At 46.9% G+C, this 57,671-nt stretch carries 42 protein-coding genes and 1 pseudogene (2 of these 43 cut by a window edge); 23 read left to right on the forward strand and 20 right to left on the reverse strand.

Features of this window, described 5'->3' with window-relative positions; all coding sequences use genetic code 11:
* From DXN05_RS14100 to DXN05_RS14120, 5 genes are all read left to right on the forward strand, one after another.
* Positions 1-236, forward strand: the end of a protein-coding gene (locus DXN05_RS14100; RefSeq protein ID WP_116847901.1) for a FecR family protein. The gene continues 805 nt to the left of window position 1, outside the view; the window shows 236 of its 1,041 coding nt (coding positions 806-1,041); its start codon lies beyond the left edge, outside the window; its stop codon occupies positions 234-236.
* Positions 237-344: 108 nt separating this feature from the next.
* Entirely contained in the window at positions 345-3,359 is a 3,015-nt protein-coding gene (locus tag DXN05_RS14105) for a SusC/RagA family TonB-linked outer membrane protein (protein WP_116847902.1), read from the forward strand.
* Between the two features lie 6 nt (positions 3,360-3,365).
* Positions 3,366-4,979 carry a RagB/SusD family nutrient uptake outer membrane protein gene (locus tag DXN05_RS14110; protein WP_116847903.1) on the forward strand — a complete coding sequence of 538 codons (1,614 nt, stop codon included), beginning with the start codon at positions 3,366-3,368 and terminating at the stop codon, positions 4,977-4,979.
* 51 nt (positions 4,980-5,030) lie between these two features.
* Positions 5,031-7,088 carry a beta-L-arabinofuranosidase domain-containing protein gene (locus tag DXN05_RS14115; protein ID WP_245975211.1) on the forward strand — a complete coding sequence of 686 codons (2,058 nt, stop codon included), beginning with the start codon at positions 5,031-5,033 and terminating at the stop codon, positions 7,086-7,088.
* A 650-nt stretch (positions 7,089-7,738) separates the two neighbouring features.
* Complete coding sequence (locus DXN05_RS14120) at positions 7,739-8,485, forward strand: helix-turn-helix domain-containing protein (protein WP_158559251.1); 747 nt, start codon at positions 7,739-7,741, stop codon at positions 8,483-8,485.
* A 44-nt stretch (positions 8,486-8,529) separates the two neighbouring features.
* Here DXN05_RS14120 and DXN05_RS14125 read toward each other — a convergent pair whose 3' ends face one another.
* A complete protein-coding gene (locus DXN05_RS14125) occupies positions 8,530-9,807 on the reverse strand; it encodes a DUF6624 domain-containing protein (RefSeq protein WP_116847905.1) in 1,278 nt (425 codons plus the stop codon).
* A gap of 76 nt (positions 9,808-9,883) precedes the next feature.
* Positions 9,884-10,321 (reverse strand): META domain-containing protein, encoded by a 438-nt coding sequence (locus tag DXN05_RS14130; RefSeq protein ID WP_116847906.1) that lies wholly within the window; start codon positions 10,319-10,321, stop codon positions 9,884-9,886.
* 342 nt (positions 10,322-10,663) lie between these two features.
* Between DXN05_RS14130 and DXN05_RS14135 the strand changes: the two genes are divergently transcribed.
* From DXN05_RS14135 to DXN05_RS14170, 8 genes are all read left to right on the forward strand, one after another.
* On the forward strand, positions 10,664-11,707 hold the full coding sequence (locus tag DXN05_RS14135; protein WP_116847907.1) for a sterol desaturase family protein: 1,044 nt from the start codon (positions 10,664-10,666) through the stop codon (positions 11,705-11,707).
* On the forward strand, positions 11,682-12,743 hold the full coding sequence (locus tag DXN05_RS14140; protein ID WP_116847908.1) for an NHL repeat-containing protein: 1,062 nt from the start codon (positions 11,682-11,684) through the stop codon (positions 12,741-12,743). The genes DXN05_RS14135 and DXN05_RS14140 overlap by 26 nt, the downstream gene beginning before the upstream one ends.
* A gap of 492 nt (positions 12,744-13,235) precedes the next feature.
* Entirely contained in the window at positions 13,236-13,880 is a 645-nt protein-coding gene (locus DXN05_RS14145; protein WP_116847909.1) for an RNA polymerase sigma factor, read from the forward strand.
* 141 nt (positions 13,881-14,021) lie between these two features.
* On the forward strand, positions 14,022-15,272 hold the full coding sequence (locus DXN05_RS14150; RefSeq protein ID WP_116847910.1) for a FecR family protein: 1,251 nt from the start codon (positions 14,022-14,024) through the stop codon (positions 15,270-15,272).
* Positions 15,273-15,314: 42 nt separating this feature from the next.
* Positions 15,315-15,779, forward strand: a complete 465-nt coding sequence (locus tag DXN05_RS14155; protein WP_116847911.1) for a protein-disulfide reductase DsbD domain-containing protein — start codon at positions 15,315-15,317, stop codon at positions 15,777-15,779.
* Between the two features lie 242 nt (positions 15,780-16,021).
* Positions 16,022-19,375: a SusC/RagA family TonB-linked outer membrane protein gene (locus DXN05_RS14160; protein ID WP_116847912.1), complete on the forward strand. Its 3,354-nt coding sequence runs from the start codon at positions 16,022-16,024 to the stop codon at positions 19,373-19,375.
* Between the two features lie 20 nt (positions 19,376-19,395).
* Complete coding sequence (locus tag DXN05_RS14165) at positions 19,396-20,820, forward strand: RagB/SusD family nutrient uptake outer membrane protein (RefSeq protein ID WP_116847913.1); 1,425 nt, start codon at positions 19,396-19,398, stop codon at positions 20,818-20,820.
* A 35-nt stretch (positions 20,821-20,855) separates the two neighbouring features.
* Complete coding sequence (locus DXN05_RS14170) at positions 20,856-22,166, forward strand: TlpA family protein disulfide reductase (RefSeq protein ID WP_158559252.1); 1,311 nt, start codon at positions 20,856-20,858, stop codon at positions 22,164-22,166.
* Between the two features lie 371 nt (positions 22,167-22,537).
* Here DXN05_RS14170 and DXN05_RS14175 read toward each other — a convergent pair whose 3' ends face one another.
* From DXN05_RS14175 to DXN05_RS14225, 12 genes and pseudogenes are all read right to left on the reverse strand, one after another.
* Positions 22,538-22,801 (reverse strand): DUF6520 family protein, encoded by a 264-nt coding sequence (locus DXN05_RS14175; RefSeq protein WP_116847915.1) that lies wholly within the window; start codon positions 22,799-22,801, stop codon positions 22,538-22,540.
* Positions 22,802-22,937: 136 nt separating this feature from the next.
* Positions 22,938-24,956, reverse strand: coding sequence for a lanthionine synthetase LanC family protein (locus DXN05_RS14180; RefSeq protein WP_158559253.1), 2,019 nt, complete (start codon positions 24,954-24,956; stop codon positions 22,938-22,940).
* Positions 24,957-25,085: 129 nt separating this feature from the next.
* A pseudogene (locus DXN05_RS25295) lies at positions 25,086-25,556 on the reverse strand (class III lanthionine synthetase LanKC N-terminal domain-containing protein); the annotation flags it as partial.
* Positions 25,557-25,578: 22 nt separating this feature from the next.
* Positions 25,579-26,028: a MauE/DoxX family redox-associated membrane protein gene (locus tag DXN05_RS24490; RefSeq protein ID WP_147313924.1), complete on the reverse strand. Its 450-nt coding sequence runs from the start codon at positions 26,026-26,028 to the stop codon at positions 25,579-25,581.
* Between the two features lie 42 nt (positions 26,029-26,070).
* Complete coding sequence (locus tag DXN05_RS14190; RefSeq protein WP_116847918.1) at positions 26,071-29,217, reverse strand: NAD(P)/FAD-dependent oxidoreductase; 3,147 nt, start codon at positions 29,215-29,217, stop codon at positions 26,071-26,073.
* 581 nt (positions 29,218-29,798) lie between these two features.
* On the reverse strand, positions 29,799-30,035 hold the full coding sequence (locus DXN05_RS14195; RefSeq protein ID WP_116847919.1) for a hypothetical protein: 237 nt from the start codon (positions 30,033-30,035) through the stop codon (positions 29,799-29,801).
* Between the two features lie 148 nt (positions 30,036-30,183).
* Complete coding sequence (locus DXN05_RS14200) at positions 30,184-33,543, reverse strand: DEAD/DEAH box helicase (protein ID WP_116847920.1); 3,360 nt, start codon at positions 33,541-33,543, stop codon at positions 30,184-30,186.
* A 187-nt stretch (positions 33,544-33,730) separates the two neighbouring features.
* Positions 33,731-34,537: an AraC family transcriptional regulator gene (locus tag DXN05_RS14205; RefSeq protein ID WP_116847921.1), complete on the reverse strand. Its 807-nt coding sequence runs from the start codon at positions 34,535-34,537 to the stop codon at positions 33,731-33,733.
* Positions 34,538-34,620: 83 nt separating this feature from the next.
* Positions 34,621-35,352, reverse strand: coding sequence for an MIP/aquaporin family protein (locus DXN05_RS14210; protein ID WP_116847922.1), 732 nt, complete (start codon positions 35,350-35,352; stop codon positions 34,621-34,623).
* 17 nt (positions 35,353-35,369) lie between these two features.
* The gene (gene glpK, locus DXN05_RS14215; RefSeq protein ID WP_116847923.1) at positions 35,370-36,875 is read right to left on the reverse strand and encodes a glycerol kinase GlpK; all 1,506 of its coding nucleotides are present in this window, start codon (positions 36,873-36,875) and stop codon (positions 35,370-35,372) included.
* A gap of 60 nt (positions 36,876-36,935) precedes the next feature.
* Positions 36,936-38,501 carry a glycerol-3-phosphate dehydrogenase/oxidase gene (locus tag DXN05_RS14220; RefSeq protein ID WP_116847924.1) on the reverse strand — a complete coding sequence of 522 codons (1,566 nt, stop codon included), beginning with the start codon at positions 38,499-38,501 and terminating at the stop codon, positions 36,936-36,938.
* A gap of 111 nt (positions 38,502-38,612) precedes the next feature.
* Positions 38,613-39,377, reverse strand: coding sequence for an oxygenase MpaB family protein (locus DXN05_RS14225; protein WP_116847925.1), 765 nt, complete (start codon positions 39,375-39,377; stop codon positions 38,613-38,615).
* A 173-nt stretch (positions 39,378-39,550) separates the two neighbouring features.
* Here DXN05_RS14225 and DXN05_RS14230 point away from each other — a divergent pair, with 173 nt between their 5' ends.
* The 4 genes from DXN05_RS14230 to DXN05_RS14245 all read left to right on the forward strand — a co-directional run bounded on the left by DXN05_RS14230 (position 39,551) and on the right by DXN05_RS14245 (position 44,090).
* On the forward strand, positions 39,551-40,048 hold the full coding sequence (locus tag DXN05_RS14230; protein WP_116847926.1) for a DinB family protein: 498 nt from the start codon (positions 39,551-39,553) through the stop codon (positions 40,046-40,048).
* A 145-nt stretch (positions 40,049-40,193) separates the two neighbouring features.
* Entirely contained in the window at positions 40,194-42,134 is a 1,941-nt protein-coding gene (locus tag DXN05_RS14235; protein WP_158559254.1) for a heparinase II/III domain-containing protein, read from the forward strand.
* A 145-nt stretch (positions 42,135-42,279) separates the two neighbouring features.
* Positions 42,280-42,828 carry a hypothetical protein gene (locus tag DXN05_RS14240; RefSeq protein WP_116847928.1) on the forward strand — a complete coding sequence of 183 codons (549 nt, stop codon included), beginning with the start codon at positions 42,280-42,282 and terminating at the stop codon, positions 42,826-42,828.
* Between the two features lie 110 nt (positions 42,829-42,938).
* Entirely contained in the window at positions 42,939-44,090 is a 1,152-nt protein-coding gene (locus tag DXN05_RS14245) for an acyltransferase family protein (protein ID WP_116847929.1), read from the forward strand.
* 9 nt (positions 44,091-44,099) lie between these two features.
* On the opposite strand, the gene DXN05_RS14250 is transcribed toward DXN05_RS14245, so the two are convergent.
* Positions 44,100-44,405, reverse strand: coding sequence for a GNAT family N-acetyltransferase (locus tag DXN05_RS14250; RefSeq protein ID WP_116847930.1), 306 nt, complete (start codon positions 44,403-44,405; stop codon positions 44,100-44,102).
* Between the two features lie 170 nt (positions 44,406-44,575).
* On the opposite strand from DXN05_RS14250, the gene poxB reads away from it, so the two are divergent.
* Complete coding sequence (gene poxB, locus DXN05_RS14255) at positions 44,576-46,300, forward strand: ubiquinone-dependent pyruvate dehydrogenase (protein WP_116847931.1); 1,725 nt, start codon at positions 44,576-44,578, stop codon at positions 46,298-46,300.
* A 90-nt stretch (positions 46,301-46,390) separates the two neighbouring features.
* Here the strand turns inward: poxB and DXN05_RS14260 are convergent, their stop codons facing one another.
* On the reverse strand, positions 46,391-47,446 hold the full coding sequence (locus DXN05_RS14260) for a polysaccharide pyruvyl transferase family protein (protein WP_158559255.1): 1,056 nt from the start codon (positions 47,444-47,446) through the stop codon (positions 46,391-46,393).
* A 32-nt stretch (positions 47,447-47,478) separates the two neighbouring features.
* Positions 47,479-48,912, reverse strand: coding sequence for a lipopolysaccharide biosynthesis protein (locus tag DXN05_RS14265; RefSeq protein ID WP_116847933.1), 1,434 nt, complete (start codon positions 48,910-48,912; stop codon positions 47,479-47,481).
* Between the two features lie 568 nt (positions 48,913-49,480).
* On the opposite strand from DXN05_RS14265, the gene DXN05_RS14270 reads away from it, so the two are divergent.
* The 3 genes from DXN05_RS14270 (at position 49,481) to DXN05_RS14280 (ending at position 53,971) form a co-directional block, all read left to right on the forward strand.
* Positions 49,481-51,466, forward strand: coding sequence for a hypothetical protein (locus tag DXN05_RS14270; RefSeq protein WP_116847934.1), 1,986 nt, complete (start codon positions 49,481-49,483; stop codon positions 51,464-51,466).
* A 133-nt stretch (positions 51,467-51,599) separates the two neighbouring features.
* Positions 51,600-52,037 (forward strand): nuclear transport factor 2 family protein, encoded by a 438-nt coding sequence (locus DXN05_RS14275; protein WP_116847935.1) that lies wholly within the window; start codon positions 51,600-51,602, stop codon positions 52,035-52,037.
* Between the two features lie 41 nt (positions 52,038-52,078).
* Complete coding sequence (locus DXN05_RS14280; RefSeq protein WP_116847980.1) at positions 52,079-53,971, forward strand: ABC-F family ATP-binding cassette domain-containing protein; 1,893 nt, start codon at positions 52,079-52,081, stop codon at positions 53,969-53,971.
* On the opposite strand, the gene DXN05_RS14285 is transcribed toward DXN05_RS14280, so the two are convergent.
* The 3 genes from DXN05_RS14285 to DXN05_RS14295 all read right to left on the reverse strand — a co-directional run bounded on the left by DXN05_RS14285 (position 53,968) and on the right by DXN05_RS14295 (position 55,544).
* Positions 53,968-54,285, reverse strand: coding sequence for a DUF7709 family protein (locus DXN05_RS14285; protein WP_116847936.1), 318 nt, complete (start codon positions 54,283-54,285; stop codon positions 53,968-53,970). The two genes, DXN05_RS14280 and DXN05_RS14285, sit on opposite strands and share 4 nt — an antisense overlap.
* 321 nt (positions 54,286-54,606) lie before the next feature.
* The gene (locus DXN05_RS14290; protein WP_116847937.1) at positions 54,607-54,795 is read right to left on the reverse strand and encodes a CsbD family protein; all 189 of its coding nucleotides are present in this window, start codon (positions 54,793-54,795) and stop codon (positions 54,607-54,609) included.
* 314 nt (positions 54,796-55,109) lie between these two features.
* Positions 55,110-55,544, reverse strand: coding sequence for an FKBP-type peptidyl-prolyl cis-trans isomerase (locus DXN05_RS14295; protein WP_116847938.1), 435 nt, complete (start codon positions 55,542-55,544; stop codon positions 55,110-55,112).
* A gap of 98 nt (positions 55,545-55,642) precedes the next feature.
* Here DXN05_RS14295 and DXN05_RS14300 point away from each other — a divergent pair, with 98 nt between their 5' ends.
* Both DXN05_RS14300 and DXN05_RS14305 read left to right on the forward strand, forming a co-directional pair.
* Positions 55,643-56,869, forward strand: a complete 1,227-nt coding sequence (locus DXN05_RS14300) for an MDR family MFS transporter (RefSeq protein WP_116847939.1) — start codon at positions 55,643-55,645, stop codon at positions 56,867-56,869.
* On the forward strand, positions 56,866-57,671 hold the 5' portion of the coding sequence (locus DXN05_RS14305; protein WP_116847940.1) for an ion channel. It continues 163 nt past the right edge of the window; 806 of the gene's 969 nt are visible here — the first part of the coding sequence; its start codon is at positions 56,866-56,868; the stop codon falls past the right edge of the window. Before DXN05_RS14300 ends, DXN05_RS14305 begins: the two co-directional genes overlap by 4 nt.

The raw sequence follows: 57,671 nt of genomic DNA on the forward strand, positions 1-57,671 counted from the left end.
CACAACCCGACTGGTACGCATTTCACGGCCAGCCGCTGCCGCAGGTGCTCAACCAGCTGAGTGCATATTATGGCGTAGTCATCAGCTACGATCCGGCAGAGCTGGCGAACACCAATTTCTTCGGCAGTTTCAGGAAGTCGGACGACATCGATAAAATTATCCATGATATAGCGTTGCTCAATGGTTTAACCGTAAGCAGGCAGGATGGCCGCTACCTGGTGCGTAAGCATCCCTGAGCCCGGTGTTTATTCCTGTATCCGCGTGTGTTCCCTTTCGCGTGGCTGCAGGAAATAAATGCGTCTCAACCTCACGCCTGCACTGCTTATTACCTAATCTAAAACGCTATGAGCGCACTACAACGTATGAAAAATGCTTTAACGAAATGGCTTGTCCTGTTTTTATTGTTTCCCTTTTCACTCACTGCACAAAATGCACATACCGATGTAAAAGGCATGGTGCGTGATGAACAGGGACGCGCCTTGCCTGGTGTTAGTGTTACGGCGAAAAAAGCAGACACTGCCTTTTCTGCAACCGCTGAAAGCAAACCCGACGGGGTATTCAGTTTCAGCCAGCTGCCTTCGGGCAATTATGTGTTTACCCTTTCACTGGTGGGGTACGAAACACAAACCCTTAGCGGGTATGAATTAAAACCAGGTGCCACTGCATCACTCGTGGTAAAACTGCAACAGAAAGAAAGAGCCCTGAGCGAGGTAGTGGTAGTGGGTTACGGCACGCAGCGGAAAGAAGAACTCACCAGTGCCGTATCGTCCGTAAAAGCAAAGGATTTTGTAAAAGGATCGGTGAATGATGCATCGCAGCTGATACGCGGCAAGGTGGCGGGTTTAAATATTATTACGCCAGATGCCAACCCTACCGGTACTTCACAGATTTTGCTGCGCGGGCTGAATTCTATCAGTAATGCAGGCGCCAACCCGCTGATACTGGTTGATGGCATTCCCGGCAGTTTAACTACTGTGGCCCCGGAAGATATTGACCGCATTGATGTGCTGAAAGATGGTTCTGCTGCGGCTATTTACGGCACGCGCGGTACCAACGGGGTTATACTTATCACCACCAAAAAAGTAAATGGTGAGCTGCCGCCCACTGTAGAACTGAACAGTTATGCCACCATACAAAGCATTGCCCGCAAGCTGGATGTGTTTAGCGCAAACGCTTACCGGCAGCTGGTAGCACAGCAAAAGCCCGGTGCCATGGATTATGGCGCCAATACCAACTGGCTGGATGAGATTACACAAACACCGGTATCGCAGGTGTACAGCATTAACCTGAAGGCAGGCAATAAGAACACGAATTACATTGCCAGTTTTGAATACCGCAGCCTGAATGGGATCATTAAAAAAACAGACAACAAATTCTTTTACCCGCGTTTTGAAATAAACCACAATATGTTTAACGGTAAGCTGAAATTCAATGGCAATGTAAGCGGTTACCAGCAAAGCTATTTTGCCGGTGCCGATGGCGGCAGCTACCGTGGCGATATTTATCGCAATGCCGTAACATACAACCCTACCGATCCCGTGAAAGCGCCCGATGGAACCTGGACGCAACATACAGACAAAACGGACTATGTAAACCCGGTGTCCCTGCTCGAAGAAACAAAGGGTGAAAACAAATACACCGATTTCAGAACCTTTGGTTCACTGAGCTTTTTGCCGGTTAACGGGCTTACGTTTAAACTGCTGGGCTCACACGATGAACAGCACAGTACACGCGGCTACTACGAAACCAAGCAACATATTTCTACTGTGCGCGATGGTAAAAATGGCTATGCATCCCGCGGCACCACGCGCAGCACCGACGACCTGGTAGAAGCCACCGCACAATACAGCGGCAGCTGGGGTGCACATAACTTAACAGGTCTTGCCGGCTATAGCTGGCGCAAACAGTACTCTGAAAATTATTACATGCAGAACTGGGATTTTCCTTCTGATTTTTTTACCTACAACAATATGGGTGCAGGCAAGGCTTTGTCAAGGGGAGAAGCAGTAGAATACAGTTATGCAGAGAAGTCAACCCTGCTCAGTTATTTCCTGCGGCTGAATTACAATTTCAAAGAGCGTTACCTGTTGTCTGCAAGCATACGCCGGGAAGGTTCTTCGCGTTTTGGCGCCAACCACAAGTATGGCAATTTTCCCGCAGTATCTGTGGGCTGGAACATCCAGAAAGAAAATTTTATGCGCAATGTCAATTTCCTGAGTTCGCTGAAAATACGTGCAGGATATGGCATCACCGGCACCGAACCATCCGGTCCGTACAAGTCGCTTAACACGATTGATTTTAACTCATTCGCTTATATCAACGGCGAATGGATACAGGTCATCAGTCCCTCGAAAAATCCCAATCCTGATCTGCGCTGGGAGAAAAAGAAAGAAGGCAACCTGGGACTTGATTTCGGTTTATGGAAAGACCGGCTGACCGGTTCGGTAGATGTGTACAAACGCACTGTTGATGACCTGATACTCGATTACAACGTGCCCACCCCGCCGTACCTGTTCCCGACCATTACGGCCAATGCGGCCACCATGCAGAACAAGGGTATTGAAGTAACATTGAACGGTGTGCCGGTGCAGGGCAAACATTTCAGCTGGTTTACATCAGTGAACTATTCAACCAACAGCAACAAGGTAGTGTCTTTATCCAATGACAAGTTTTCGGTGAAGGCCGGTTATTTTGACCAGGGTGCAACCGGTGAACCCATTCAAACCATTACCCACAGGGTGCAGATAGGGCAGCCGGTAGGCAATTTCTGGGGATATAAATCGGTAGACATCGATGACAATGGCCACTGGATAATACAGGGGCAGGATGGCAAACCCAAGCCCATTGCACAACAGCAACCCAATGATAAAACCATTCTCGGCAATGGCCTGCCCAAACAATACCTGAACTGGAACAATACCATTACCTGCAAAAACTTTGACCTGAATGTGACCATGCGCGGCGCCTTCGGTTTCAGCATCCTTAACATGGCGCAGATGTTTTATGGTGTGCCGGTAATGCTTACACGCGGCAACCTGCTTACCAGTGCGTATAACAATGTATACGGCAAACGCCCGCTGGCCGATGACCAGGAGCTGCAGTACGTGAGCTATTTTGTTCAAAAGGGTGATTACTGGAAAATCGACAACATTACACTGGGCTATCATTTCGATCTGCACAGTGAACACATCAGGGGATTGCGGTTGTATGTATCGGGCTCCAACCTGTTTACCATTACAGGGTACAAAGGCATTGATCCCGAGGTAAGCATCAGCGGACTTGCACCCGGTGTAGACGACCGCAACCGTTATCCATCTACCAGGACATTCACCTTAGGCGCTAACATCAGCTTTCAATAACACCATATGAAAAAGTTAACCACCATATATATTCTTTTAGCCGTTGCAACCTTTACAGCCTGTAAAAAAACGCTGGACGAGCAATCGTATTCAGCGGTAACACAGGAAAACTACCAGTATACCGATAAGGATTATTATCCGCTGATCGGTAAAGTGTATGCCAACCTGCGCAGCATGTGGGGCGAGCAGGATTATTACATGGCGCAGGAAGCCACCACAGATGAAATTGTAATGCCCGCCAATGCATCCGGCTGGGATGATGGCGGCATTTACAAACGCATGCACCTGCATATCTGGAATGCTGATCAAAGCCAGATCACCAATACCTGGAGCAAACCATTTGCAGGCATCCTGAATGCTAACCTGATTATTGAGTTGTTAAGTACCGGTAAAGTGCCTGTGCCTGCTGATGTTAACAAGAACGCAGCGCTCGCTGAAATGCGTGTGGCACGGGCATTTTATTACTGGCTTATCTGCGACAATTTTGGTGACGCCCCGCTGGATACCACTACCAGCAAGGAGTTGCCTTCCAAGGTAACCCGCAAAGAAGTATACAATTTTATTGTTGCTGAAATCAACAATGCACTGCCCTTGCTGAGCGAAGAAAAAGGCACTTTGTATTACGGCCGTTTTAATAAATGGGCTGCGAAGGCGCTGCTGGCAAATGTGTACCTCAATGCGAAAGTGTATACAGGTGAAGAACACTGGAATGATTGTTTAACACAGTGCAACGATATTATTAATGGCGGCGGGTATAGCCTGGCCCCCAATTTCAGGGACAATTTTGTAACCGACAACAGTGGCTCTCCTGAAATCATTTTCGCCATTCCCTTTGATGAAATACTGGGTACCAATTTTTATGTGTACATGTACTCCTGGCATGCGGCATTGCGTGCAAAATACGATTTGCAAACTACGCCGTATGGCGCAGGTTCATCCAAAGGCATCCCGCAGTTTATCAATACCTACGATACCGCAGATGGCAGGCTTGCAGATACCTGGCTGATGGGGCCGCAGTTTGCAGCAGATGGTGTTACGCCTTTATTGGGTTCGTATGATTTATCGGGCAAGCCGCTTGTGTTTGCCAACAGCATGCCCGATGGTTTGTACACCGGCGAAGCAGATGGATACCGGATGAACAAGTTTGAAGTAAAGATGGGCGCCAAACGCGACCTCAGCAACGACTTCCCGTTTTTTCGCTATGCGCAGGTGCTGCTGATGAAGGCGGAGTGCCTGCTGCGTACCGGTAACAGCGGCGAAGCTGCTGCGCTGGTAACACAGGTGCGTACCCGCAATTTTAAAACAGAATTGTCCAGGGCTGCGGTAACCCCGGCCGACCTGCTGCGCGATTCCCGCTACAGCTGGGGATATGTAGAGCACTACCAGGTAACCGATAAAGGCAATGTAACACCCGTTGAATTTGGCGGTTTGTATGATGAGCTGGGCTGGGAGTTTGCATGGGAAGGTTACCGCAGGCGCGATATGATACGGTTTGGCACTTTCACCGGTAAAAGCTGGTTATCGCATAAACCGAATGGTGACTACCGTTCAGTGTTCCCGATACCGCAGCCGGTGATTGATGCAAACCCTAAAATGGTGCAGAACCCCAATTACCAATAACCGCAGGCAGGCTGTATGGCTGCAATCTGCCCGCATAAACACCCTTTGCGTATGATGAGAAAAACCGCATGGGCCTTAATGGCCGTCTGGCTGCTCGCCTCCTTTAAACCCGCACATGATCCCGGGGATGCACGTTCGAGCAGAAGCAGTTTTGTATCGCCTGTATTCAGGGAATTACCCCTGGGCGATATTCAGCCACAGGGCTGGTTATTACACCAGCTGCAGATTATGCGGGACGGCACTACCAGCCACCTCGATGAAGTATACAACCGCATGTCGGAAGACAATGGCTGGCTGGGTGGTGCCGGTGACGGAGGAGAAGAAACGCCTTACTGGCTGGATGGCGCTGTACCGCTTGCCTATATGTTGCGCGATGCTTCGCTGATAAAAAAGGTGAAGCAATACATTGACTGGACACTCGATCACCAGCGGCCTTCCGGCTATTTTGGTCCGTACACCAACTGGGAAATGCGCACCGGTAAAAAAGTAGATGTGGCCAACAGTGTATATGGCGACGACTGGTGGCCGCGCATGGTAATGCTGAAAGTATTGCAGCAGTATTACCTGGCCACACACGATAAACGGGTGGTGCCATTTATGACGCGTTATTTTCATTACCAGCTGAACGCATTGGGTAAAACACCGCTGAGCTTCTGTTCTGAATGGGCCAGTTCACGCGGGTCAGACAATGTGATGATGGTGCAATGGCTGTATGGCATTACCAGCGATACCAGCCTGCTTTCACTGGCAGCTGTTATCGAAAAACAGGCATACCCCTGGGGCCGCTGGTTTGGTGATGACCGCTGGATTATACATACCACCAATTACCGCAACACCGATACACTCATGAACCGCCATGCCGTGAATGTGGCCATGGGGTTAAAAGCGCCTGCCATCAGTTACCAGCGTACCGGTGATAAACAGGAATTGTTTAATCTTAAAAAAGGGTATTACAACCTCATGATGGTGCATGGCCTGCCCATGGGCAGTTTTTCGGGTGATGAAGATTTAAACGGCAACGATCCCAGCCAGGGATCGGAGTTGTGTTCAATTGTTGAAAGCATGTTTTCCCTGGAAAAGATCATCGAGCTTACCGGTGACGCCAGTTATGCCGATCCGCTGGAAAGACTAGCCTTTAATGCATTGCCGCCGCAGACTTCGGATGACTATAACCACAAGCAATATTTCCAGGTGGCTAACCAGGTACAGATAAGCAAAGGCGTGTTTGATTTTTCACTGCCGTTTGAGCGGCAGATGTGCAATGTACTGGGCATGCGCAGCGGTTACACCTGCTGCCTCGCCAATATGCACCAGGGGTGGACGAAGTTTGCTTCACATCTCTGGTATAGTACAGCTACCGGCGGACTGGCGGCGTTAACCTACAGCCCGTCTACCTTAACTGCCAGGCTGGGGCGCGATTCAGTACCTGTAACCATACAGGAAGTAACCGATTATCCATTCAGCAGCGATATCAGTTTCCGTTTAAAGATGGACAGCGCAGTGGTATTCCCGCTGCAACTGCGGGTACCTGCATGGTGTAATGAAGCAACTGTATTGCTGAACGGGAAACCATTGCAAACAGGCAAAGCTGGCTCGCTGCTTACGTTGTACCGCGCCTGGCAGCCGGGTGATGAATTGCTGCTGCAGCTGCCTATGGAAATTCAGACTTCTATCTGGGGCCGTAATTCAAGAACAGTAGAACGTGGCCCATTGGTATATGCGTTAAAGCTGAATGAAAAATGGAAGAAAGGACATGATAAAAGGGAAGGAGATTATTACAGTGTATACCCGGCGAACGACTGGAACTATGGCCTGCTGGAAGATGCAGTGGAAAAACCCGGCGAAGAAATGCGTGTAGAATCCGGCGCGCCCGTAAATGCAGCGTTTGTATGGAACCTGGATCATGCACCACTGCAGATCAAAGTTCCCGCGCGCACAATTCCTGGTTGGAAAGCAGTGAACGGTGTGTCTGAGCAACCCGTAAACGACCGCACCGGCGTGTACCGCGGAAAGGTTTCCAACAAAACGGAAGACGTAACGCTGGTGCCGTATGGCTGCACGAAGGTGCGTGTAGTGGCATTCCCCGTTGTAGCTGCTGCGAAAAGATAGCGATAATCATACATTGTTGATAGTTGGTTGATGCAATAACAAACAGGGAGGCAAAAGCCTTCCTGTTTATTTATACGGGGTTAGTCAAACGTTTGCGTGGTAAACAAAAGCAGCTGATCATCCATAACAAAATATAAAATCTGTTTTAGCGTGTCATTTGTACACAATGTAACATTATGTTTGCGGCCCCTTGACGGTTGTTATGCCTTCATCAATTAACAGGAACGTTACGGATACCGGGCCGTAAGCATGTGTAGTGTATGAAGTATATTATTTTTATCGGCATATTTCAATCGTTGATCGCATTGGTAATTGTGGTTTCAGGCAAGCGAAAACCCTTGGCAGATAAGTATTTGACGTTATTGCTGGTATGCTTGTGCGTGCATCTTATAATAAAATTCGTGATGTATGCGGTGATCGGTAACTCTGTGCTCAATGCAACTTTCAATACATTTATTGGTCTGGCCTATGGCCCGCTCTGCTGGTTTTATGCGAAAAAAACGGCTGACAGCCGGTTTCGTGCCAAAAGTTACTGTTACCTGCTTTTGCCATTTATTATTGCGGCTGTTTGTTATTGCTCCATCAGTATATACATCTTGCTGTTTAATGTCATTCCGTTGCAGGCGATGCATTTATATAATCTTATTACGTTGCCCTTAACCGTTGTTACGCAGGTAGTGCTTTGTATTGGCAGCTGGCGGGTTGCGGGCCGTTTAAACAATTTCTGGCAGGCAGAACAGCAATTGATCAGGTTAATCAATGGCTTACTGCTAACGATAAATGCGATGGTGCTTGTTCAATGGTTGGTGCGGCTTGCATTGTTCCTGAATCACACTGCCTATTCTGCTGCCACAGATACTTACCTGCGCTTTGCGGCATACACTGTTATTTTTATCTTGGGTGTTGTTATCTGCTGGCATAAAATGAAACAACGCGGCTGGCTGGATCTGATGCCTCATATGGCCGAAGCCTGTGCGGCTATTGCCATGGAAGCTAAAGAAGCAACTGCACCTGTGCGCCCAAACCTGCTGAGCGATGTACAGCAAAAGGTGCTGGTGGATACTATTGAAGCGGTGCTGTACAATAAAAAACTATTCCGCGATGCAGACCTGTCTATGGAGCAGGTTGCCATATTAACCGGCGCCCCGCGTATGCACATAGCCGAGGCATTAAACCGTTACCGGGGAGAAACCTTTCACACATGCATCAACCGTTTTCGCATAAACGATGTGCTGGAGCAGCTGGAGCGTGCAAAAGACAAGCAGGCAGCGGCAGATGTATCGGTCATTGCTTTTGAAGCAGGCTTCAAATCAAAGCAGGCCTTCAATTTCAGCTTCACCAAAGTAATGGGCATGACGCCGGCAGAATACCTTCAACTGAACAATATCAGGTTGTGAGCGGTTTGATTGCTCTGTTGCTTAATGGTGAAACAAATAAACACTCATTCCAATCGCCCGTAAATCGCAGCCCATCTCGGTTGTTGCTGCAATATGCTGAATGCGGGCTGCTGCAGGGATTTTTTACTGATGGCATGGCGTAGTTGCAGCAGGTTCAGGAAATCGAGCGCAATGTCTTTGTACTGCTGTTCGCCTGTTTGTGTGGCAATACGGCAGAAAATTACGGCAGCCTGTAATTGCTCCTCGTTGCTCATACCGCCTGCAATCATCGAGGCATTGTTATAACAGTCATACACTTTTGGAAAAGCCTGTTGCTGGTAGGCTTGTGCTGCACTGTCCAGTAATGATTGAGACAAATGTTGCAGGCTGTCTTCCCGGTGCCTGGCTGTTGCAGCATTAACAGGCTGGTAAGTGAAGCCATAACTGAGCGCATAAACAGCCAGCACCGGTAGTCCGATCGCTTTTCTGCGGCGGTCTGTCACTTCTTCCTGTGCAATGGTGCGAAAGCCGTTGGCTTGTCCTTGTTGTGTCCAGTTTACCTGTGTTCCGTAAAACTGCGGGTAGTTTAAATTGCATTGCACACGATCGTACAGGAAAGCATAATGTGCAGGATCTGTTTCAGTGCTTTGCCTGATCTTTTTCATCGAATCAAGTGCAGCCTGCTGAAAAGGAATGTCTGCATCGGCATGTTGTACCAGCAGCCAGAAATTGTTCTGGCCATCTTTTCCCACGCTGCTGATAGTGGGCCAGCCATATTGTTGCAGTATGGCTTTTGCCTGTTCACGGTTTTCGTTGCCGGTCGTGTAGATGTTGTGGTGTATACGCTGCAAAGCAGTGTCATTGGTAGTTTGCGCTGCCTGGTAACGCAGTTGCTGTTCTGCCAGGGCCATCTGGTTAATGCGCTTGCGCAGTGCAGGCTGTTTCAGTGTTTGCGCAAAACTGTTTTCGTTTGCCACGGCATTTTGTACCAGTTGCTGCCATTGCGCGGGCGCTGCATATTGCAGGTAGCTGAAATAGGCATCCTGTTGCAGCCATGCCGCATCGTGCCAGCCCTTTTGCAAAGCCAGTTCCAGGTAATAAAAAGCCTTGCCGGCATTGCTGTCTAACGCATAAGCGCCGGCCGCCTTGTAGGCATTGAGTGCATCGGGTGGCTGAATGGCAAATGCCTGCTCAAAACAACGGATGGCATTGTGATGGTCTTTTTGCAAATGGTACAAACCGGCGCGGGCAATGGCCGCATCGTAAGCCGTGTCGTACTGGGCGCCGGCATGCAGCGCAGGTAACAATAAAAACAAAAGTAAACGCAGGAAAGAAAGGTTCATAGATGCAGCTGTGATTGCTTTGGAAGATACCTATTTTAACCGGAGTGCGCAAACACAGCTGCAGCAGCGGTAGCTATTACGGAGCAACGGCTTCAAAACGCGCCAGCGGTGCCATCCTGGCCTTGTTTAAGGATAACTGGTTACCGCTGATGGTATAATTATCGGCTGTTTGCAATGCCTGCAGCAGTTTGGTTTCAGTAGTCATGTCAATGCACGCCATTTGCGTGGATGCCATTTGCGAAAAGCTGATGCGGCTGTGGTCTTTTATATCGTAACTGCCGTTAAAGGTGTTACAGCCACCGTTACCGGTTATTCTTTTATCGGTTGCATTAAGCAGTATGCCGGGTATTTTACTGTTGCCGGTAACGGTTACCGGCTGGCCATACAATTCAGTAAGCCGCCATTGTTTCCCTGTGATGCCGTCACCGGCAGCAGCTGTTGACTGTTGTGTTTTACAGGAGCAGGATAAAGTTATAGCCAGGCCTGCAAGGAGGTATAAAAAGTATGGTTTCATTAAGGTGCAGTTTGTTTGAAGATCATATTACAAAATAAACGCCACAAAATATTGCCGGCAGCTGTGGGGCAAGCGGTACATTCTTAACGCAACAGGAACAGGCATGCAGGCCCTTTGGTTCATGAGGGGTATATACGCAGAAAAAAGATGAAAATATTTTAGCTAATTCGTTTATGCAAGGCCGGTCTGTAATGGCTTGAAATAGAATAATTTGTACCCGGGATGATGAAATGCCTATGGAACATACGCCCATAATGTATTGAAACACAGAATCGAACGGGATTGCTAAAAGTTTTTTAGCTCTTCATTTATTGGTAGCTTACCTGTGCCAAATGAAAAGCTATGGATGTACTGCACACGCTGTATCATGAGTTTGTAGGGTTCTTCAATGTTGATGGAGTAGTTAAGTTATTCCGCACGGGGAACTATCAGTCTTTACTCACCTGGGATGGTATTACGGCTGCTATCGGTCCCTTTATTCCCTTTTTGTTAGTTATTGAGATCATCAGGGCTGCTGTTTACAAGCGGTTTAAGATAGAAGATTACCGTGTTCCCTTTCTCATATTTGTATTCAACCGTTTTATCGGCCGGTTTATTTCCCTGGCAATGGTAGCGCTGTGCATCGGCTTCTTTTCGAAGTATGCCATTTTCACCGCCACCAATACCTGGTACTGGTTTATTTATGGTTATATCGTATGGGAATTTGGCCATTTCCTGTACCATTATTGGGGGCACAAAGTGCGGTTGTTCTGGTGTTTGCATTCACAGCATCATACGCCGGAAACGATGAACCTCTCCGTAACCTATGCACACTTTTTTTTAGAAGGTGCCTACGCAGATGTGATACGCACCACAGTTTGCATACTGCTGGGTGTTAACCCTTTTATGCTGGGTGTTATTATGTTTATTGATGGTACCTGGGGCGCATTTATTCATGTGGGAGAAAATGTAATTAAAGATGCGCGCTTCGGATTTATCGGCCGGTTAATTTTAACACCATCACATCACCGTGTGCACCACGCAAGAAATCCATTGTATATGGATACCAATTTCTGTAACCTGTTAAACATATGGGACAGGGTGTTTAAAACCTACGAGCCGGAAAGAAGGGATATTACTATTGAATACGGCATCAGTCGCAAAGTGAACATGAAAAACTTCTTTGATGTGTATTTCGGCGAGTTCTATTATCTGTTTAAAGATGTAGTCAAGGCACCCGGACTTAAAAACAAGCTCCTGTATATTGTTATGCCGCCGGGATGGAGCCATACCGGTGAGCACAAGACAGCCACGATTGTTAAACGCGAATACAGGGAGCAGGAAGCTGCTTCCCAACAAACTGCAACAATACAGCCTGCATATGAACAAGAGAAAGCCATCTGCTAATCAGCCGGCCACGCGCCGGCGTTTTATACGCGAAACAACCATCACCCTCGGAGGGATTTTTATTATGCACGATCTTTTAGCCCGCGACAAGGGAAAAGTATATGGGTACAACAACATGCTGTATACTGTTGATACTGCATGGAGCAAATGCAACCCGCAGCAATATCCTGTGAACGATTGCCATGAAATGGTGCAGGACAAACAGGGCCGCATACTGCTGCTGACCAATGAAACAAAAAACAATGTACTTATTTACAATACCAGCGGCCAGTTGCTGGATGCCTGGGGACATAATTTTCCCGGTGCGCATGGGTTAACATTGCACGATGAAAACGGTACCGAGTATTTGTATATCACCGATACAGTAAAACACCAGGTATACAAAACCACGCTTACAGGCGAAATACTGCTTACCATTGATGCGCCGCTCGACGCAGGCATTTATACCAAACCGGAAACCTTTGTGCCTACAGAAACCACCATTGCCGATAACGGCGACATTTTTATTGCCGACGGTTATGGCGCCCAATACGTATTGCATTACGATAGCAAGGGAAAACTGCTGAACTATTTCGGGGGAAAGGGCGAAGGTGACGAGCACCTGGATAATGCACATGGCATACTGATAGATAAGCGCACACACAATGGCGGGCTGCTGGTGACAGACCGTACACGCAATTGTTTCAAGCGTTTTACCATGGATGGCAAACTGCAGGAAATTATCCATTTACCGGGTGCCTGTGTATGCCGCCCTGTAATACATGGTCAACACCTGTACGCAGCGGTGCTGCGTTCACCGGATATGAACAAGGAAGGCTCAGGCTTTGTAACCATACTCGACAAACACAACAAAGTGGTGAGCAATATCGGCGGCAGTGAGCCAACCTACGTAAACGGCCAGTTGCAGCCCATGTCGCAGACAGACAAGTTATTTGTACATCCGCACGACGTGTGTGTAGACAAAGACGAGAACCTGTACGTAGCACAGTGGGCATCGGGCAAAGTATATCCCTATAAATTAAAACGAACTGTTTAGGAACAGCCTGTTCCTGGAAAGGCGGCCTGTCGGCCGCCTTTTTTTATGGCCTGCCGGGCATAAAAAGGCGTAAAAGCGGCAGAAAATGAGGGAAGCAGCTGGAGAAAAAAATGGTCGGCGGGAATTCACCGTTTTTTCAATTATGCAACTGGAATCAATATGGATATTGCATTGATGAAAATTAACTCGGTGGAGGCATAGATTATGAAATATTTTTATGCCTGCCATATCGAGACCGCCCGGTAAAAAAAGTATACAGGCAATATATTTACGCCGTAAATTAAGCCTGATAATCCATCCCTTGGCAAACCTTGATCAGTTAAGCCATTCTTTTCCAGACTTTACGGTAAACCTTTATAGCTGTCGCTTCAGGTGCCTGAAATAGGTAAGATGGGTCATTGCGTAGTCAATGATTACCTGGTCAATCTTGTTTTATTAGTCAACCTTTTCGGAACAATTGTTATGTACGCCAACTAAACCAAATCCTTTCTTATGAAATTTAAGCGACAAGAAGGGGCGGCCGGGGGCCGGGTGGAAAAGAGTGAATATGTTGTGGAGGAAAGCCTGGACAGGGTCTTATTCAGCAATATTGCGGCCGGGGACCCGGTTGCATTCAAAGCGCTGTTTGATTCTTACAAACGCCGTATTTACGCTGCTGCCTATAAGTTTACCTCATCTGCCGAAGCATCGGAGGAAATTTTCCAGGAAGTATTTGTGCGTATATGGGTATACCGCGCCAACCTTACCGAAGTACAACATCCGTACTCTTATATTTACCGCATACTCTCCACCGTGGTGTATGAACACGCCAAACGCAACAATAAACGGCAAACCATAGAACTGCTCGAAAGCATTGAAGCCGACTTGGCTATTAATGATGCCGATGATTTTGTGCATGGCCGCGATATGAAGCGGCTGATACAGGAAGCCGTAGAGCGCCTGAGCGACCAGCGCAAGAAAGTGTATGAACTGCGTTTTAACCAGGGCATGGCTTACGATGAAATAGCCGGTCTGCTGAAAGTTTCTCCCTCTACTGTACGCAACACCTTTATGGAAGCCCTGAAACTGATTCGCAAACATGTGGTACGGTATTCAGGTGAGGCGCTTGTGTTTTCCATTTTGCTGGCATTTTGCTAACAGTGGAAGGGCTTGCTGCCATGTTTTGTTGCTGCCTGTGATAAAGGGCTACACTTTTTATAAAAAGTTGTGCGCCTTCCTAGACAATTCATAACAATTATCATTCATTACTGAAGGCACAAATTCCTAAAATTTGTAAATATGAAAACAGGAATAGATGCTGACCGGTTACAACTGTTATTAGAACGGATGTATACAGGTGAGTTAAACAGATCGGAAGAGCAGGAACTGAGAGAGCTGATGTTACAGCCCGGGGCGGGCAAAATTCTGTCGGCCGTGGATATAAACATGCGGTCTATTGATGAAGAGGAACGTTTTTCTGATTCTCCTTTTAACAGCGATGCAGGTTTTGCTGCCTTATTTCAAAATGCGCAAAGCAAAGAGATCGCTGAGCATGCGATACATACAACTGCTAAAGTAAAAAGCATCCGGGGTTTCTCATGGCTTTGGGTGGCTGCAGCTTTACTCGCGGTGCTTGTTGGTGGCCCTGCAGTGTATAAAATGTACATTCGTAAGCCTGCTGATACAGTGGCTTCTGTAAAGCCTGCGCCTGTTTCTGATTTTGCACCGGGCAGTAACAAAGCCTGGCTTACTTTAGGCAACGGGTCAAAAATATTACTGGATACTGCGAAAAACGGCGCCATTGCTACAGATGGTTCGAGCCAGGTAATTAAACAGCGGGATGGGCAGCTGGCCTATCAGCAGGGTAATGCCGGTGGCGCCAACACATTTAACACGCTTGAAGTGCCCAAAGGTGGTCAGTATAAGTTGACATTACCCGATGGTACACAGGTATGGCTTAATTCCGCTTCTTCACTACGGTATCCTACACAATTCGGCAATGATAACAGGGAAGTAACCTTAACAGGTGAAGCTTATTTTGAAGTGGCGCACGTAACGGCGGCGGGTAAGCGCGTTCCCTTTCATGTAAAAATTACAGGCGCCAACGGTTTGCCGCAGGATGAAGTGGAAGTGCTGGGTACCCATTTTAATATCAAGGCTTATGCAGAAGAAGGACTGGTAAAAACTTCGTTGCTGGAAGGTTCGGTTAAAGTAAACCACCAGGGCATTACCAAAGTAATCACGCCGGGTGAGCAGGCAGTGGTGAGTGCAGGTAAAAAAGATATACGGGTAAGCGAGGAAGATATGAGTGAAGTAACCGCATGGAAGCAGGGTATGTTTGCTTTCAATGAAACACCGATACAGGAAATCATGGCCCAGGTAGGGCGCTGGTATAATGTAGAGGTAGAGTTTCAGGCGCCGGTATCGTTGGATTTTACCGGTACTTTAAATCGAGATTTGCCGGTATCCCGCTTGCTCCATTTGCTTGATTTGACAGGTAAGGTAAAATTTACGCTGGTGGAAGGAAAGGTAATTGTTACACCGTTATAAAACTGATCATGGATTCCCTTTTATTTCATTCAAATAAAATGTATGAAGCACATTTTTGCCCTAACGATTGCTGCAACGATGGCGTTTGTATCGGTGCGGGCGCAGGATCCTGTTCAATGGCAGTATACCGCGCGTAAAGTGGATGCTGTTACCTGGGAAATTCATTTAACAGCAACCATACAGGCCGGCTGGCACGTATATGCACAGCACCAGCCCAAAGATGCAATTGCTTCACCTACTGCTATTCATTTTGCCAGTAACCCGCTGGTAAAGCTGGAAGGCGCTATTAAAGAAATTGGCCAGTTACAGCACGAAAAAATTGAAGCGCTCGATATTACACAGCTGCAGTACGAAAACCAGGTAGATTTTGTACAGCGTGTGAAAGTGAAAACTGCAGGCAATGCTGCTGTAAAAACAAATATCACAGGCCAGGTGAATTTTCAAACATGTACAGAAACCTCCTGTTTGCCCCCTGAGACAAAAAGTTTCAGCGTTAAACTGCAGTAGTACAGCAATAAACTGTGGTGGTGTGCTTCTGTAGGGTGCTTATTCGTTCGGGTTCAATTTAATTCCTTCCTTGTTTCTTCCATTTTCATGAAAAGCCAGTCATTGCTGCTATTTGAAAGATCTCATTCAAAATTAATTTAATCAAAAAATTTACTTGTAGCAGGGTGTGTGCCGCATAGTTGCGGTGCAGCTGCCTGCGCATATACATACCTTTTATTGTTAACAACCAAACACTGCTAAACATGCAATCCTTTGCTCACTGCAAAACGGGGAAACCGGTTGGTTCCGTTTTGTTCAAAACATTCCGGGTTATACCATGTGTACTTGTTTTACTGATGTTACTGGGCATAGACGCCAATGCACGACTATTCGGGCAGCGCATTACACTGTCGCTGCAGCAGGTGAGTATGCCCAAAGTGTTTAAATCTATTGAGGCACAAACGCCTTATCGTTTTTTGTACGTCAGCGACCTTATTGACAAAAACAAGCTGGTGAACATTGATGTGCACGACAGGGAACTGGAAGATGTGCTGGCCATATTGTTTGACCATACCCCCATTACCTATGCACTGGACGGCTATATAGTAGTGCTGCGCAACAAGTACGCGCCAAAGAAACCGGATACAAAAGTGAACTCATTATTGCCGCCTTCGCCGGTGGAGTTTTTTAATAGATACAACGAGCCGGATGAGATAAAGGGGATAGTAGTGAGTGATAAGGGGGAGCCTATACCGGGAGCGACAGTATTAATCAAAGGTTCAAAACGTGCTACCTCTACCAAGGCAGACGGCACCTTTACATTTGTAGGTGAAAATGCCCGAAACGCAACACTGTCCGTTTCCTGTATCGGGTTTATAGGCAAAGATGTAAATATGGAAGGCAACCGGACTGTTGTAATTACATTGAAGGGAACGTCTAATATGCTGGATGAGATGGTGGTGAAGGGCTACTATGTAACAACCAACCGGATGAATACAGGAAATGTGAGCACCGTAAAAGGAGAGGATATAGCAAAGCAGCCGGTAATGGATCCCCTGTCTGCCATGCAGGGGCGGGTAGCAGGATTAGAAATAGACAAGGTGAATGGCCCTTATTCTGGGGCATTAATGACGGTGTATATACGTGGTAGAAACTCTATTGCCAGTCGCCTGGAACCGTTGTATTTGATAGACGGGGTTCCGTTTCCTGTGACAACAACTGCGATCGGCACCGGTGCTGCCGCGATAAATCCGTTAAACAACATCAGTATGAGTGATATAGAGAGTATTGAAGTGCTGAAGGATGCCGATGCAACTGCTATTTATGGTTCCCGGGGAGCAAACGGTGTTATTCTGATTACGACTAAAAAGGGAAAGGGAGGCGCGTTACGGTTAAATGTTGAAGTGAATACAGGAGGCACTTCTCCTGCACGTTATGCGAAATTGCTGAACACACAACAGTATTTGGCTATGCGGCATGAGGCATTCAATAATGATGGTAAAACTCCGGGGATAAAAGATTATGATATTAATGGTGTCTGGGATACAACCCGGTATACTGATTGGCAAAAAATGTTGATTGGAAACACCGTGCACCATACAGATGCACATGCAAGTTTATCAGGTGGAAGCGCTGGCACGCAGTTTATAGTGAATGCCAGTTACTCAAAGGATGGAACTCCTTTACCTGGCGATTTCCCTAACAGTAAAGGAGCCGTTTCCATGAATTTGTCACATTTTTCTACTGATCAGCGTTTTCGTATGAGCATAGGAGCTTCCTATATGAACAACCTGATTATTTTACCGCAAAATGATCCGAGTTATTTAATTTTATTACCGCCCGATGCCCCGGCGGTTTATGATAAAAGTGAAAATCTGAACTGGCAAAACAGTACATTTATCAATCCCTTTGCCCGGATACTTGCTACCAGTAAAACGGTTACAGATAACCTTCTTTCCAATGCCAGTTTAAGCTACCGCATATTGCCGGGATTAGAGGCAAAAGCAGGTTTAGGCTATACTTATATACAAAGTACACAGTCGAATATTACACCACTGCAGTCTTTGCCGCCATCTGCCGGTACTGATCCAACGCTTCGTGTTACAGATTATGGAAGCCGCATTACCAAAACCTGGCTGATAGAACCACAATTGCGGTATTTCAAAAAAATTGGCAATCATTCAGTAGATGTATTGGGCGGATTGACCTTTCAACAAACCAGCACGGCCGATAATTTGGCATCAGGTTACGGGTACGTCAGTGATGCATTATTGGGTACGCTATCGGGCGCATCTGTTATTTCCGGGGTTGCGCAGCTGAGTACGTTATATAGATATAATGCTGTTTTCACCCGTATTGGTTATAATTACAAGGAGAAATATTTGCTGAATTTAACTGCGCGCCGCGACGGTAGCAGCAGGTTTGGACCAGGAAGGCAGTTTGGCAATTTCGGCGCAATAGGCGGGGCCTGGATTTTTTCAAATGAGAAATTCTTCGGTAATAAAAAAGCAGCTTTTAGCTTTGGCAAACTTAGACTAAGCTACGGTACCACGGGTAATGATGGAATTAGCGATTATAAATATCTGAGCAGATATACGTCACTGACCATTTCTTATCAGGGAGTAAAAGGGTTATATCCAACTAGTCTTTTTAACCCAGACTATAGCTGGGAGGTGAATAAGAAATTTGAAGTGGGAACAGAACTAGGATTTGTTAAAGACAGGATTTTATTTTCAGCCAGTTATTTTAGCAATAGATCAGGCAACCAGCTGATTGGTTATAATCTTCCCAATTTTACTGGTTTTGGTTCTGTAGCCGGTAATTTTCCTGCCGTAATTCAAAATTTTGGCTGGGAGTTTACGTTGAATACAAACAATATCCGCAATAAAAAAGTTACTTGGACTACCTCGCTTAATCTTACTTCCGCAGGAAGTAAACTGGTTAGTTTCCCTGATTTGGCTAAAAGTAGCTATGCAAGTAGCTACATTATCGGCAAATCAATTCAGATTGCCAAGCGCTATCATGCAACAGGTGTAGATCCGCTTACGGGCGTGTTTACTTTTCTCGACGTAAACAAAGATGGTGCTATTAGCAAACCCGCCGATAATACTACAATCATGGAGCGTCGAAGACAATATTATGGCGGAATAAGCAATGCGCTTACCTATAAGGGGTTTCAGCTGGATGTACTTTTGCAGTTTGTAAAACAGACGGCACCTACTTATATAAATAGTTTTGGAGCGCCGGGTATGCTTTTCCCTGATGGCACTGCTAATCAACCACAATATGTATTAAGCAGATGGCAGAAGCCTGGCGATATAACTTCTATTCAAGCATTTACTCAAAGCGCAGCGTCAGCAGCTTATAAGGCATATATAAACGCGCAAGCCAGTGATTATGTATATGGTGATGCTTCTTATATAAGATTAAAGAATGTGTCGCTGATATACAAGTTTCCTGATAGCTGGATGCAACACATTCATATACAAAACCTGCAACTATATGTGCAAGCCCAGAATCTGCTTACAATAACAAAGTACCGTGGTGTAGATCCGGAAACGCAAAGCTATTTTCCTGTATTGAAAACAATTACGGCAGGGATAAAATTAACTCTTTAAGTGCTTGAAAACTTAATTATATGTACACTATTATGCAAATTTTACGCTATAGATTGTTTGCTTCGGCATTGATTATGCTATCTGCTATCGCCGGTTGCAAGAAATTTGTGACAGTTCCCCCCCCCGCAGGAAACCTTGTTTCTCCGGTAGTATTTGTTGACCAGGCTACTGCTGTCGCTGCACAAATAGCGATATATACAGATATTGAAAACAAAACAGCTCCTTATTACACCTCCCTGCTTGCTGGTTTGGCAGCAGATGAGCTAACTAGTTTTTCTGCAGATCCATTTTTGTCGGGCTGTTACACGAATTCACTGATCGCATTAACCCAAAATGTAAGTGATATATGGACGATTTCCTTTAATAGTATTTACCGGGCCAATGCTGTGCTTGAAGGAGTTGGAAAATCTACTACGCTTAGTCCGTTTATAGTGAAACAATTGATGGGTGAAGCAAAATTTATCCGTGCCTACTTATATTTCAACCTGGTTAATTTTTATGGTGATATTCCATTGCTGCTTAGCACCGATTATACTTCAAACAGGTTGGCAGCTCGAACGCCTGCTTCGAAAGTATACGACCAGATTGTTACTGATCTGAAGGACGCAGAAACTAACCTTAGCAATAGTTATCTGAATGCAACGGATACATTGGCGTCTTCAGAAAGGGTTCGTCCGAATAAAGCAACAGCATCTGCTATGTTGGCGAGGGTTTATCTTTTTCAGAAAGATTGGGCAAATGCAGCCGCTGAAGCAAGTGCAGTAATCAATCAGTCAACGGTTTATAGTCTCAATAGTGATTTGAACAGTGTTTTTCTGAGGGCAAATAACAAGGAAGCCATCTTCCAGATACAGGCTGTTAAGCCGACTATTAATTCTGTAATGGGGGCCAATTTCGTCTTGCTGTCTACGCCATCTGCTGGAACCAGTAACTGCACCACTATCAGCAAGCAATTACTCAATAGCTTTGAGACCGGCGATAAGAGAAAGCAAGCATGGGTAGGTAGCGTAAGCGTTGGCGCCAATACGTATAATTTTCCCAATAAGTATAAAATTAAAGCGAGTGCCACCATTACAGAATACACAACCGTTTTGCGCTTGGCTGAACAGTATCTTATACTGGCCGAAGCCAATGCGCAAATGGGAGATACAAAAGGGGCACTCAGCAACTTAAATATTGTACGCAAACGGGCAGGGCTTGCTGATTTTTCTGCACAAGGAAAAGATTCTGTACTGGCAGCCATTCAGCACGAACGGCAGATAGAGCTATTTGCCGAAGGTGCATTTAGATGGTTTGATTTAAAAAGAACTAATACGGCAGATAGCATAATGGCAGTGGTTACACCGTTAAAGGGTGGAAAATGGAATAATACTGCTCAACTTTTTCCTATACCGCAAATAGAGCGGGACGCAGATCCCCTGTTATCGCAAAACCCGGGTTACTAATCATATTCATTCAGATAATTATAATGTTGCATTCTATGAAACTAATTTTGCTTTCTGTTGTCTGCTTTTTCTGCTTCAATTGCTACGCCGGTAAAAATGAAGATCCCGCTTATCCTGTTGTAGGAAAGCGGTGCCCTGATTTTTTATTTACAGATATTGTTAATTATCCTAAGAAAAGACTTACGCTTGACGATTTTAAGGGTAAATGGCTAGTGTTAGATCTGTGGACAATTTTTTGTGGTGGGTGTATTGAATCGTTTCCCCATATGAATGCGTACCAAAAAGAATTTGCGGGGCAGGTTCAAGTGTTGATGGTGGGTAAATTAGATGCGAACGCGAAAGCAAAATGGATCTTTAAAAAATCGACGGACAAATACAACCTGCAGTTAGCCTGTGCATTTGATTCCAGCCTTTTTGCCCGATTTGATATCCGGGAGGTGCCGTACACAGTTGTTGTTGATCCTGACGGGATAGTAAAAGGAATAGGAGGGGGCATTGATAGGAATCAGATAGCAGCTTATCTACGTGGCGAATCCCCCGTTTTATTCAAAGCTGTACGGGCGCATGAAATAAGATTTCCCACGGCATATAATCCTTCTGCGCCTTTTCTTATTCACGGTAACGGCGGCGCAGACACTGGTTATTTGTACAGGTCTGTCCTAACTATGTACGCAGACAGTGTAACCTTTAGATATCCACACCATATTGCTGAATTTAAACCTGCGCTTAGAAAGTTTGAAGTGCTTGGTGCGGACCTAAAGGACTTGTATAAATATGCTTACCTGGGACGTGCAGGCTGGGATATAGAAGACACCGGATTTTATGGGAAAGTTGCTTACCAACCGATATTGGATATTAAAGATTCTGAGAATTTTATTGGTGATAAAGTGTATAAAAAAAATTTATACTGTTACAGTCTAACTGTTCCGAGAGATAAAGTAAAAGATAGCTTTCTGATGCGGAAGATGCAATATGATTTAATGGGTTATTTTGGCTATAAGGCAAGTGTAGTCGAAAGAATGGTGAATTGCTGGACTCTGGTAGTTGATGATTCAGTAAAAATGAGAGCCAGCCTTACCAATAAACCGCATGGCATAGAGAAACTGAGTGAATATGGTTATGCTGCGAACCTCTCCATGAAAGACCTGATGTCTAATTTGGTTATTATGAATAGTCGATGGCCCGATCCCCCATTTGTTGATGAAACAGGTATAACCAGTAATATTCGCTTGGTATTTGACAGCGGCTGGGATGATTTTTCGGATGCCCAGAGAGCGCTTGCCAAAAGCGGGTTAAAGCTGGCATTGACCAAAAAGAGGATGAAAGTACTACTGATTCAGGATTGATAAAATGCATAGCCATAGCCTTTTTTACCATTTGAAAGCGGTTTCTAAAAGATAGGGGTTACTAAACGTAAAGTAATATACTTTAACATGATTGACGCCAAAGGTTGTTAAGTAGGTGCATGTAGAGTCTAGCCACCTGGTTGTGCAATTAACAAAGGGAATTTACGTATAACACCAACAGTATTGATCGAATACATAAAATTGTAATTCTTTTTTGTTTAGTGCTTTTGTAGAAAAAGCTGCAACAATAGAGAGTATAAAGACTGAAATACTCAAAAAATGTTTTTTTTCATAAGTGCAGGTTTAGCTAAAATAAGGAGTAAATTAACACGTCCCATTGTATAGAACAACAGGACGTGTCAATTACGCTTCTATTCTGGTTTTTTGGAAGCTGTTACGTAGATGTTTGGATTATCACTAGTAGCGTAGTAAACTTTAGCGTGATTTATACCACCTGCAGTCAGGTAGGTACATTGAAGGCCTGGTGTTGGAGCGCACTCTACTGCAGGCACTAACAAATAACCGGCAGCTGTGCGAATGAAATAGCTTACTGTGCCGGCTTTTTTAGTAGCAAAAGCAGCGGCACCAGCCAGTAACAGCGCAGCAGCGCTCAAAAAGATTTTAGATTTGTTCATAAAGTGTTTACTTTTTTAATCAAAAAGCAAGAAAAACTTTAGGTGTTCATATAGCTTACTCTTTTCTCCAGGTTTTCAGCATCCCCTGTTTTTACCGGTTGTTTACTGCAGTAGCAACCGGTTGTGTATACATATTTTACCAGAGTAGTGTATCACTTAGCGGTATACACACGTCTTTATTTCTGCTTGAGAGATAATGTAATAAAAAATAGAGTATACCTGTGTTGCCACTCATAAAGTCGGCATTCGCTGTCTTAGAATGATCCAGCAACCAGAAGACCTTGTTTTTTTGTTGCTTATAAGTATGTAACAAAAATGAGACAACCCAATCGCATCGGTCAGGGGTAACTGTTTCGCCTGGCAAACCCTTAACGTTCAGTGCTATGTTTGCCCAACCGCACAAGCCGCTTGCGAACGTAATATCCATTTGCACAGGATGTGGTGTTAAGCTATTCCATATGTCCGAGGCCTTTTTTACTGCCATTGGCTCATTTAATACTGTCCCTGCTTTCAACAGGCATTTAACAATACCTGGTCTGCCAATCAGGTAGTTGTGTTTGTTCTTTTTCATTTTTTCACCATTAACATTTCTGGTACTTTTTTGATTGACCAGTTGTTTTAGCAACCATTGCAAGTTTCGTTTTGCACTGTCTACAATTGCTGTATCGGATTGTTTTTCCAATGCATAAACCAGGAAATACAATATGCCTGCGTTGCCATAACCAAAGCCCAATTGCAACAGGGGGTGGGTTTTATATAATTCCGAAGTCCAGTACCCATCGCGATTTTGTTTTTGCACCAATAAGCTTATATAATGATTTAATTTTTCGCGTGCAAAAGCCTCAGGTAATAAATCCCAGCATTGCAGCAATGTTAGCCCCTGGCCTGCAATACCTTCTGCCAGGTTTTCGCCTGCTGCATCATCTTTAAAACAGGCTGCAAGCATTGGTTGCTCCTGTGCAGGTAGCAAGCCGCTTTGTATACCCTCATACAGGGCAAGTGCCACACCAGCTTTGCCATCAAACAAACCATAGTTCTGCGACAATAGAGTGTCTTTGAAAAAGGCATTTTTAAGCGCTTGCCAGTTGATATTAACAATTTCTTGGTTGATAGCTGAATCCATGCCTGCTCTTTTGGCGAAGGCAAGCGCGTATAGTATGCCTGCTATTCCATTGTGCCAACCAAGTAACACCTGTTTCTGAAGTTGGTCTGGCGTTGCAACGATGCCGCTATTGGAGAAATAGGTAGCCCAGTTTTTTTCAGGAGTTAATATATATTCATGAAAAATACTGGCCAGGCTTTTTTCGATGATACTGGTAATAAATACCGGGTCGGGTGTTTCCTGTTCATTTGTTACTATTGGGTGTTTTTGCTCCTGTTCCAATACCGCGATGATTGTTTCTATACCAGGTCTGTTATTCGGTTTCGCCTGTAAACAATTGCACAATAGCCGGGAAATGGCCGCGTTGTGTGTGAAAAACAACAAGCTGTTATACAGTCGTTCCTGGTCAGTTTCCGAAAACCTGTCTGGCGGTAAGCTGGTAAAAAAAACAACTAATAGTGCGCCAAGGCCATAGATGTCTTCCTTTACAGTAGGTGTTTTTCCAGCCTCCTGTTCAGGAGACATAAAACCGAATGTACCGAGGCTGAATGGTGGCACATGTGAAGGTGAGTTTAAATCATAACACAACTCCATATCAATCAGTATCGGTTCGCCTGAATTGGAAATAATAAAATTAACAGGCGTAATATCCCGGTGAACATATCCCAGTTGATGCAACTGCTGTATGGTTTTGGCAATTTTAAGAGCTGTGGTTGTTAGCTTTTGTCTTGTAACAGCCGCGAGCTCAAACCATGGTTTTTTATCAAAAAGCTGGAGTATGTATTGCTCCAATGGATTGCCTTTTATAAAGTCCATTGCGAGATAGGTATCGCCGTTTTCCTGGAAATAGTCAAATATTTTAGGGATAGGGATCTTTCCGCTGAGTGTTTGATAAATAGTTTTCTGCCAATACAACCTGTCTTCGATGGTTCTGCCGAAATTATCTCCCCACATATTTTTTTTACCCTGCTTTATGATGCAGCTTTTGATATTCAGAAACCCTTTAAAGTACAGTCCTTTAATTACGTTACCCTTTACATCTGATTTAATCACCTCTACCAGTTTATACCGGTCGTTTAACAGCTTGTTTTTGGGAAACTGCGTAGCTGGCGCGGGTGTATTGAAAGGCCAGTTGATTGTTGCCGGCAACATAAATGGCACCTGGTAGTCGCCGTTGTTATGGAGTGGTTTGTAATTCCCGTACCGTGCATATACGATACCGCTAACATGTGCGTCGGTTGGTATGTCTGGCCCTTTTAGGTGATTGGTTATTTTTGCCAGGGCATCTGCAATACGTGCAGCCTGCTGATCGTTGCCGGGATAAATACTTACTATTTTGGCGAGCCGCGTATATCCCAATGCATCTGATAAGATGTTACCTGCAGCGTCAGGATCTTTTACAATTTTAAAAGGAACCTGGAAACGTTGCAGCTCCGGCACAACCAGTTTCAGCAACTCTTCCACCTGAATTTTTATCACAGATAAATGCAGTATCCATCCCTTTTTATTTTCTATAACGCCTGATTCCAGGTAATGGGCATCAGTAATATATGACAATCCATAGTTGTCGAGTAACGCCGCATAACCCCGTTTGATTAATTCTGCCGGTTCTGAAACCTGCTTGCCTGTGGTATTTGTTATCGTTTGCTGCATGAGGTAAATCAGGATATGGAAATTATAGTGTAGTTAATTCAGCTGTACCTGTTTTGCGATAAGTCTTTTTGTGCAGGTATATCGCTATTATACCAAGAAGCGTAACCACGATATTAAAAACAAGGTGTTGCGGCCATGACATGTCTCTTATAATTCCGCCGCAGGTACAAGGGCGTGAAGCATGGTCCACAAATATCAGCATGCCTCCAACATACAAGGTGAAGGCTGCCATCATGAAGGTGAAACAGTACAAGGCAATGCTTCTGAACCTGGGTATAAACAATCCTGCAGAGATAGCCAGTTCTGCAGCCGGTAGCAATATTGACGCTACATTGCTGAATGGACCAAATACATAAGATCTTCTGAGGTCATAACTAAAGTTGGTGTAGTCCAGGTATTTGACAATCCCTGTATAGAAAAACAGGAAAGCAAATAACACGCAGAGTAATTCCAGAAAAGTAGTTTTCTTCATAACTTAAAAATTTGTTCTTGCAGATCAAAGTTTGATTTATTGTCAGGCAGGCAACAGGCCCTGAGAACTGGCGCTGGCCTTGTTTTCCTGTTCTTTACTTAGATTGAATACAATTTCCGCAGTAATGAGCGCAACACTGAAGGTGATTAATAATGGTAAGCATTGGTAGCGCAATACAATTGGGGAGGCGACAATGCTAAAGCCCACGTTCATTATCCACAATAGCAGTGTGAGGTTTAATAATCGCTTAACGCCGTTCCGGTTTTCTTTATATCCTTTAAATATTAGCATGCCGGCAATGCTTATCAGTAATAGAGCATTGGTTATTGATGAAAAAACGGCATAGGTAGTGGGTGCGCCGATTGTTCTTGCCTTGCCATTCTGATTGCTTACTTTTTGTGTTTTATACTGAAACCATATTTTAGCGAGGTTTTTCACACTGTCACTCCCCATATTGTACCTGGCAATAAATTCTGCCGGAGGAGCGGCATATCTTATAGCGTTGGGTGTCATAAAATTTTTCAGGTATGCGACAGGGTGTTGCTTTATCAGGTAAGTCGCGTAATCAGAAAAAAGTGGTGCGGTTGCAGCCCAGTTTTTAAAGGTCTCAGCTGAATCTTTACCAGTATTTTTCACAACGTATTGTTGCAAGGGACTTTTGCTGCTCCATAAATAGAACATATAGCTTGCATATTGTGATGAATCCAACCCATTCATCTTCATCCTTCCCAGCGTATCAATATACGCCCGTACCATGCCATCCAGTTTCGCAAACCTGACGGGGACTGGTGTGCGCTCGCTTTTGGGTACGCGCTCGTACATGTAGAGGGCGTTATTGGCCAGCTGCCAGCCGCCGAAGGCGGAGAATTGGCGTTTGCCGGTTTCCTGCTGCATTTTGTTGCTGGTGTATGAGATGGAGGCGAAGATGAACAGGCATCCCAACGCGATACCGGTTACCTTGCGCTGCCAGCCCTGGTGCGACAGTATAAAGGCTGCTGCGGCTATAATGGGGTAGTAAATAGCATTGTATCGAACCACAAAACAGGCAAGCAATAAAAAAGCTTGTACTACCAGCTGAACAGCAGTCGGGCGATAAATGATCCAGATCAGCTGCGTAAACCACAATAAACTCAAACTAATGAACAATGTGTCGGAGGATATATAATTGCTGATGTACAAGCTTATCGGGTTGAGTACAAAAAACAGGAACAGGATGTTTTTGACTACTTTGCCCGGGTTGAAAAAATACAGCAGGGTATAGAAGAACAACAATAAACTGCATCCCAGCATGCCATACTGCAAGCCCGTTACACCTGTGTCTGAATGTGTAAACACACTTACCAGTCGCAGGAATTTGGAATAACCCACGGGCCACATGTTTACATCCCAGTTGCTCGCCGCTGCCTGCAAGTAGGAATAGGAATCCGGCATATAGTTGGCAAAAGGATATTGTAATTTAAATAACCAGAACTGCAGTATAAAGGCCAGTATCGCTGTAACCAGGTAACCACGGTTCCACTTGTTGTTCCAGATGAAACCTGCAAATGCTGCAAGGGAGCCGGTTTTAGGTGCAGGCAGTATTGAGGGTGTGCTGCCAACAGCTTCCTGTCCTTTCTCTTCATGATATTCCTGTTCGGTGTTGATGCTCCAGATATTGGCTTTGTCTGTAATACCTGCGGCAATGTTGTCTACCGATACCATGGCAGTGAGCATGGAGTGGTCTGCATTGTTGTATTTGTGCATGCCGTTGCGGCCTACTAAGAACAGGTTGCTGAACTGGTCGGTATAGGCGCGTATTTTATCAAACTCATCGTACGTGCCGAAATATGCGGGATAAGTTTTTTCTACACGCAGTATGTTGCTGTCGAGTACATCTTCTTTTTGCGCCAGCCCTATTTTTGCCAGTTCGCTGATGGCGAGCTGTTGTATGTCTTCATCCTTCATTTTCCAGAACGCGTCTTCCGTGTTGCAGAAAAATTCCATACCTACCCAAACTGTATCTGGGTCTTTCACCATGTATGGGCTCCAGTTGTTAAACAGCTGCAGGCGTCCCACTTTTACATCAGATTCCTGTATGTATATCCAGGTGTCCTGTAAGTCGAGCGTGGTGGATTGGCCTGTTTTGAGATCTGTGCTGGAGAGGCGTTTTAATAAGATGCCAACTGTGATGAAGTCACGATACTGGAGACCTGCTGCTACGCGGTTGATGTCTGCCGGTACCTGGCCATTCATGCCGGCAATGAGTTCTTTTACCGGCATGGTGCTGAAAAAATAATCTCCTTCAAAAGCAGTCAGTTCACCGGTTTTGGCATCTCTTGCGGTGATGGCGGTTACTTCGTTATTACTGGTGATGATCTCGTTTACTTCCTGGTGCATGTGTATAATGCCACCCATTTCCTGCACCTGCCTGGCTACCTCTTCCCAAAGCTGACCAGGGCCGAGCTTTGGATACAGGAAGCGTTCAATTAAACTGGTTTCAACACCTTTCTGTTTGATGTCGCCGGTGTTTGTTTTACCGGATGGTTTCAGCGATTTTATGGCGTGTGCAATTGCCTTGCTGATGGATACGCCTTTGATGCGTTGTGCGCCCCATTCAGCAGAAATTTCTTTGCACGATACACCCCATACTTTCTCTGTATAATCTTTAAAGAACAGCTGGTACAATGTTTTGCCAAAGCGGTTGATGAAAAAATCTTCCAGGCTGTTTTCCGGTTTTTTAGGAAACAGCTGAGCCTGCATGTAAGAGAAGAGTATGGCAATGGTGCGTGCCAAACCCAGCTTGCGCAGGGTTTCTATAGATAATTGAATAGGATAGCCAAAAAACCTGCGGAGAAAATAAATGCGTGAGAGCCGTTTGCGAACCAGCATTACACGGTCGCCTGCAGCGCTGGTATCGTTCAGGTGTAAGTCCCTGTGCTGGTTCTGGTAACTGATGGTGAATATGCCCGATTCGTCGTTTTGAATAGGTAGTATGTTGATCCACCAGTTCATTACGCGGTCTGACTTGGAGAAGAAACGGTGACCGCCTATGTCCATGCGGTTTCCTTTGTAGTTAACCGTTTTGGAAATACCGCCAATATCACCACTCTTTTCGAGTATAATGGGGGTAATGTCAGTACGTTTCAGCAGTTCGTAGGCTGCAGTGAGGCCAGCGGGCCCTGCGCCAATGATGATAGCTTTTTGTCCCATCGGGTTTCTCGTTATAGGTATAGTAGATTTCGTTTTAAAAAGTCCGGTCTATAGATATAGATGGACTTGCCTAAAGTCCGTGACATTTAAGTACGCTTTAACCGGTGTATGCCACCGGTATGGCAGGGTACGGATCAAATGGGCCAATGACTAAGTGGTTGTTTACAGAGATAGATACAGCAATAATCCTGCGTGTGCACCAAATACAGTCGGGCATGCCCGGTCAACAGCCAATTAATTCAGTGCTTGTTTACACATGTTTATTATCAGGGGTACAGTGGTTCTCTGTTAATACATTTGAAACACGGGACAGAATGGAAGGGATAAGAAGAGAACGATTGAAGTTGGTTTGTTTCGTTCGCCGGAATAAAGTTGCAATAGTTTTGAGAAAGATGACGAGTGAAATCCGGATTTTATTTTAAGTGAATTCAGGACAGTAAAAGATGCCTGTTGCCATGTATAGTACATGCACTTACTGCACATAGCACCAAGGCTGCATGCAGTAAATTGTGCGATGATAATGGATTATAAACGAGAATGCGTGATAGCCTTGCTTGGAAAGAGCGGCATGCTGCCGTTGATTAGGGTTGATGAATGGTTGACAGCATGCCTAGTACTTTTCTTTCGAGTTTTTCAGCTATAAGAGGATATTGGTTGGATGTAGTTGTTTCCAGTAAACATGCCTGTAATCTCCTGACTTTCTTCTGCAACGCCGGATGCAGTGCCAACATCTCCTGTACTTCTTCAGCAGCCTGTTCGCTTAACAGGCCGGCTACATAGGCACACAGCATAGGTGTTAGAAATTCGGCACTTTTCATTTGTCAGAGATTATAACAAGATATTTCGTTTTAAGCCTCACCGGGTTGCGCAAAACGACGAAATGAATGCCCCAAAAGGAAACGTTTTGTAACGGTGTTTATGCAAAATGGGTAAGTGCTTATATAACTTATGCAGCTGTAATGCAGATTAGATGGGCTGCAGAATGGCGCTTAATTCAGTCCTGGTAAGGGTTTGCAGGAAGGAACTATCGGCCTGAACGAGTTCGTTTACCAGGGTCTTTTTGTTTTCCTGGATGCGCATGATCTTTTCTTCCACGGTGTTGGGGCAAATCAAGCGTACGGCAACAACGTTTTTATGCTGGCCAATGCGGTAACTTCTGTCTATTGCCTGGTTTTCTACAGCCGGGTTCCACCAGGGATCTACCAGGTATACATAATCGGCAGCAGTTAAATTCAACCCGGTGCCACCCGCTTTCAGGCTGATTAAAAATACCCGCACGTTATCATTGTTTTGAAACTGCTGCACGGCTTCATCCCTGCCGGTAGTACTGCCGGTGAGCCATGCGTATGTTATTTGCCTGCTGTCAAGCTCCTGGCGTATTAACTGCAGCATGGATATGAACTGCGAAAACACCAGTATTTTATGATAGGGCGCACGTGTTTCAATCTGCTCCATCAGTACGGTTATTTTGGCCGATACATTGGGGTAAGGTTTTTCGCCGGGCAGCAGTGCGGGTGAATCGCATATCTGCCGCAGTTTGGTGAGGCCCTTTAACACAAACATATTGTGCGATACGTTTTCATCAAACTCTGTGGTAACAGGCATTTTGTTTACATAGTCACGCAGCTCTTTTTCATGCTGATCATAAATGGCTTGTTGTTCACCACTCATTTCACAGTACAGCACGGTTTCTGTTTTGTCGGGCAATTCTGCTGCTACCTGCTGTTTCATTCTTCGCAAAATAAAGGGCTTTATTTTCTGCTGCAGGGTTGCGGCGCGCTTGTCATCTTTAAAACGATCGATGGGGATGGCATAAGTATCCCTGAAATATTGCGGGCTGCCCAGCAAGCCGGGGCAGGCGATAGATAGCTGCCCGTAAATATCAAATGTGTTGTTCTCTACCGGGGTGCCGGTAAGCAGTAACCTGTTGCGGGCTTTTAACAAGCCGATTGACTGATGCCGTTGCGCGCTGCTGTTTTTGATGTGTTGCGATTCATCAATGAACAAATAGTTAAAGGTGTAATGACGCAGAAAACCTACATCCATCAATAGGGTATTGTACGTGGTGAGTACAATGTCGTATTCATTGAATGCAATTGTATCGCGCATGCGTGCAGGGCCATGCAGGGTTAGTATGCTTAGTGATGGTGCAAACTTAGCTGCTTCGCTTTGCCAGTTAAACAGGAGCGAAGTGGGTACAATGAGTAAGCTGGTGCCGCGTTGCTGTTGTTGCTGGAGCAGCATAAAGGCCAATACCTGTATGGTTTTGCCAAGACCCATATCATCTGCCAGGCAGCCGCCAAAGTTCAGGCTGTCTAAAAAGTTCAGCCAGTTTAGGCCTTCCTGCTGGTAGTGCCGTAAAGTGGTGCGCAAATTAGCGGGTGGTGCAACCGGCTGTATGGTGGTAAAGTCGCTGAATTTTGTTTCGTACAATGTAAGCTCTTGTTGCACGGTTTCATCCAGTTGCTCTTCTTCATACATTTCACGGATGGCAGTGAAATTGGTTTTGGGTGTTTTGAGCACATCTGCTGCCAGTTCTGCCACTGAAAAGTAACGCATGAATTGCTGCAGCCACTCATCGGGCAGTATGCCTGTGGTGCCATCATCGAGCTGAATGTATTTGCTGCGTTTCTTTACAGCCTGCTGTATTTGTTTGAGGCTGGCTTTGGTGTTGCCAAACTGTACATCGAGCTGGGTGTTAAACCAGTTTAACCCACTCACAATGCGTACCTTTACTTTGGCAGGGTGTGTATTGCGTTTGTGATCTTTCAGTGTGTTGTAGCCGAATATGGCGATGCCTGCTTCGCGCCAGCGGGCGAATGCCTCCAGAAACCAGTCGTCGTTTACAAAGTTGTCTTTGTGCAGGTAAAAGCTGTCCAGCCCGTTTTCCAGCTGTTCTGTGAAATCAGGATGCTGGCGAAGCAGTGTGCGCAGCAGCTGTTGTTCTGCTGCATCATCGCGGTGCACTGCCAGCTGCACGCCTTTATCGGTGGTGATGTATAACTGGTGTTGTGTTCTTACCGGTATCTCCCTGTCGCCATACACCATCACGGGTTTTATCAGGATATAGTTGCCTGCTTCTGATAAGTAAATACACCTGCGCTGATCGTGCTGCAGGTTGAGTTGTTTCAATTCCTTTGTGGTGGCGGGTTTCAGGTAGGTGTAGTGCACTGGGATGTTGTTGCTTGCCGGTGTAAGCACCTGCTCCTGAAACTGCTGGTATTGCGATGTATGAATCAGCAGCTGTGTTTGCTGCCTGAAGAAATCAAGCAGCTGCAGGGTATTGAAATTGTGAATGAAATAAAATATGTTTTCATCCTGTAAAAAATAACCGAACCGCATGGGTAAGGCGTCGGCTTGTACTGTTTGCTCATTCAATGTAACCTGCAAGCGCACCTGGTAGTATTCTTCCAGCTTTACCACGATGATTTCAATGCCCTTGCGCAGCGGTTGTATGTTTACTTCCCTGAGTGAGTTGGTGGTAACGTTATCGGATACAGTTGCATCGTGATACAGGAAGGGTAAGCGCAGCGGGTTGCTGATAATGGCTTTTAATGCATCGAGGTCTGCTGCTGTTTTGGTATCTGATGGTGTTTGCTGAAACCGTGCAACGGCTGTGAAGAATTTGAGTTCAGCCGCGTTGTTGTTTTGCCACAGCAATGCCAACGGCTGCACTGGTGTAAACGGGTTCTTCAGCTTGCCGCTTTTGGTGGCAGGCGCTTCGTACAGCTCAATCAACAGGTGCCTGTTGTATTTGTGCTGTCGCAATACAATACAGGCTTTGTTGTGTTCTGCACTGGTGAGCGTGGGTGGCAATGGCTGCTGCGGCGTTAGCATGTTCTGCAGTCGCCTAATGTTATCGGGGGTAACAGGAAACAGTCCTGGTTTTATGGGGGTGATGTCTGTTTTCCGGTTATTGTAATCGATGTTGAACAGTGCATCGGGGTTGGGCGATTGTTCCAACCCGTAAGCTGCAGCAACCTGCCGTATTTTCTGGTGCCGTAATGAAGTATCAAAGAATACCCGCAATTCATCGCGGTGCAGGATGTTGTACAGTACCTGCAATTGGTGTGCACACAATTTTGTATTCGGGGCGGTGCAGCCGCAGTAAAGTTCAACCTGGTCAGGCAGCTGTTTCACTGTCACCGGTGGCAGTGTTTCGGAATGGAAGGTGTGCGTGAAATGACCTTCGTTCAGTGCGATGTATACGGGATGAATGTTGTAAAAGCCCTGGATGTCTGTAGCAGCGAGTGTACCGCTGTGGCTGTACAGCGTGGTGGTGGTGAGGTCGGTGATGCTACAGTTGAATAGTGTGTAATAGGGCATATGGGGCGAAAATAAGGAATCGGTCGTATGAAAGCCGGTGAATAGTGAATAGTGAATAAACTAAGCGAGTTTGATGGTGAGTGGTAAGTCAAAGTCGTTTAGGGTAGCTTTTTGGTGTTGTAGGATGGTTTAACGTTTAACGTTTGAAGTTTAAAGTTGGATTGGGTGGTGTACCAGCGTGTATTTTTTATGCCACGGTGGAGGCGTTGTAGCCGAACTGCTTTTTGAAGGCGAAGGAGAAGTGGGACAGGTCTTCGAAGCCTACTTCGAGGTATACGCTGGCGGGTTTGCGGCCTTTTTCCTTGATGAGGTAATGGGCTTCGCTGAGGCGGCGGTGTTGCAGCCAGCGGCTGGGTGAGGAATGGAAGACTTTCTCAAAATCACGCTTGAAAGCGGCCAGGCTGCGCCCGGTAAGCTGGGCAAAACGCGGGATGCTTACATTGAACATATAATTCTGCTGCATAAAGGCTTCCAGGTCTATTTTGCCGGGTTCCCTGAAGTCGAACAGCCAGTCGCATTTGTCGGGGCAGATTTTTTGCAGCAGCAGTATGGCTTCGGTTGTTTTGGTTTCGATGAGTTCGTTGTTAATGGCAGACTGCTCGTTAAAATAAGGCAGCAGTGACTGGAAAAAGCTGTTGATAAAGGCATTGTCGGGTATTACCAGCAGGGTGTTATCGTTATAAACAGCCTGCTGTGTTATTTGATGTTTTATGCTGAATGCACGCAGGGGCTCCTGCGTGAGGTAAATAGTGATGGACTTGAAATCGCCATCCAGGGCTGGCAGTTTGGTGGCTTTTGCCAGCTGGTTACGGCGTACCAGGTAGGTATCGCCTGTTTTCAGCACTTTTGTTTGGCCATCCAGGAATAAATGCAGCTCCCCGGAAATAATCCTGCTGAATGCATGTTCGGCCACAAACTGCTCGGTTGAGTGCCATCGCTCGGTGTAACAATTGTACAACAGCCCGCTTCTTTCCTGTTCTTTCGCTCCCTGCATACCTGGTAATTTTAGACACAAATATCGGTCATTCTACCGGGAAATGCTTTGTTGTATAGCTCAGTTTTACTTTGTTGAACGGCTCAGCGTAACAGGCAGAGATACAGTCCCGCAGCCATTACAGCACCGATAATGGGGCCGGCAATGGGTACCCAGGCGTAACCCCAGTCGCTATGGCTTTTGTTTTTTATGGGGAGGATGGCGTGCATCATACGTGGGCCAAAATCGCGTGCCGGGTTAATGGCGTAACCGGTAGTGCCGCCCAGGGCCAGGCCAATAACCCATACCAGCAGCGCAACGGGCAGGGCACCTACGGAGCCTAAACCCACAGCTGTTTTGGTAGAAGTGATTTCTGCGCCGGTGATATAAAAAACAGTAAAGATGAGTACGAACGTGCCGATGATTTCACTAAGCAGGTTGCTGAAACCGTTGCGTATGGCAGGGGCAGTGCAGAACACGGCACGTATGGCATCGCTATCGGTGGTGCGGTTAAAATGATCGCGGTACATGGCCCATACCAGGCAGGCGCCTGTCATAGCGCCCAGCATTTGTGCCACCATATACGGCAGCACGGCCGGCCAGGCGAACTTACCTGCAATGGCGAGTGCGAGCGTAACAATGGGGTTAAGGTGTGCGCCGCTGTACGGTGCGGCAACAGTAACGCCTACAAATACGGCCAGGCCCCAGGCGGTGGTAATAACTATCCACCCGGCGTTATTGCCCTTGGTTTGTGCGAGTACTACGTTGGCAACAACGCCTTCGCCAAGTAGTATTACCAGCATGGTGCCGAAGAATTCTGCTAAAAAAGGTGTCATGGTTGTAATGGGTTTGGTTAGGGATGTACTTCATTTTTGCTCCATGCCTGTGCGGTGTGGATGGCCCGTTCCCAGCCTGCGATACCTGCTTTTACAGCGTTGGTATTTGCTGCGGGTGTGAAGGTTTTGTCTGCCTTCCACAATTGCTGTATGCTGGCTATATCGGGCCAGAAGCCTACGGCCAGCCCGGCAAGATAAGCTGCGCCGAGTGCGGTGGTTTCAATGATGTTGGGGCGTATTACTTTACAGTTGAGTAAATTGGCCTGGAACTGCATGAGCAGGTTGTTGGCAGTAGCGCCGCCATCTACCCTGAGTTCCTTTATCTCCATACCTGCATCGGCCTGCATGGCGAGCAGTACATCACGGGTTTGGTAGGCGATAGATTCCAGTGCAGTGCGGGCGAGATGGGCAGCGGTGGTGCCACGTGTGAGGCCCACAATGGTACCACGTGCATCTGCATCCCAATACGGAGCACCCAGGCCGGCAAAGGCAGGTACAAAATATACGCCACCGGTATCGGGTACCTGCTGTGCGAGCGGTTCAATTTCTGCGGACGATTTGATAATGCCCAGTCCGTCGCGCAGCCACTGTACTACGGCGCCTGCAATAAAAATGCTTCCTTCAAAAGCGTATTGTATCTGCCCGTTTATTTTCCAGGCAACGGTGGTGAGCAGGTTGTTTTTTGAAGCGATGAATTTGCTGCCGATGTTCATGAGCATGAAGCAGCCGGTACCATAGGTGTTTTTCACCATCGCATTGTCGATACACATTTGTCCGAACAATGCAGCATTCTGATCACCTGCGATACCGGCGATGGGTATTTTGGTGGCGAAGATGGTGGTGGCGGTTTCGCCATATATTTCGCTGGACTGTTTTACTTCGGGCAGCATGGAAGCGGGGATGTTCATGAGTTGCAGCAGTTCTTCATCCCATTGCTGTGTTTGTATGTTGAACAGCATGGTTCTGCTGGCATTGGTAACATCGGTAACGTGTTTTCGGCCGCGGGTGAATTTCCATACAAGCCATGTATCTACTGTACCGAAGGCCAGTTGGCCGGCATCTGCTTTGGCCCTGGCCCCTGCTACGTTATCGAGTATCCAGCGGATCTTTGATGCAGAAAAATAAGCATCTATTACCAGGCCGGTTTTAGCTGCAATGGTTGCGCTGTGGCCGTCTTTTTTCAGTTGCTCGCAGAAGGGGGCTGTGCGGCGGTCTTGCCATACAATGGCATTGTATATTGGCTCGCCTGATTCCCTGTCCCATACAATGGTGGTTTCGCGCTGGTTGGTGATGCCGATGGCTGCGATGTTGGTACCATTGGCGCCGATTTTAACGGTGGCCTCGGCTGCAACGCCTGCCTGGGATGACCATATTTCGTTCGGGTCATGTTCTACCCAGCCCGGTTGGGGAAACAGTTGTGTAAATTCTTTTTGTGCAACGGCTTTTATTTCGCCGTGTTTGTCAAATAAGATAGCGCGTGAGCTGGTGGTGCCCTGATCCAGTGCGAGTATGTATTTTTCCATATGGCAATGTTTCTCGTGTGTAAACGCGGTTTGAATATAGGCTGATTACACGGAATATTATTATGCTGTCAGCAAATAATGTGTGGCTATGGCAATAAAGTCTGCTACCTGTTGCTGCTGCCAGTTGTTATCGGTATGCAGCTCTGCGGCCATGAGGGCAGCTACCTGCGGGGCCATTTCAATAGCTGCGCGCGCATCGAGGAAGAGGGCCCTGGTGCGGCGGGCGAGTACATCTTCTACGGTGCGCGCCATTTCGGTGCGCACGGCCCATATTACTTCGGCCTGCAGGTAGGGTAGGCGTGCATGTAATGGCTGCGACCATGCTGCATTCTCGGTATACAGTGCTTCTACGTTTTGCTGATCGGTGCCATATACAAACAGGTGATTGCTTCTATTGGTAACAGGCATGCTGCCGTGTATGCCCAGGCTTTTGGTGACACAGGGCCTGGCTTGCAGTGCGGCGGTTTGTACAGCTGTGTTCACAATGTCTTCTGCCATTTTGCGGTAGGTAGTCCATTTGCCGCCGGTAACGGTAACCAGTCCGGATGCGGCAACGAGTATTTTATGGCTGCGTGAAATCTCTTTTGTTTTAGCGCCTTCTTCCTGTGGTGCGGCAAGGGGGCGCAGGCCGGCAAACACGCTGCGTACATCACTCCTGGCGGGTGCTTTGGTAAGGTATTGTGCGGCAGTGCGTAAAATGAAGCTGATCTCTTCTTCGAGGGCAACGGGTTCCAGTGTATGTTCATCGAGCGGGGTATCGGTTGTACCTACTACCACTTTATCGTGCCAGGGCACTGCAAATAACACGCGGCCGTCTTCTGTTTTGGGAATCATAATGGCATCCGGCCCGCCAAGAAACGACTTGTCCACTACCAGGTGTACACCCTGGCTGGGTTTTACCAGCGGCCTGCTGCCGGGTGCATCCATTTGCAGCAGTTCATCTACAAAAACGCCGGTAGCATTTACCACGCATTTGGCCTGTATGGTGTAGCTGTTGCCTGTTTCCATATCGGTTGCCACAACACCGCTAATGCGGTTCTGCTGTTTCTGCAGGGCGGTTACGCGCATGTAATTGATGAGCGTTGCACCCTGTTCAATGCTTGTTTGCGCGAGGTTAATGGCGAGGCGTGCATCGTCGAACTGGCCATCGTGGTATACCACACCACCCTGCAAACCTTTGGCTGTAATATTGGGCAGCCTGCGTAGTACTTCTTTCCTGCTGATATGTTGAGAGCGGCCCAGGCTAAGGCGGCCTGCGAGTATATCATACACCTTTAAGCCGATGGTATAAAACGGGCCATCCCACCAGGTGTAATTGGGTATAATGAAAGATTCATTCTTTGCGAGGTGTGCTGCGTTTTTTAGCAAGAGGCCGCGTTCGTACAGGGCTTCAATCACCAGTTTAATATTGCCCTGCGCCAGGTAGCGTACGCCGCCATGCACGAGTTTGGTGCTGCGGCTGGAGGTGCCTTTGGCAAAGTCGGCCTGTTCCAGCAGCAATGTCTGCAATCCGCGGGAAGCTGCGTCCAGTGCGGTTCCCAGGCCGGTAGCCCCGCCACCCACAATAACCATGTCCCATACTTTTTCGCTGTGCTGAATATGCTGTAGCTGTTGCTGCCTGTTCATGATAATTGGATGTTTTACTGCCTGCCTGTATAAATCTATGTAAAAAATGTAAGCGCTGAGGCGAAACGGGTGATTTGTTTGATGGATCTGTATTGCTGGTATGGCTGAATATTAAGCGGGATGCCTGTCGAGCGCTATGATTTGCTGTTTATAGGCAGCAGGCAATAACAGGTTGCGGATGGTGCGGGAAATATGCAGCCTGTTACCGCATTTGTATACGGGCAATATTGCTTTAAGCCAGTGCAGCGTTGGTGCGGGCAGGTAACTGCGCACGGTATCACTTATTATGAGCTGCTGTGTTTGCAGCAACAAGGCATAACGGAATGCACCGAGGTGTTTGCGGTATTGTTTAAACAGATCGGCTGTGTAGTTGCTGTATGCAAGGTTTTGTTGCTGTTGCATAGCATATTGTGCCTGCCAGCCGGTATAATTGCCAGGCAAGCCCTGCAGCTGCATGTGTTCACCTACGGTCAGGAATACTTTTACTACTTCTTCTTTTTCGGCTATGGTAAGTTTGCGTTCCAGTAGTTCGTAGGCTGCAATGGAATAGTGTATCAGCATAAACAATACATCGCGGTAAGCCCAGTCGGGTATATTGCTGCCGCGTGCTGTTTCTACGCCTGTATGTATGGCGCGCATGCGTGTAATAGCTGCAATGGATTGTGCCGGTTCTGCAAAAATAATATGGTGGGCATACTGCACGGTGGAGAATAACCTGCCCAATGGATCGGCCGGCAGGCGACCGGTATAATAGAGCCAGTCCACTGCCTTGTTTAATGCAAACTCAGCAGCGGCACCACCGAATATCACAAGTATCACATCTGCGCGGCCCCATATTTCCCTGACGATGGAGGATGGTTGTATAAAGTGTTGCATGGTTAGAGGGATTGGTATTGTTTTAAATGGAACGGCCTGTATTGAAAGCACTTTGTGATACAAAGTAAAGTCAAACCTGCTGAAAATTCAAAATTTTTGTTACTGCGGAAAGCATTGCTGACATAACGCTGTCACTACCCTGGTTTTACTTTGTAGCAACAAAACAAAACCATATGTCAAAGATTGAAACACTGCAGAAAGTACTTGAACAGGAAGCGATCACTACCCGCAAAATGCTGTCGCGCGTACCTGACGAGCAATTAGACTGGCAGCCGCATCCTAAAAGCATGACCCTGCGCCGCCTGGCAGCGCATGTTGCAGAATTGCCTGGCTGGGTAGGTATGGTGTTTAATACCAATGAACTCGATTTTCAGCAGAATAATTACGCACCCAGAACCATTAACGATAGCAAGGAGCTGATGCAGTATTTTGATGAAAACCTGCAGGATGCAAGGGAGCAACTAAAGAAAGCAGAGGAAGACCAGCTGGATGAATTATGGACGTTGCGCAGCGGTGCACAGATTTACAGCACAGAACCGAAAGAAGAGGTGCTGCGCATGACGTACAGCCAGATTATTCACCATCGTGCACAATTGGGCGTTTACCTGCGATTGCTGGATATTCCTATTCCCGGCAGCTATGGCCCCAGTGCAGATGAAACGGGACATTGATGTTTTTGGATGGCCTGGTGGTTAAGGTGGTTGGATGGCTGATGGACAGTTAAGATGGCTGCATTGTTATAAAAAATAAGGATATTAGCAAATAGACTTTGCCGGTATCCTTATTTTTATACCTGCCATGTATAATTGCATCCATATGAGAAATACAACTGTACGATTCTGCGTTATTTTACTTTTCCTGTCCTTTACCGCAACGGCGCAACTCAGCAACCGCAATGTGTTGGGTAAATATACGTTGCCTGCTGTTCGTGCTGCGTTGTTGCCCTATGGCAGCTGGAAACCTTTCCCGCAAACGCCTGCAGCATGGAAGGAGGCCGTACCTGATACTGTTATCGCCGGTATGATTGCCAATGGTGAAAAGGCTTTGAAGAAAGACTTTGTTTCTATTCCCGCAACGGTAACGCTGCAATTTGTGCGCGATGGCAACCGTACTGCCTACGAAGCTTTGTCATTTGCCAAGCGCAACCAGCTGTTCGACCTGGTGCTGGCGGAATCAGCAGAAGGCAAGGGGCGTTTTACTGACCAGATTGTAAATGGTGTATGGAATATTTGTGAAGAAAGTTTCTGGGGTGTTACGGCGCACATCGGCATGCAGAATGCAGGGGCTGGTTTGCCCGATGTGCAGGACCCGGTAGTGGATTTGTTTGCAGCGGAAACTGCGGCTGTGCTGGCATGGACAGACTATTTCGTTGGCCCCCGACTGGATAGTGTGTCAAAACTGGTTCGCCAGCGTATTGCCTTTGAAATGAACAAACGTATACTGCAACCCATGGCTACTGCAAAGTATGGCTGGATGGGTGCTGGTAACCCGCAGGCCAAGCTTAATAACTGGGCACCGTGGATTATGTCGAATTATGTGGTGGCTGCGTTGCTGTTTGAGAAAGAAGAAGATAAAAGGGCAGCAGCTGTGTACCGCGCCTTGCAGGTAACCAACCAGTACATGAACAGTCTGGGTGATGATGGTGGTTGTGACGAAGGGCCGGGCTACTGGTTTGCAGCCGGCGGTGCCGTATTTGATGAACTTGCGATTCTGAACGATGCAAGCAAAGGAGCGATCAATGTGTATGGTGATCCCTTTGTTGATAAAATGGCCTCCTACATTTATAAAACGCATATTGCCGGTAACTACTTCGTGAATGTGGCCGATGCGCATCCGCGTATCAGTCCGGATGGTGCTATGCTTTACCGTTTTGGAAAAGCGCTTAACGATACGCAGCTCACTGGTTTCGGCAGTTGGATATATCATGATTTGCCCAATGGCGACAGCAGGGGAATAGAGCAGTTTCGCCGTACGCGCGATTTGTATAACCTGCTTGCCATAAAAACGATTGCAGCAGATCGCACACCTTATACACCGGTAAACAATGCCTGGTTTCCGGATGTGCAGTTAATGATTGCACGGCTCAGCAATGGTTTGTTTTTGTCTGCCCATGCCGGTAACAACCATGAAAGTCATAATCACAACGATATCGGCGATTTTGCTGTGTATGCATCTGGCGACCCTGTGCTTATTGATGTGGGCTCGGGCACGTATACTTCCAAAACCTTTTCCAAACACCGTTACGATATCTGGTACAATACTTCTGCGTATCACAACCTGCCAACCATTAATGGTGTACAGCAGGGGGATGGTGCTTTTTCTGCAACAGCGGTGAGTTATAACAATGATAAAAACGGCACCAGCTTTCAGATGGAACTGCGCGAAGCCTACCCGGCCACGGCGGGCATCAGTTCATGGAAGCGGAACATTGTGACATCTCACAAAGGTGTTATCACCATCACTGACCGGTTTGCCGCAGCCGCTCCATTACAAAGCCTTACCCAGGGTTTTATTACGGTATGTGCAGCAGATATAAATCAGCCGGGTAAAATTGTTTTTACCACTGCTTCGCACAACCAGGTGGTACTGCAATATGACGCTGCTTTCTGGGCGGTTTCCAAAGAAAAAATGCCCCTGGATGCACCGGAGGATCAGGGCCTGAAAGTGAACTGGCGTCACCAGGATATTTACCGTATCCTGCTTACTGCCAAACGGCCCGGTAAAGCCGGTGTGCTGCAATACACCGTTACGCGGTAAAATACGGGAACAAATTAGCTGAACCGTTGTTTAACACGTTATTATACAGTTGCCCGGGCAGCGCCGCAGGTATTTCCGGGTTCTGTATGATGTAACGGGTACAACCGTGCAGGCGCCTTTGCCGTACGTTTATAAACAATGTGTGATGCGTAAACATTTCATCCTTTACCTTTTTTGGGGTGCAACCGCCCTTGTACAGTCATGCGCCAATCATAGCGGCGAAAAAACACAGCAAACAGACAGCCTGGCCGACGATTCCCTGAACCCGTCTTCTACGCTGGGCACCCTTGCTGATTCCAATTCCGGTACAGCAGCAGATACTTCCTACACTGCGCAGATCAATGCGCCGGATAATTTCTTTGAAGATGGCAGTGAGCCTTCTGACTGGGATGACGCAGGTTTCAGTGATCCCCAAGGGTTTAAACATTTCCTGGTGCAGTTTAAAGGCTGGGTGCAGCACGACAAAATGGACAGCATTATCAATCATACCCGCTTCCCGTTGCTGGTAGCCAAAAACAAGGACAGTTTCGTTAAAAAATACCCTCACCTGTTTGATGAACGCATGAAAAATGTAGTCGCACGCCAGCGCCTTGACCGTATTTTCCGCAACCAGCACGGCGCTATGTTTGGGCAGGGCGATATATGGTTTACGCAAGACAGCGGCAAATACCTGATCATCGCTATTCATAAATAAATAATATCATATAAAAAGCTGCTTTCAGGGTAAAATGGCACTGACTTTGCCGGTAGTGTGAACTTCCCTGGCCCTTCTGAAGTCCTTTTCTATAAAAACCTACCAACAATATGTTAGCAGAAGAAAGCAAGTCCCGCATTGGTGTGCTCGATGGGTTCAGGTGCATTGCCGTAATCATGGTAATGCTGGTGCACTATACCTTCAGTTACACCATTCCGCAGCATGAGATGAACCTGTATCCATACGGCGACCGCTATTCCGGGGTTTTGTTGTTCAGGATGGGTTACACCGGGGTGCAGTTTTTCTTTATTATTTCAGGCTTCGTCATCTTCATGACGCTGGAGCGCTGCCGCTCAATCGGTGAGTTCCTGGTAAAGCGTTTTATCCGGCTGTTTCCTGCACTGCTGTTCTGTTCCATCGTTACATTCCTGTTTGTGCAATGGATAGATCCTGCCAGGCAGGTGCCTGAATTTCATAACACCTGGGCTGATTTTTTTCCTTCCCTGACTTTCTCTGATCTCTGGTTCTGGAACCGTGTTTTCGGGCATAAGGTAGAGTACATTGACATCGTATACTGGACACTCACGTTTGAAATAAAATTCTACATCCTCGCATCACTGGTATTCTTCTTCAAAAAAGAAAATTTCTTCAGAAACTGGATGGGATGGACGCTCGTTGTATTGCTTATCCACTATGCCTTTAAACTGGTTGCCGCAGTGAAACCATTGCCGCATATGGACCTGGTGAAAAATACCATTGATATTTACCTGTTCCCGGAATACATTATCCTGTTTACACTCGGCATTTATTTTTATATGCTGTTTACAGGCCGCAAAATGCACCAGGGCTATACCTGGTTAATGGCTGCATTGGTGGTGGTGCAAATGACCATGCTCAAATACCAGAATGAAAGAATATTCGTGGCTATATATATCGCGCTGTTTATTGTTTTCCTGTACCGCCCGCAGTGGCTGCGTTTTTTAAGCACGCCTTTCTTTGCTTTTATCGGCCTGGTCAGTTACCCGCTGTACCTGCTGCATGCGCGTATTGGCGTAATGCTGCTGCATAAGCTGGGGCAGGTGTCGCAGCCGGGAGATTATGCGGGTTGGTATATTGTACTGGTAATGGGTATTTCCGTTGTACTGGCTTACCTGGTACACCGTTTTGTAGAAAAGCCTTCGGCAGATTACCTGCGCCGCCTGTTATTGCCAAAGAAAAGTAAGCCTGCGCCTCCGGCAGTACCGCAGCCGCAGGGTATTTAATGGCGTTTGTTACTCGGTTTCGGGTGTGCGTTTCCAGATATCGGCATACAATTCGGGATTGCGTTTAAACTGTCCCTGTACGTAAACACAATAAGGTACTACCTGCAAATGCCGGGTGCGCGCGTAATTCACCATCGCATCCAGCAGCTGTTTGGCCAGGCCTTGTCCCTGGTGATCATCTGCCACCTCGGTATGGTAAATATGCAGTTCCTGGCCTTTTACCGCCACTACCATTTCTGCAATGTGGTGGCCATGCTCTTCTATCTTAAACGCGCCTTTGTGCGCCTCGTTCAGCTGTAATATTACTTCCGGCATATAATCGGTTGTGGTGAATCAATAAAATGCCGGTAATGATACAGCTTTTCCTGGTTCTGTAAAGTGTAAATCGTGTCATTTATTGTATAAAAGCTGCTGGTATACTGCCTGCTGCCTTGCCGCTGCAACAAAATAAACTGCGTACTGTTTCACAATTCAAATAGTTACCTATGTCGAAAACAATAGCAGAACGGCTGGTAGAAATATTGGAACAGCAGGGGGTGCGGCGCGTGCATGGCGTGGTGGGCGATTCGCTCAACGCCATTACAGAAGAAATACGCAAATCAAAAACAATTGAATGGATTCATTACCGGCATGAAGAAGCCGCTGCTTTTGCTGCAGGAGCCGAAGCGCAACTGACCGGGCAGCTGGCTGTTTGTGCAGGCAGCTGCGGTCCGGGTAACCTGCACCTGATTAATGGTTTGTACGATTGTCACCGCAGCATGGCGCCTGTGCTGGCTATTGCAGCACATATTCCCAGCAGTGAAATTGGTACAGGCTATTTCCAGGAAACACATCCTGAACTGTTGTTTCGTGAATGCAGCCATTATTGCGAAATCATCTCCTCTGCCAGGCAAATGCCCCGTGTGCTGAACATTGCCATACAACACGCGGTAGGACTGGGCGGCGTGTCGGTAATCGGGCTGTCGGGCGATGTGGCCATGGAAAAAGTAGATGATACAGACTGGGCGCCACAGCCGTTTCAGCAACGCCTGCATATACGCCCCAACGATGAAGACCTGCACCGGCTGGCCAACCTCATTAACAGTTCGGCCAAAATAACCCTGCTTTGCGGCAGTGGCTGTGCGGGTGCACACCCTGAACTGCTATTGCTGGGTGAAAGAATACAATCGCCCATGGTGCATGCATTGCGCGGCAAAGAACACGTGGAATACAACAATCCTTTTGATGTGGGCATGACGGGGCTGATCGGTTTTGCATCCGGGTACTATGCCATGGAAGAAAGTGATGTGCTGGTGATGCTGGGCACTGATTTTCCGTACAAGGATTTCTTTCCCTCGAAAGCTAAAATAGTACAGATAGACATTCGCCCCGAGCGATTGGGCCGCCGCTGCAAGCTGCATATGGGTTTGCTGGGTGATGTGCGCGAAACATTGATTGCACTGCTGCCTTTGCTGGAGCAGAAAAGCGAAGGTGAGCACCTGGGTAAATGCCAGAACCGTTATGAGAAAAGCCGCAAGGCGCTTGATGCGCATGCCAGCGGGGAAGCAGGCAGTACGCCCATTCATCCCGAATACCTCACTAAACTGATCAGTGATGCGGCTGCAGAAGATGCCATCTTCACGGTAGATGTGGGCGCACCAACAGTATGGGCCGCACGTTACCTGCGTATGACGGCAGAACGCCGCTTGCTGGGTTCGTTTAACCACGGTTCTATGGCATCGGCCATGCCGCAATCGATCGGTGCACAGCTTACGTATCCTGCGCGGCAGGTAATTTCCCTGTCCGGCGATGGTGGTTTTGCCATGATGCTGGGCGACTGGTTAACCATCCGGCAATACAACCTGCCTGTTAAAATAGTGGTGTACAACAACAGCTCGCTGGGGTTTGTGGCCATGGAAATGAAAGTGGTGGGGCTTCAGCCCTTTGGTACGGATTTGAACAATCCTGATTTTGCGCAGGTGGCCAATGCCATGGGTATGCTGGGCATTCGTGTTGAAAAGCCGGAAGAAATACAGCCTGCACTGGAACGGGCGCTTGCGCACAATGGTCCTGCATTGATAGATGTGGTGGTGAACCCCGCAGAATTATCGTTGCCGCCGAAAATAAAATTCGAGCAGGCCAAAGGTTTCAGCATGTACATGTTAAAACAGGTGCTGGCTGGCGAAGGCAGCGAAGTATGGCAAACCATACAAACCAATTTTCTGAAATAAAAAAAGACCGTCCCGGCTCAGCCGGGACGGTCTTTTTAGTAACGTAATAACAATGAAACAATGAAACAATTGAACAATTGAAACAGCTGTTTACACTGCCGGCTGCGTGTTCAGTTTGCTGTTACCCTGCAGGTTATCGGTTTGCTGTTTGCTTACGCTGCCGAGGAACACTGATTTTTCGAAATCTTTCATCCAGGTATTGTAGAAGCCGCTGTTTTTACCGTAAGAGTTATCCAGCATATACACCTGTTTGTTGAGCAATACAGAAAGAATATAGCCATGCAAACGGGTAGTGTAAATGGTATCGTAACGGTTAATGAATTTGATGCCGTTGCTGATATAATTGGTTCTTGCGTCCCTGCGTTTCATGCCGTGGCGGGGATCGATCAGCTGGTTAATCACCGGTACTTTGATCAGTCTTTTGCTTATTTTAATATCCAGCGAATTAATCGTGTTTTCAATGGCTTCGCTGAGGCGTGACTGGTTGTAACGCGGCCAGTCGCGTATTTCCAGCTGTTTCTGTTTGTCTTCTTTAAACAACAGGTTGTCGATATCGAGTTTTTGCTGCAGTTCTTTGTCGTTACGCTCCAGCAGCAATACCTTGTTGGTAGGCTGTGTTTGGATATGCTCTGTTAAATCGAGACAGAAAGCCATATCCGGCAGCATGATGATATTGTTCTTGTGGAAATATTTCTTAAGTATTTCGTAGGTAACCGCATCCCTGGCACAAACGGTAAGGTTGGGGTGCTGGTTAAACACGGCAGCATCTTTCTTCAGTATCTCCACATCTTTGTAATAAACAGTTTGCGGAAACACCACAATCTTCGACTGTTTGAAATTGCTGATGATTTTGAGCCTGAACTCCTGGTGGTGACGCCAGATATCGCCGAAGTTACCGCCGCCCTGCAGCAGGATGGTGTTGCTGGTGGGAATGTCTTTCAGCTGGCAGTAAATCCAGTTGGCAGAGTAAGACATATTGTAAGGCAATCTTTTCAGGAAAGCCAGTTCGCCGCCCCAGATCAGGTGGTCGCCAATATTTTTATAATCAGGAATATCCAGTAAACTGTAATCTGACTGAATTAACGGATCGAGTGAAGTGTAAATAAGTGATCTTAATTTGTTCAGATTTGATTCGTTACTGTTCATATGCGTGGGTTTTGAATGCATTGTTGGTATAGTTATGATCGGCTGTGTTTGGGAATAAAAGATGCAAATGATTTTTGCACAAAACCATACAGGTATTGCAGCAGCGACTTGTTGGCAATAAAAAGCGTGGCTACCGCAATCAGTATGCAAAGCACATCTGTATAAAGGTTATTGAGCGTTACCAGGTACATAACGGCGAATGTAACACCGAGCATGACGGCCAGGTTGGTATAGTTTATTTTCAGTTTAACAAACGCGCGCGTTTGCCTGATACGTAATACCCATATTATCACAAAGCCAACACAGGTACCAATACAGGGTGCGTACAGGCCAATATACCGAACGCTCAGGTAAGAGATAGCCACGTTGATAATACTGCCATACACAGTCGTAGTGAACAATCCTTTTGTTTTTTTGGAACCCAGGTAACCTACGCCGAGAAAAGCAGAGAACGAGGCGAATGCCACGCTGAGATACAAAATGGGCATATAATACCACGAATTAAAAAATGCGGGGCTGGCCACCAGTTTAACCACGTATTTGGAAACTGCGGTAAGGGCAATGACTAATGTAAATTCGAGGGTAAGGAATACATTGAAGATTTTGGAATAAAACGCATCTTTTTCCTCGCTGTCGTGAATGGCAATTGCCTGATCTTGCCAGGCCAGCATAAAAATAGAGTTCACGATCAGGATAATGGAAGGGAAGCGGTTTGACAGGGCGAAAATACCATTGGCATCTACACCCAGTGCAAACAATATAATAAACCGGTTTACCTCGTTGATGAGCCACCAGCTGATGGTATTGGGAATAAGCGGCCATGCATAGGCCATCATGCTTTTAATTTCCTTTTTGCTGATGGTATTGAACCGGATGTATTGGTGAATTTTGCTCCGGTTAGCCAGTATTACAATGGCCACCAGGGTAGAGATGATGGTAGCATACAGGATACCATCGAGGCGCATTTTAAGCACCACCACGAAAACCACGTTGGATACCAGGATAAAGAAGGTAAGGCTAAAACCGATAAATGAATACAGCTTGTTTAAGCCCAATCCACGCGCCGTTTGCTGTAAATAACCCAGCAATCCGTTCAGGAACAGGATAATGGCAAATTCGGTGGCATAAGGCACTTTGTAAAACAGCTGTGTAATAGCAAAAAGCAGGGTAAATGCGATATTGTTCACCAGGAATACCAGCAGGCTGTTGGAGATGGCAGTGCTTTGGCGGTTATGGTCATTGTCTTTCACATCAAGCAGCCAGCGGTAAGCTGATTCTGCCATTTGTATGCTGATGAATGGCGCCAGCAGTGTTACGGTAGTGAGCAACAGGTCGTAGGTGCCGAGATCGGCCTTATTCAGGTAGAACGTATACAAAGGCACCATCAAAAAAGAAAGAAGTTTGGCGCCCAGGTTACCTACCGTATAAATCAATGCATTCTTTAACAGCTTTCCGGATTGGCTCATGGTTTTATAGTCAATTGGTAAACAACTTTTTCCGGGGTTTGGGTTGGGCAAAACATCGTACACGCACAACTGAAAACAGGCAGTACGTTCGGCGGCAAACAATCAATCAGGCTAGGAAACATCTTTCTGCCGGCAGGTCCGGCTTGTTTTTCAAAGACGGTCTTCCGGTGTTTTAAGTATAGTAGAAAGCTGTGGTTACGTTCTTCGGTAAACACGAAAGGATATTGGTATTTTCATGTTCAGCATTTCTAACAGGTCATCATCAGGGGATGATCGAGCTTTAAATTTACTGTAAAATTTTGAAAGCGAATCACGACCGTAAATTAAAGAGATATACCCGGATTAATAAATATTGAATTAAAATATATATTAATTGATGAGACCTGCCTCATTGTACAAATTGCGTGCCGCTAATAACTTGCTGCATTAACCTGTTATTTCCCGCGCCCGCTTCGCCTGGCCGGCATGTTCATTTCCGGGAGGCAAAATGAATGTTCTGAACAGAGGTGTATCAGATGGGATTGTTTAATTTGAAGAAGACCTATGGCGAGCTAAAATAGGGCTGCTTATGCGAATTTTTTCCCTGTACTTTTTCTGTCTTACAGCTTTCGTTTTCCTGAATCTCACCGTGCTGCACGCGCAACTGAAATTGGGAACCAATCCGGTATCCATTCATAAATCGTCTGTGCTGGAGCTGGAAAGCAGCAACCAGGGCCTTTTGCTGTCCCGCATTGCCGATACTACGCTGGCGCCACTCACTACCGCGCCGGACGGGATGATTATTTACCTCACGGCTGATAACAGTCTGCGCCTGCGCAAGGCCGGTCACTGGCAAAAAATTGCCGACGGGTTAAATTTCTGGGAGCTGGCAGGGGCTGCCGGGGGCGATCTTACGGGTACTTATCCCAACCCCACCATTAAACCGGGCGCTGTAACCTACGCCAAAATACAGGATGTATCTGCCAACGGCAGGCTGTTGGGGCGTTATACCACCGGAGCAGGCACTATGCAGGAAATTATGCTGGGTGCAGGTTTGGCGCTGAACAATACCACCGGTCAGCTCACAGCTTCGGGCCTGGGCGGTACGGTAACCAGTGTGGGTAGCGGGTATGGCTTACTGGGCGGGCCTATTACCACCACCGGTACGCTGCTGGTTGATTCAGCAACCTTGTCGGCTTACTACCTGCGCAGGAAAGACAGTACTGCAGCTTATGTAACACCTTATTTTCTCATTAATAATTACGCCACCATTGCGGGTTTGAATACGAAGGTCAACATTGCCGACACCGCAGCCATGCTAGGCAACTACGTACGCGTACAACGTTTCCTGGATAGTTTAACAGCACACCGAACCACCCTTGCCACCAAAGTAAACATCGCTGATACAGCCGCCATGTTAACAAACTATGTGCGTGCCCAACGACTTGCCGATACCTCCACCACTTTGCGCGCCCTCATCGCAACCAAGGGTGGGGGTACGGTAACCAGCGTGGGCAGCGGTTATGGTTTAACCGGCGGGCCTATTACAACAACTGGTACGTTGATCGTAGATTCTGCTGCATTGTCGTCTTATTATTTGCGTCGGAGGGACAGTGCTGTGAATTATGTAACACCTTATTTTCTCGGCAGCAATTACGCTACGCTAACCAATCTCGCTGCAAAAGTAAATATTGCGGATACCGCAGCCATGCTAAGTAACTACATGCGTGTGCAGCGTTTCATGGATAGCTTAACGGCACACCGCGCCACGCTTGCTACCAAAGTAAATAGCTCTGATACAGCCGCCATGTTAACAAACTATGTGCGTGCCCAACGACTTGCCGATACCTCCACCTCATTGCGCGCCCTCATCGCAACCAAGGGTGGGGGTTCGGTAACCAGCGTGGGCAGCGGTTATGGTTTAACCGGCGGCCCGGTAACAACTACCGGTACTATTACAGCGGATACCTCCGCCACAGCTTTATCGGGTTATTACCTGCGCCGCAAAGACAGTGTGGTGAACTACGTAACACCCACCTCGCTGCACAACGGCTACTGGGCGCTGGGCGGCAATAGTGTGAGCAGTACGCAGAACTTGGGTACCACAACTGCATTTGACCTGCCTTTTATTACCGGCAACACGGAGCAAATGCGCCTTACCAGCGGCGGTTCTTTAGGTATAGGCACTACGGCGCCTGCTGCCAAACTGGATGTGCGCGGAACATTTAAATTAGGTACAAATGGATCTGTTTTAAGCAATATCATAAAAGGTACCTATACTACAACAGCAGCTATTTCTATACCTGGTGGTGGTGGCTATGGCAGCCCGGCTACTGATATTACTTTTCCTGTGACAAATGCCGCAATTGGCTCTGTTGTTTCCGTATCACCAACTGCGGCAATGCCCACCGGTGTATCTATCGCCTATGCTTATGTTTCGTCAACAGGCAATGTTACTATCCGCCTTGTTAACGCTAGTATGAACACAACCACTTTGTTAGGTATCCTCGTAGGTCAGCCCCAGCCCCAGACACTCCCTTCCGGTTCTGTTTTTAATGTTGTTGTTACCCAGTAAAACCCTCCAGCAATTAAACCATCAAGCCATCTATCCATCTTGCTCAGCTATTTTACCATTTCCTTAAAAAGCTAACCGCTAACCGCTATCAGCTAACCGCTATTCGTTATTTTCATCTTCGAAACCATGTTATATGAAAAACAAAACGTTTGCAGGTATTGTCTTTTTGTTATTACTCTCCGGTATGGCCATGGCCCAGTCGAAAGACGAAACGGCCGTTGCAGCAGCTGTTGAATCGCTGCGCAAGGCCATGATCGATCCAACCAAAGCCAACCTGGATCAGCTAACAGCGCCTGCCTTAAGTTATGGCCATTCCAGCGGCAAAGTGCAGGGCAAAGCAGCTTTTGAAGAAGCGTTGCTGAACGGCTCGTCTGACTTTGTGAGCATTGACCTTACTGACCAAACCATTTCGGTAACCGGCAATACTGCCATTGTGCGCCATACCCTGAGTGCGCAAACCAATGATGGCGGCAAGCCCGGCGCGGTAAAAATCGGCATACTGCTGGTATGGGTGAAGCAGCAGGGCAGCTGGAAACTGCTGGCAAGGCAGGCGGTAAAACTGCCGCAATAGCTGCTGAACGCAGCTCGCCCAACAAATGCTATCTTTGCGCCATGCATTATGTTTCAGCTGAAGGTTTAACCAAGAGTTTTGGCGCATCGCCCCTGTTCCGCAATATTTCATTCCATATTAACGAGGGCGACAAAATTGCCCTCATCGCCCGCAACGGCGTGGGAAAAAGCACCCTGCTGCGTATTTTAGCCGGCAAAGACACACCTGAAGAAGGCAAGCTCTGGATACACAAAGATGTAACCGTGGCTTTGTTTGAACAGGATCCGCAGTTTGAAGAAACCAAATCTGTTCTCGAGAATATATTTCACCAGGCACACCCCATAATGGCTGTAATTAAACAGTACGAAGCGGCCACCGAAAGCGGTGACGCAGAAGAACTCACAGATGCGATCACCCGCATGGACGAGCTGGGTGCCTGGGATTTTGAATCGAAAGTGCAGCAGATACTGGGTAAACTCAATATCCATCACCTGCACGATATGGTGAGCCAGCTCAGCGGCGGGCAGCGCAAACGCGTAGCCCTGGCCAAAACCCTTATTGACATTGGGTTCGATCACAAGCATACCCTGCTGATGATGGACGAACCGACCAACCACCTTGACGTGGAAATGATTGAGTGGCTGGAGCATTACCTGAACCAGGAAAACGTAACCCTGCTGCTGGTAACGCACGACCGCTATTTCCTGGATGCTGTTTGTGAAGAGATATGGGAACTGGAAAGGGAAAACATGTACGTATACAAAGGTGATTACGAAAACTACATGGAGAAAAAAGCCGCCCGCATAGAAAGCGAGCAGGCGAGCATCAGCAAAGCGCGCAACGAATACCGCAAAGAGCTGGAATGGATGCGTAAACAACCCAAGGCGCGCACCACCAAAAGCAAAAGCCGCCAGGATAATTTTTATGAAGTGGAAGCCCGCGCCAAACAGCGTATTGAAGATGCGCAATTGCAGCTGCAGGTGAAAATGAGCAGGCTGGGCGGCAAGATTATCGAAGCGAAAAAAGTGTACAAAAGCTATGGCGATAAGAAAATATTAAAAGGCTTTGACTACACGTTCAGCAAGGGCGAACGCATTGGGGTGATTGGTAAAAACGGGGTAGGCAAATCTACTTTCCTCAATATTCTGCAGCTACTGGAACAGGCAGACAGCGGTAAAATCAATGTGGGTGATACCGTGGTGTTTGGTAATTTTTCACAGCAGGGTTTGGTGATCAAGGATAACATGCGCGTGATTGAATATGTGAAAAGCTTTGCAGAGAATTTCCCCCTGGCCAATGGCGGCAGTTTAAGCGCAGCGCAGTTCCTGGAGCTGTTCCTGTTTCCGCCGGAGAAGCAGTACACCTACCTGCAATCGCTGAGCGGTGGTGAGAAAAAACGGCTGCAACTGCTTACCATTCTTTTCCGCAATCCCAACTTCCTGATACTTGACGAACCTACCAACGACCTTGACCTGCCTACACTGGCAGTGCTGGAAAGCTTTTTAAGCGATTACCAGGGTTGCGTGCTCATTGTATCACACGACCGCTACTTTATGGACAGGCTGGTAGACCACCTGTTTGTATTTGAGGGTGATGGTGAAGTGCGTGATTTCCCGGGCAACTATTCACAATACCGCCTGTGGCTGAAAGACAAGGAGCAGCAGGCTATTGCAGAAAAGAACATGCCTGTTACAGCCCCAAAAACAGAAGCAGCCACTACAGTTGCTACAGATGATAAAAAACGCAAACCATCTTTTAAAGAAAAGCGCGAGTTTGAAGATCTTGAAAAAGCTATCGCCGGTCTTGAAACAGAACGCGGGCAGCTGGAAGAAAAACTGGGTTCGCCTGACGTTTCGTACGATGAAATTGCCATTGCAAGCAAACGCATTGGTGAAATTACCGCCGAACTGGGTGAAAAAGAAATGCGCTGGCTTGAATTAAGCGAGCTGTTTTAACACGCAGAGCAGCCACCAATACCCAGCCAGCTGTTGGTTTCCACGTATTCCAAAGCAAGGCGGCCTACCAGTGCACGGCCGGGGTTGTTGCCTGCCATCCATTCTTCGGGTGAAAACAAGGTAAAAGCCCCTGCTTTAAACAGGTGGGGGATAGCTGCTTCCAGCTCGGCTTCTACTTTGCCGCGCTGGCCTTTATTGTATAGTTCAACATTGTGTAAAACAGCTGCCAGTGTATTGGGTTGTATCTTTTTGGGTGTATTTACCTGGATGGAAATAGCAGAAGAGCTGATATAAGGTGATTGTTTATTGGGCATACAGGAAATTTGCGTGCAAAGTAACAACAGCCCCCGCACAAAAAAACGATCAAAAACAGGGAATAAACTGGACAAATCAGGGAATTTTACCGATGAGTGCGCTATTGAGCATCCGGTATTCGCCGGTGGTTTTCCTTTACTAAATGGCTCTCCAGGCACGCCAAAATACCATCGCCCGGGGATCGTCCGACCATCGTCCGGGGATCGTTCAGTAAAAAGCCGTGCATTTATGGCATTTAAGGCCATTGCATGCCACTCAATAAAAACGTCCTGCAAGGGCTGCAGGACGCATGCACGAAGTGCTTTTAGTTGTTGTAAGTTTTATCCGAGCGATTTGAGCCAGTCAGCGAGTTCGTCTTTTGACTTGCCCAGCTTCTGCTGCAAACGGCCCAGCAGTTCATCGTCTTTTCCTTCTTCATATTTCAGGTCATCTTCGGTTAAATCGCCGTATGCCTGTTTGATCTTTCCTTTCCACTCATTCCATTTGCCTTTTATTTCCAGTTTGTCCATAGGTTGCAGATTTAAGAAATGAATAAATTGAATCTGCTGAATGCGTGTCGATATTCATGCCAAATAACAGGATTGCAGTAATATTGAAGCTATGACAGAAATTATTAGGTGCAGGCCCGCGTGTAACGCATGCCTCGTTTGGTACAGGTGTGGTAATATCTGTACACAAGGGGCACTAGTGAATAGTGAATAGGCAATAGTGAATGATCGGAGCGAGTGCAGGAACAGGCTTGCAGCTTTCTCGGGTACACATAAAAAAAGTGAACAGACGCCTTGCGGTGTGTATTCACTTTTTTGTTATTGGTTTGTGTGGTTTAGCGGATGCCGAGCAGCTCAACGTCGAAAATGAGCGTGCTGTTGGGGCCTATCTGGGCACTTACCTGCCTGTCGCCATAACCCAGGTGCGGCGGTATAAAAAAGCGCCATTTGCTGCCAACGCCCATCAGCTGCAGCCCTTCTGTCCAGCCTTTGATTACCATGTTCAGCGGGAAGCTGGCGGGTTGGCCGCGTTGTACTGAGCTGTCGAATACGGTACCGTCTATCAGCGTGCCGTGGTAGTGGCAGGTAACGGTTTGAGCCGCGGTTGGTTTGGCGCCAACACCCTCGGTCAGAATTTCATACTGCAGTCCGCTGGGCAGTGCCACAACGCCTGGTTTTTCTTTATTGGATGCCAAAAATTCTTCACCTGCTTTTAAGTTAGCAGCCGCTTTTTCTGCCTTCATATTAAATAATTTATCTGCGATTCCCATGATCAGGATATTTTGAGCGAAAGTACATTTTCTGCGCCAGCAGGAAGCCAGTATCTTTAAAGTTTTAGCACAATCCGGCCGGCCGGTTTTCTATTTTCATGATACGCTATCCTTTACAAGTATACAAAAAAGCATTTGGCGGACTTTCTGCGGCCACCTGGTATTTAAGCGTGGTATTGTTTATCAATCGAAGCGGTACCATGGTGGTGCCTTTTATGACCATTTACGCCACCCAGCAATTACATTTTTCCCTTTCACAGGCGGGCCTGGTGATGGCTGCTTTTGGTACCGGTGCCATTGCCGGGGCTTTTGCAGGTGGCAAAATAACCGATGCCGTTGGTTTTTACCCGGTACAGGTAGCGGCGCTGCTGCTGGGCGGGGTATTGTTTATGTGCCTGGGCCTGCTGCATACTTTTCCAACCTTGAGTGCCGGGGCATTTGTGCTGAGCATGTGCAACGAATCGTTCAGGCCGGCCAATTCAACCGCTATTGCGCATTACAGCAGTGCCGAAAACCGCACCCGCTCGTATTCGCTCAACCGCTTTGCCATTAACCTGGGCTGGGCCTGCGGCGGCGCGCTGGGCGGGTTTATTGCCGGGCATAATTACCACCTGCTGTTTTGGGTAGACGGCGGCACCAATATACTGGCTGCGCTGTTGCTGCTGAAACTGCTGCCTCCGGTAAAACACATCCGCCACAGTAAGGAGGCCAAACAGGCCCTGCAGGACAGTTCTCCGTACCGCGATAAAATTTACCTCTGGTTTATTGTGCTGCTCACCTTGTTTGCCACCTGTTTTATGCAGATGTTCGGCATGCAGCCTGTGTTTTTAAAAACAAACTGGCATGTGCCGGAGCAGCGGATTGGCTGGCTGATGGCAGAGAATGGCATCATGATCGCCCTGTTTGAAATGATTGTAGTGTATCACCTCGAAAACCGCAAACGGCCCATGTATTTTGTATGTCGCGGTATGTTGCTGATTTCGGTGGCTTATGTGCTGCTCAATACTTTACCGGCAGTGTTTGCCACCTCTGTTTTGGTGATAGCCCTGATTACCGTAGGTGAAATTATGTGCCTGCCATTTTTAAACAGTTACTGGATTACGCGCACGCAGCCACACAACCGCGGCAGTTATGCGGCACTGATTACCATGGCCTGGAGCACCGCACAGGTGCTGGCGCCTGCTGCGGGTTCGCAATTGGCGGCATGGGCAGGTTTCAGAACACTGTGGTGGGTTATCAGTATTTTATGTGTGGCTACGGCAGGCGGTATGTGGTTGCTGGATAAAAGAGAAAACAGATATTTGCAGGAGCTACTGAAACTATGAGTTTATCGAAAAAAGTGAACCCCTTTATCAAGCAGAATCCCGATACCGGTTTTGGTGTAAACCCGGCCAGTATGGGGGAGCGCTTTATTAATAAAGACGGCAGTTTTAACCTCGAAAAAACAGGCCTTACCATCTGGAAGCGTACCAGCCTGTACAATACCATGCTTACGCTGCCCAGGTGGCGGTTTATGCTCGCGCTTTTGTGTTTTTACATTCTCATCAATCTTATGTTTACTTCGCTTTACCTGATTGCAGGTTTCAGCCAGTTGCAGGGACTGGTTTCTGCCACGCAATGGGGCAAGCTGCGCGAAGTGTTTTTCTTCAGCACCGAAACTTTTACCACGGTTGGCTATGGCAGGGTAAACCCGATTGGTGATTTTGCACACAGTGTTTCGGCAGTTGAATCCATGTCGGGCTTTTTATCGTTCGCCATTGTAACGGGTTTAATCTACGGCCGCTTTTCAAAGCCGAAGGCATTTATCAATTTCAGTGAAGAGGCGCTGATCAGTCCGTACGGTGCAAACCAGCGTGCGCTGATGTTCCGGCTGGTGGCCTACAAACAAAGTCATACCATTACAGATGCTTCTGTTAAAGTAAACCTGGGTTTAATTGTAGAGGAAGATGGCGACCAGCAGTACCGTTTTTTCAGCCTCGACCTGGAACGTACACGCATAGATACACTAAGCATGAACTGGACGGTGGTGCATGTGATTGATGAAAACAGTCCGCTGTTTGGCCTTTCGGTAGAAGATATGAAAAACGCGGATGTAGAAGCATATGTACTGGTGCGTGGTTTTGATGA

It is taken from the genome of Deminuibacter soli (genome assembly GCF_003412455.1).
GTDB lineage: Bacteria > Bacteroidota > Bacteroidia > Chitinophagales > Chitinophagaceae > Deminuibacter > Deminuibacter soli.

Coding starts and splice junctions, on each gene's coding strand:
- DXN05_RS14270 (WP_116847934.1), top strand. CDS start 49,481: ATGCGAATTTTTTCCCTGTACTTTTTCTGTCTTACAGCTTTCGTTTTC.
- DXN05_RS14110 (WP_116847903.1), top strand. CDS start 3,366: ATGAAAAAGTTAACCACCATATATATTCTTTTAGCCGTTGCAACCTTT.
- DXN05_RS14230 (WP_116847926.1), top strand. CDS start 39,551: ATGTCAAAGATTGAAACACTGCAGAAAGTACTTGAACAGGAAGCGATC.
- DXN05_RS14145 (WP_116847909.1), top strand. CDS start 13,236: ATGAAATTTAAGCGACAAGAAGGGGCGGCCGGGGGCCGGGTGGAAAAG.
- DXN05_RS14205 (WP_116847921.1), bottom strand. CDS start 34,537: ATGCAGGGAGCGAAAGAACAGGAAAGAAGCGGGCTGTTGTACAATTGT.
- DXN05_RS14260 (WP_158559255.1), bottom strand. CDS start 47,446: ATGAACAGTAACGAATCAAATCTGAACAAATTAAGATCACTTATTTAC.
- DXN05_RS14170 (WP_158559252.1), top strand. CDS start 20,856: ATGAAACTAATTTTGCTTTCTGTTGTCTGCTTTTTCTGCTTCAATTGC.
- poxB (WP_116847931.1), top strand. CDS start 44,576: ATGTCGAAAACAATAGCAGAACGGCTGGTAGAAATATTGGAACAGCAG.
- DXN05_RS14130 (WP_116847906.1), bottom strand. CDS start 10,321: ATGAAACCATACTTTTTATACCTCCTTGCAGGCCTGGCTATAACTTTA.
- DXN05_RS14300 (WP_116847939.1), top strand. CDS start 55,643: ATGATACGCTATCCTTTACAAGTATACAAAAAAGCATTTGGCGGACTT.
- DXN05_RS14195 (WP_116847919.1), bottom strand. CDS start 30,035: ATGAAAAGTGCCGAATTTCTAACACCTATGCTGTGTGCCTATGTAGCC.
- DXN05_RS14290 (WP_116847937.1), bottom strand. CDS start 54,795: ATGGACAAACTGGAAATAAAAGGCAAATGGAATGAGTGGAAAGGAAAG.
- DXN05_RS14190 (WP_116847918.1), bottom strand. CDS start 29,217: ATGGGACAAAAAGCTATCATCATTGGCGCAGGGCCCGCTGGCCTCACT.
- DXN05_RS14150 (WP_116847910.1), top strand. CDS start 14,022: ATGAAAACAGGAATAGATGCTGACCGGTTACAACTGTTATTAGAACGG.
- DXN05_RS14225 (WP_116847925.1), bottom strand. CDS start 39,377: ATGCAACACTTTATACAACCATCCTCCATCGTCAGGGAAATATGGGGC.
- DXN05_RS14160 (WP_116847912.1), top strand. CDS start 16,022: ATGCAATCCTTTGCTCACTGCAAAACGGGGAAACCGGTTGGTTCCGTT.
- DXN05_RS14155 (WP_116847911.1), top strand. CDS start 15,315: ATGAAGCACATTTTTGCCCTAACGATTGCTGCAACGATGGCGTTTGTA.
- DXN05_RS14115 (WP_245975211.1), top strand. CDS start 5,031: ATGATGAGAAAAACCGCATGGGCCTTAATGGCCGTCTGGCTGCTCGCC.
- DXN05_RS14275 (WP_116847935.1), top strand. CDS start 51,600: ATGAAAAACAAAACGTTTGCAGGTATTGTCTTTTTGTTATTACTCTCC.
- DXN05_RS14240 (WP_116847928.1), top strand. CDS start 42,280: ATGCGTAAACATTTCATCCTTTACCTTTTTTGGGGTGCAACCGCCCTT.
- DXN05_RS24490 (WP_147313924.1), bottom strand. CDS start 26,028: ATGAAGAAAACTACTTTTCTGGAATTACTCTGCGTGTTATTTGCTTTC.
- DXN05_RS14250 (WP_116847930.1), bottom strand. CDS start 44,405: ATGCCGGAAGTAATATTACAGCTGAACGAGGCGCACAAAGGCGCGTTT.
- DXN05_RS14135 (WP_116847907.1), top strand. CDS start 10,664: ATGGATGTACTGCACACGCTGTATCATGAGTTTGTAGGGTTCTTCAAT.
- glpK (WP_116847923.1), bottom strand. CDS start 36,875: ATGGAAAAATACATACTCGCACTGGATCAGGGCACCACCAGCTCACGC.
- DXN05_RS14140 (WP_116847908.1), top strand. CDS start 11,682: ATGAACAAGAGAAAGCCATCTGCTAATCAGCCGGCCACGCGCCGGCGT.
- DXN05_RS14295 (WP_116847938.1), bottom strand. CDS start 55,544: ATGGGAATCGCAGATAAATTATTTAATATGAAGGCAGAAAAAGCGGCT.
- DXN05_RS14210 (WP_116847922.1), bottom strand. CDS start 35,352: ATGACACCTTTTTTAGCAGAATTCTTCGGCACCATGCTGGTAATACTA.
- DXN05_RS14285 (WP_116847936.1), bottom strand. CDS start 54,285: ATGCCCAATAAACAATCACCTTATATCAGCTCTTCTGCTATTTCCATC.
- DXN05_RS14245 (WP_116847929.1), top strand. CDS start 42,939: ATGTTAGCAGAAGAAAGCAAGTCCCGCATTGGTGTGCTCGATGGGTTC.
- DXN05_RS14280 (WP_116847980.1), top strand. CDS start 52,079: ATGCATTATGTTTCAGCTGAAGGTTTAACCAAGAGTTTTGGCGCATCG.
- DXN05_RS14220 (WP_116847924.1), bottom strand. CDS start 38,501: ATGAACAGGCAGCAACAGCTACAGCATATTCAGCACAGCGAAAAAGTA.
- DXN05_RS14175 (WP_116847915.1), bottom strand. CDS start 22,801: ATGAACAAATCTAAAATCTTTTTGAGCGCTGCTGCGCTGTTACTGGCT.
- DXN05_RS14235 (WP_158559254.1), top strand. CDS start 40,194: ATGAGAAATACAACTGTACGATTCTGCGTTATTTTACTTTTCCTGTCC.
- DXN05_RS14125 (WP_116847905.1), bottom strand. CDS start 9,807: ATGAACCTTTCTTTCCTGCGTTTACTTTTGTTTTTATTGTTACCTGCG.
- DXN05_RS14265 (WP_116847933.1), bottom strand. CDS start 48,912: ATGAGCCAATCCGGAAAGCTGTTAAAGAATGCATTGATTTATACGGTA.
- DXN05_RS14165 (WP_116847913.1), top strand. CDS start 19,396: ATGTACACTATTATGCAAATTTTACGCTATAGATTGTTTGCTTCGGCA.
- DXN05_RS14105 (WP_116847902.1), top strand. CDS start 345: ATGAGCGCACTACAACGTATGAAAAATGCTTTAACGAAATGGCTTGTC.
- DXN05_RS14200 (WP_116847920.1), bottom strand. CDS start 33,543: ATGCCCTATTACACACTATTCAACTGTAGCATCACCGACCTCACCACC.